The sequence below is a fragment of the Duncaniella muris genome, assembly GCF_003024805.1.
Taxonomy (GTDB): Bacteria; Bacteroidota; Bacteroidia; order Bacteroidales; family Muribaculaceae; genus Duncaniella; species Duncaniella muris.
The window spans coordinates 1-57,671 of the sequence record NZ_PUEC01000009.1; the positions used below are offsets into that span (position 1 = coordinate 1).

General features: G+C 50.6%; 44 protein-coding genes, 1 tRNA gene and 2 pseudogenes (1 of these 47 running past the window's edge). 10 read left to right on the plus strand and 37 right to left on the minus strand.

Translation table 11 applies throughout. The annotated features are described in order from the left end of the window. Positions 1 to 619 precede the first annotated feature (619 nt). The 3 genes from C5O23_RS05060 to C5O23_RS05070 form a co-directional block, all read right to left on the minus strand. A tRNA-Ser gene (locus C5O23_RS05060) sits at positions 620 to 704 on the minus strand. A 159-nt stretch (positions 705 to 863) separates the two neighbouring features. Further along, positions 864 to 2,168: a M16 family metallopeptidase gene (locus C5O23_RS05065; RefSeq protein ID WP_107031866.1), complete on the minus strand. Its 1,305-nt coding sequence runs from the start codon at positions 2,166 to 2,168 to the stop codon at positions 864 to 866. Positions 2,169 to 2,198: 30 nt separating this feature from the next. Beyond that, positions 2,199 to 3,023 (minus strand): C40 family peptidase, encoded by an 825-nt coding sequence (locus C5O23_RS05070; RefSeq protein ID WP_107031867.1) that lies wholly within the window; start codon positions 3,021 to 3,023, stop codon positions 2,199 to 2,201. 244 nt (positions 3,024 to 3,267) lie between these two features. Here C5O23_RS05070 and C5O23_RS05075 point away from each other — a divergent pair, with 244 nt between their 5' ends. After that, entirely contained in the window at positions 3,268 to 4,812 is a 1,545-nt protein-coding gene (locus C5O23_RS05075; protein WP_107031868.1) for a Do family serine endopeptidase, read from the plus strand. A 149-nt stretch (positions 4,813 to 4,961) separates the two neighbouring features. Here C5O23_RS05075 and C5O23_RS05080 read toward each other — a convergent pair whose 3' ends face one another. The 16 genes from C5O23_RS05080 to C5O23_RS05155 form a co-directional block, all read right to left on the minus strand. Continuing rightward, positions 4,962 to 5,336 carry a RidA family protein gene (locus tag C5O23_RS05080; RefSeq protein WP_107031869.1) on the minus strand — a complete coding sequence of 125 codons (375 nt, stop codon included), beginning with the start codon at positions 5,334 to 5,336 and terminating at the stop codon, positions 4,962 to 4,964. A gap of 59 nt (positions 5,337 to 5,395) precedes the next feature. Next, positions 5,396 to 6,793, minus strand: a complete 1,398-nt coding sequence (locus C5O23_RS05085) for a YihY/virulence factor BrkB family protein (RefSeq protein WP_107031870.1) — start codon at positions 6,791 to 6,793, stop codon at positions 5,396 to 5,398. Positions 6,794 to 6,885: 92 nt separating this feature from the next. Continuing rightward, the gene (locus tag C5O23_RS05090) at positions 6,886 to 7,752 is read right to left on the minus strand and encodes an outer membrane protein assembly factor BamD (RefSeq protein ID WP_107031871.1); all 867 of its coding nucleotides are present in this window, start codon (positions 7,750 to 7,752) and stop codon (positions 6,886 to 6,888) included. Further along, complete coding sequence (locus C5O23_RS05095) at positions 7,733 to 9,943, minus strand: RelA/SpoT family protein (protein ID WP_107031872.1); 2,211 nt, start codon at positions 9,941 to 9,943, stop codon at positions 7,733 to 7,735. Before C5O23_RS05095 ends, C5O23_RS05090 begins: the two co-directional genes overlap by 20 nt. A gap of 62 nt (positions 9,944 to 10,005) precedes the next feature. Next, the gene (gene murA, locus C5O23_RS05100) at positions 10,006 to 11,316 is read right to left on the minus strand and encodes a UDP-N-acetylglucosamine 1-carboxyvinyltransferase (protein WP_107031873.1); all 1,311 of its coding nucleotides are present in this window, start codon (positions 11,314 to 11,316) and stop codon (positions 10,006 to 10,008) included. A gap of 68 nt (positions 11,317 to 11,384) precedes the next feature. Then, positions 11,385 to 12,410, minus strand: a complete 1,026-nt coding sequence (gene murB, locus C5O23_RS05105; RefSeq protein WP_161553553.1) for a UDP-N-acetylmuramate dehydrogenase — start codon at positions 12,408 to 12,410, stop codon at positions 11,385 to 11,387. Between the two features lie 113 nt (positions 12,411 to 12,523). Continuing rightward, positions 12,524 to 13,858: a sensor histidine kinase gene (locus C5O23_RS05110; RefSeq protein ID WP_107031875.1), complete on the minus strand. Its 1,335-nt coding sequence runs from the start codon at positions 13,856 to 13,858 to the stop codon at positions 12,524 to 12,526. Positions 13,859 to 13,874: 16 nt separating this feature from the next. Then, positions 13,875 to 15,212, minus strand: a complete 1,338-nt coding sequence (locus tag C5O23_RS05115) for a sigma-54-dependent transcriptional regulator (RefSeq protein ID WP_107031876.1) — start codon at positions 15,210 to 15,212, stop codon at positions 13,875 to 13,877. 22 nt (positions 15,213 to 15,234) lie between these two features. Next, positions 15,235 to 16,683 carry a TolC family protein gene (locus C5O23_RS05120; protein WP_240597691.1) on the minus strand — a complete coding sequence of 483 codons (1,449 nt, stop codon included), beginning with the start codon at positions 16,681 to 16,683 and terminating at the stop codon, positions 15,235 to 15,237. Positions 16,684 to 16,780: 97 nt separating this feature from the next. Beyond that, positions 16,781 to 18,034 (minus strand): ABC transporter permease, encoded by a 1,254-nt coding sequence (locus C5O23_RS05125; protein ID WP_107031878.1) that lies wholly within the window; start codon positions 18,032 to 18,034, stop codon positions 16,781 to 16,783. Between the two features lie 22 nt (positions 18,035 to 18,056). Further along, positions 18,057 to 19,346: an ABC transporter permease gene (locus tag C5O23_RS05130; RefSeq protein ID WP_107031879.1), complete on the minus strand. Its 1,290-nt coding sequence runs from the start codon at positions 19,344 to 19,346 to the stop codon at positions 18,057 to 18,059. 31 nt (positions 19,347 to 19,377) lie between these two features. Next, positions 19,378 to 20,049, minus strand: coding sequence for an ABC transporter ATP-binding protein (locus tag C5O23_RS05135; protein WP_107031880.1), 672 nt, complete (start codon positions 20,047 to 20,049; stop codon positions 19,378 to 19,380). Positions 20,050 to 20,111: 62 nt separating this feature from the next. Then, positions 20,112 to 21,452 carry an FtsX-like permease family protein gene (locus C5O23_RS05140; RefSeq protein WP_107031881.1) on the minus strand — a complete coding sequence of 447 codons (1,341 nt, stop codon included), beginning with the start codon at positions 21,450 to 21,452 and terminating at the stop codon, positions 20,112 to 20,114. Between the two features lie 8 nt (positions 21,453 to 21,460). Next, the gene (locus C5O23_RS05145) at positions 21,461 to 22,762 is read right to left on the minus strand and encodes an ABC transporter permease (RefSeq protein WP_107031882.1); all 1,302 of its coding nucleotides are present in this window, start codon (positions 22,760 to 22,762) and stop codon (positions 21,461 to 21,463) included. A 37-nt stretch (positions 22,763 to 22,799) separates the two neighbouring features. Next, the gene (locus C5O23_RS05150; protein ID WP_107031883.1) at positions 22,800 to 24,050 is read right to left on the minus strand and encodes an efflux RND transporter periplasmic adaptor subunit; all 1,251 of its coding nucleotides are present in this window, start codon (positions 24,048 to 24,050) and stop codon (positions 22,800 to 22,802) included. Positions 24,051 to 24,134: 84 nt separating this feature from the next. Further along, positions 24,135 to 25,256, minus strand: coding sequence for an AI-2E family transporter (locus tag C5O23_RS05155; protein WP_107031884.1), 1,122 nt, complete (start codon positions 25,254 to 25,256; stop codon positions 24,135 to 24,137). A 179-nt stretch (positions 25,257 to 25,435) separates the two neighbouring features. On the opposite strand from C5O23_RS05155, the gene C5O23_RS05160 reads away from it, so the two are divergent. Further along, on the plus strand, positions 25,436 to 26,767 hold the full coding sequence (locus C5O23_RS05160; RefSeq protein ID WP_107031942.1) for a glycoside hydrolase family 28 protein: 1,332 nt from the start codon (positions 25,436 to 25,438) through the stop codon (positions 26,765 to 26,767). A gap of 80 nt (positions 26,768 to 26,847) precedes the next feature. Here the strand turns inward: C5O23_RS05160 and C5O23_RS05165 are convergent, their stop codons facing one another. From C5O23_RS05165 to C5O23_RS05210, 10 genes are all read right to left on the minus strand, one after another. Beyond that, the gene (locus tag C5O23_RS05165) at positions 26,848 to 27,621 is read right to left on the minus strand and encodes a prephenate dehydrogenase (RefSeq protein ID WP_107031885.1); all 774 of its coding nucleotides are present in this window, start codon (positions 27,619 to 27,621) and stop codon (positions 26,848 to 26,850) included. Positions 27,622 to 27,651: 30 nt separating this feature from the next. Continuing rightward, the gene (locus C5O23_RS05170) at positions 27,652 to 28,719 is read right to left on the minus strand and encodes a bifunctional 3-deoxy-7-phosphoheptulonate synthase/chorismate mutase type II (RefSeq protein WP_107031886.1); all 1,068 of its coding nucleotides are present in this window, start codon (positions 28,717 to 28,719) and stop codon (positions 27,652 to 27,654) included. 42 nt (positions 28,720 to 28,761) lie between these two features. After that, complete coding sequence (locus C5O23_RS05175) at positions 28,762 to 29,931, minus strand: pyridoxal phosphate-dependent aminotransferase (protein ID WP_107031887.1); 1,170 nt, start codon at positions 29,929 to 29,931, stop codon at positions 28,762 to 28,764. Between the two features lie 77 nt (positions 29,932 to 30,008). Continuing rightward, on the minus strand, positions 30,009 to 30,854 hold the full coding sequence (locus C5O23_RS05180; protein WP_107031888.1) for a prephenate dehydratase: 846 nt from the start codon (positions 30,852 to 30,854) through the stop codon (positions 30,009 to 30,011). Positions 30,855 to 31,176: 322 nt separating this feature from the next. Further along, positions 31,177 to 34,518: a UvrD-helicase domain-containing protein gene (locus C5O23_RS05185; protein WP_107031889.1), complete on the minus strand. Its 3,342-nt coding sequence runs from the start codon at positions 34,516 to 34,518 to the stop codon at positions 31,177 to 31,179. 61 nt (positions 34,519 to 34,579) lie between these two features. Beyond that, positions 34,580 to 34,900, minus strand: a complete 321-nt coding sequence (locus tag C5O23_RS05190) for a translation initiation factor (RefSeq protein WP_160631349.1) — start codon at positions 34,898 to 34,900, stop codon at positions 34,580 to 34,582. A gap of 82 nt (positions 34,901 to 34,982) precedes the next feature. After that, positions 34,983 to 35,498, minus strand: coding sequence for a hypothetical protein (locus C5O23_RS05195; RefSeq protein WP_107031891.1), 516 nt, complete (start codon positions 35,496 to 35,498; stop codon positions 34,983 to 34,985). 33 nt (positions 35,499 to 35,531) lie between these two features. After that, positions 35,532 to 35,927 (minus strand): hypothetical protein, encoded by a 396-nt coding sequence (locus tag C5O23_RS05200; protein WP_107031892.1) that lies wholly within the window; start codon positions 35,925 to 35,927, stop codon positions 35,532 to 35,534. 17 nt (positions 35,928 to 35,944) lie between these two features. Then, positions 35,945 to 36,853: a dihydroorotate dehydrogenase gene (locus C5O23_RS05205; RefSeq protein WP_107031893.1), complete on the minus strand. Its 909-nt coding sequence runs from the start codon at positions 36,851 to 36,853 to the stop codon at positions 35,945 to 35,947. A gap of 2 nt (positions 36,854 to 36,855) precedes the next feature. Further along, a complete protein-coding gene (locus C5O23_RS05210; protein WP_107031894.1) occupies positions 36,856 to 37,629 on the minus strand; it encodes a dihydroorotate dehydrogenase electron transfer subunit in 774 nt (257 codons plus the stop codon). A gap of 265 nt (positions 37,630 to 37,894) precedes the next feature. Here C5O23_RS05210 and C5O23_RS05215 point away from each other — a divergent pair, with 265 nt between their 5' ends. The 6 genes and pseudogenes from C5O23_RS05215 to C5O23_RS05240 all read left to right on the plus strand — a co-directional run. Next, entirely contained in the window at positions 37,895 to 39,709 is a 1,815-nt protein-coding gene (locus C5O23_RS05215; RefSeq protein ID WP_240597684.1) for a pectate lyase, read from the plus strand. Between the two features lie 27 nt (positions 39,710 to 39,736). Beyond that, a complete protein-coding gene (locus C5O23_RS05220; RefSeq protein ID WP_161553554.1) occupies positions 39,737 to 42,010 on the plus strand; it encodes an alpha/beta hydrolase fold domain-containing protein in 2,274 nt (757 codons plus the stop codon). Between the two features lie 60 nt (positions 42,011 to 42,070). Then, positions 42,071 to 43,033: an HU domain-containing protein gene (locus tag C5O23_RS14145; protein ID WP_133166508.1), complete on the plus strand. Its 963-nt coding sequence runs from the start codon at positions 42,071 to 42,073 to the stop codon at positions 43,031 to 43,033. Positions 43,034 to 43,080: 47 nt separating this feature from the next. Then, entirely contained in the window at positions 43,081 to 43,605 is a 525-nt protein-coding gene (locus tag C5O23_RS05230; RefSeq protein WP_107031897.1) for a nitroreductase family protein, read from the plus strand. Then, positions 43,583 to 44,398 (plus strand): Rossmann-like and DUF2520 domain-containing protein, encoded by an 816-nt coding sequence (locus C5O23_RS05235; protein WP_107031898.1) that lies wholly within the window; start codon positions 43,583 to 43,585, stop codon positions 44,396 to 44,398. The genes C5O23_RS05230 and C5O23_RS05235 overlap by 23 nt, the downstream gene beginning before the upstream one ends. Before the next feature lie 315 nt (positions 44,399 to 44,713). Further along, positions 44,714 to 45,361 (plus strand): annotated as a pseudogene (locus C5O23_RS05240) (aldo/keto reductase); the annotation flags it as partial. Positions 45,362 to 45,423: 62 nt separating this feature from the next. On the opposite strand, the gene C5O23_RS05245 reads toward C5O23_RS05240, so the two are convergent. Next, positions 45,424 to 46,272, minus strand: a complete 849-nt coding sequence (locus C5O23_RS05245) for an ion transporter (protein WP_107031899.1) — start codon at positions 46,270 to 46,272, stop codon at positions 45,424 to 45,426. Positions 46,273 to 46,517: 245 nt separating this feature from the next. Here C5O23_RS05245 and C5O23_RS05250 point away from each other — a divergent pair, with 245 nt between their 5' ends. Then, positions 46,518 to 47,855 (plus strand): NADP-specific glutamate dehydrogenase, encoded by a 1,338-nt coding sequence (locus C5O23_RS05250; RefSeq protein WP_107031900.1) that lies wholly within the window; start codon positions 46,518 to 46,520, stop codon positions 47,853 to 47,855. 266 nt (positions 47,856 to 48,121) lie between these two features. Next, positions 48,122 to 49,066: a GDP-L-fucose synthase family protein gene (locus C5O23_RS05255; RefSeq protein ID WP_107031901.1), complete on the plus strand. Its 945-nt coding sequence runs from the start codon at positions 48,122 to 48,124 to the stop codon at positions 49,064 to 49,066. Between the two features lie 123 nt (positions 49,067 to 49,189). Here C5O23_RS05255 and rbr (C5O23_RS05260) read toward each other — a convergent pair whose 3' ends face one another. The 7 genes and pseudogenes from rbr (C5O23_RS05260) to C5O23_RS05285 form a co-directional block, all read right to left on the minus strand. After that, on the minus strand, positions 49,190 to 49,912 hold the full coding sequence (gene rbr, locus C5O23_RS05260; RefSeq protein WP_240597693.1) for a rubrerythrin: 723 nt from the start codon (positions 49,910 to 49,912) through the stop codon (positions 49,190 to 49,192). Between the two features lie 6 nt (positions 49,913 to 49,918). Further along, positions 49,919 to 50,371 (minus strand): annotated as a pseudogene (locus tag C5O23_RS14520) (flavin reductase family protein); the annotation flags it as partial. A gap of 222 nt (positions 50,372 to 50,593) precedes the next feature. Next, entirely contained in the window at positions 50,594 to 51,175 is a 582-nt protein-coding gene (rbr, locus tag C5O23_RS05265; RefSeq protein ID WP_107031903.1) for a rubrerythrin, read from the minus strand. A gap of 102 nt (positions 51,176 to 51,277) precedes the next feature. Then, positions 51,278 to 52,099, minus strand: a complete 822-nt coding sequence (locus C5O23_RS05270; RefSeq protein WP_107031904.1) for an EFR1 family ferrodoxin — start codon at positions 52,097 to 52,099, stop codon at positions 51,278 to 51,280. 32 nt (positions 52,100 to 52,131) lie between these two features. Beyond that, entirely contained in the window at positions 52,132 to 53,202 is a 1,071-nt protein-coding gene (locus C5O23_RS05275; RefSeq protein WP_107031905.1) for a DUF2027 domain-containing protein, read from the minus strand. 70 nt (positions 53,203 to 53,272) lie between these two features. After that, entirely contained in the window at positions 53,273 to 56,146 is a 2,874-nt protein-coding gene (gene uvrA, locus C5O23_RS05280) for an excinuclease ABC subunit UvrA (RefSeq protein WP_107031906.1), read from the minus strand. Positions 56,147 to 56,315: 169 nt separating this feature from the next. Then, on the minus strand, positions 56,316 to 57,671 hold the 3' portion of the coding sequence (locus tag C5O23_RS05285; protein WP_107031907.1) for a pectinesterase. Its footprint extends 1,143 nt past the window's final position; only the last 1,356 of its 2,499 coding nucleotides appear in the window; the start codon falls outside the window, past its right edge; it ends in the stop codon at positions 56,316 to 56,318.

Below are 57,671 nucleotides of genomic sequence, written 5' to 3' on the forward strand. Positions count from 1 at the left end.
TGTCAGATACATAATTCTTTGGTTTTGTTTCTGGTTATTCATTTATTTAAACAATCACCAAAGCATAAATGCCTGAAATATTGACTGATGCTTATTTATTATTCACATTTGTTTTTAAACAAGCTCTAAAAATGGGTGATTCTGTTGAATTTTGTTTTAATCTAAACAATTATAATACGGAAAAACGGACAATAAGATTGGAATACGGAATCTATTATCGGAAAATGAATGGAGAGATGACGAGGAAAGTCTATAAAATCAGTGAGAAGGAATACAAAGGAAACTCCATTACGGAAGTCAATAGGAAACATTCGTTTCGCCCCATAACGACAAGAACTTTTTATCCCGGCATTCATCAGATTGCTGTTATATTCAATGGATGTGAATCGGGAAAATGTGAATTTGAACTTGTTGAATGACAGTTTTTAATAGTTGAGATTAATCCGTAAATTCCCCGTTATATCCAAGAAAAAACAAGTGGTTTGCACGTTAAAAGGGAGGTTTTCCACTTACCTTCCCATACTATCAATCTTAAAGAATACAAAAACACCCAATTTTACATTCTTGGGTGTAAAATTGGGTGTTTGCTTTGCAATTTGCTGATTTTCAGCGTTTATTGCGGAGAGAGAGGGATTCGAACCCCCGGAGGTGTGACCCTCAACGGTTTTCAAGACCGCCGCAATCGACCACTCTGCCATCTCTCCAAATTTGTAACACTTAAGAACTTTAGATCATTTCTCTTAATGCTCTGTTGAGCAGCTCTCTTGATTACGGGTGCAAAGTTAAGGAGTTTTGTTGAACTGTGCAAATTTTTCGAAAACTTTTTTGCACGTTTTTGCAAAATAGTTGTTGCGAAAATTTCTTTATAGACCGGCTACTGCGGTTATTCTCTTGGAAACATTGAAGTTATCGGCTGTGGTTGAGGCAAGCAGTTCTGCGGCTTCTTTTGATGAAGTATTTGCCGGATCGAGCCTTCTGGCGAAGTTTTCCTGGATTTCGAAGTAGTCATCGGGTGTCGAGGCATAAAGTTTTGTCTTGAAAAAATCCATCCGGCTGAATGGTGTGTCAAGAGTTGCGGCAAGCCCTGAGAGTAGAAAACGGGACAGACGCATGAGTTCGTCTTCGGTATAGGATGCCGGGTCTTTCATCCGCTCGATTTCTTCGAGAATGAGTCTGCGCACGTCTTTTACGGAATCGCAGGCGGTCTGGGTTGCCACGCTTATGAAACTGCGCTCAGGATAGCCGAAAAGTGAGGCGGAGATGCCATATGTCAGACCGCGGGCTTCGCGTATGTTGAGCATCAGGCGGCTTCCAAAATATCCGCCAAGGGCTGTGACGGCGCATCGCAGTGGCACGAAACTGCTGTCAAGCCTTCCTGGAGCCGGGATCATCATATTCACGGCGCTCTGTTGGGATCCTGGAAGTTCGACGAGTACTTCGCGTGGACTTTCTGCTGGCGGGGCGAAACTGAGTGATGACATGCCAAAGCTTGTGCCTGAGGCGATGCGCGAGAATGTATCGGTAACGAGTGCCTCTATCCGTGGTGTGATATTACCTGAAAGGAATACATGGATGTCATTGGACGACAGGCGTGAGTAGTGGAATTCGCGGAGCTGGTCAGGGGTCAGACTGAGGATCTGTTCTGCAGATTCAGAGCGGGCGAGGGGGGAACTTGCGCCATAGGCCAGTGGCCGTATGGCTTCGTCTGCGAGAAATGACACCTTGCGGCGTTCGATGTCGATCCTTGCGGCCCTTCTGCGCAGAATGCCGTTGGTAGCCTCTGCCGGGAATATGGGATGGAATACTATGTCGATCAACAGAGGAAGCAGTTCTGCAAATTTGTCGTTGAGGCTGGAGAGGGTGATCGAGGTGTGGTGAGTCGAAACAGAAGTTCCGGTCCACGCGCCGGCATATTCCAGCCGGGCTGCGATGTCTGCTCCGCTGTAATGATTGGTCCCTTCGGCGAGAAGTGACGCAGTGCAGGATGCCAGGCCTGCCACAGGCTCTTCGGCTCCTCCTCCGGGCAGTGCGATGGTGAGACGGTTGACATCGGCCTCGCTTCCGGTTTCTATATATATATGTATGCCGTTATGCAGGCGGATTACACGGGGGGACGTCAGATGCAGTGGTCCGAAATTGTGGACCTGAGGGGCGATTGTTCTGTTCATATAATATATAGGTGTGGCGGAGGAGGTGGCTTATCGGTTGAAAATAGAGTCGAGTTTTTGCTCTATCAGGGTATTAAGCACTTTCTTTCGGGCTTCTTCCGGAGTCGGTTCGGCTGTTTTGGGAGTGCCGGTAGCGGCAGGGGTGACCTTGCGCGTAGGCAGCGAAGTCACGGGTGACAGAGTGAAGGGTTCTTCTGCCGCTGCCTCGTTGCGTTTCTCGACAGTTACCGCACCGGAGTTTTTTGATGGCTGCTGAGCCGGGCTTGGCTTCGGAGTGTTTGAGGCTATCATGTCTCGGTATTTCTCCACATACCCGGCTCCGGCAAAGGTCCGCTTGAAATAGTCGGCATTGATATCGCTGACTATTACGCCTTTTGATGACGATGAATGGATCATCATACCGTCACCCACATATATCCCCACGTGAGATATTTTTTTCCCTCCGCCTCCTGCGGTGTCAAAAAAAATGAGGTCTCCGGGCATAAGCATGGCTTTCGACAGCGGTTTACAGAAGTCGGCCTGAGCTGCGGAGTTGCGTGGCAGTTTGAGCTGAAGAGCGCTGCGGTAAACGTTGAGCACCAGCCCGGAGCAGTCCACTCCGTTGCGATCTTCTCCACCATATCTATATGGTGTCCCGATCCAACGTTTGGCTTCTGTCAGCAACGCATGTGACTGAGGTGCCAGTGACGCAGGTATGTCGAATGTCTTTTTGTCAGGACGAGAGCCCCTGGTGCCGGCAGGTGTGGTCTTGTATACCGTAGCATTTGACGAACGCGATGTTCCGCACGATACAAACAGCATCGAGCAGGCTATTGAAGCGGAGACGAGGATTGAAATGGATAAACGTGACATCATGACGCAAATTTAGTCATTTTTTGTGACAGTAAGCCGCCAAATGACAGTTACAAATATCGGGCGGAGTGGTAAATATATCTTAAAAACGTAAATTTTCTGCTTAAATTATTTTAAACCTGTCAGTAATTGGCCTCAAGCGATGTAACAACGCACACTTTTTGCCGTCTAATAGTCAGAAATGACATTCATCAGAATTCACATCGTACAAAAAAACAGAGTAAGCACAAAAATTATAGTAAAGCAAATGAAATCAAGCAGCAAAATCATTATGCTCGCTGCCGCGACAGCGGTAGTCAGTTCGGCCATCACAGCCTATGCGATGAAACAGGTGCTTTTCCCCGCGGAGGAAGCGCAGAGTTTCAATGAACTTTTTGCAGGCTCTGCCCAGGCTCAGGGGCAGGTAACAAGAGTTTCTCAGCTTCCGGCCAACACATCAGACTTCACCAAGGCTGCCGAAAGCACCATCAACGGTGTTGTCTCTATAAAGAGCTATGCCACTCCGCGCGGCTATTCACGTCAGCAGCAGGGAGGCGGATTTTTCGATGATCCGTTTTTCGAATATTTCTTCGGCTCTCCGGGCGGGGGCCGTCGCAGCCAACCTCAGCAGGAGCAGCCTAAACAGCAGCCCCTCGGACTTGGATCTGGTGTGATCATCAGTTCTGACGGTTATATAGTCACTAATAATCATGTGATTGACGAGGCCGAGCGCCTGGAGGTTACTCTTAATGACAACCGCACATTCGATGCCACTGTTGTGGGTTCCGACCCGACTACAGACCTCGCTCTGATCAAGATCGACACCAAAGACCTGCCTGTGATCCCGATGGGCGACAGCGAGGCTCTCAAAGTAGGAGAGTGGGTGCTTGCCGTAGGTAATCCATTCGGCTTCACATCAACTGTCACAGCAGGCATTGTGTCAGCCAAAGGGCGCAGCATCGGTAGCGGAGGCCACGGACGGATGAACATCGAATCGTATATCCAGACAGATGCGGCTGTCAACTCCGGAAATTCAGGTGGTGCGCTTGTCAATCTTGCCGGAGAGCTCATAGGCATCAACACAGCGATCTATAGCCAGACCGGAAGCTATGCCGGCTATTCGTTTGCCATCCCGACCTCGATTGTCAAAAAAATTGTCAGTGACCTGAAGCAGTTCGGCACTGTGCAGCGTGCGGTTCTCGGAGTCTCGATCTCAGAACTCACCAATGAGATTGCAAAAGAGCATGGCATCACCGCTGTGACCAAGGGTGTCTATGTCGGAGAGATCAGTGACCGCAGTTCTGCCAAAGAAGCCGGTCTGCAGAAAAATGACGTTATCATAAGCATCAACGATATACCTACCGACAACGTGGCCCAGCTTCAGGAACAGGTAGCCAAATACCGTCCCGGCGACAAGATCAAGGTCACTTATGTCAGAGACAACAAGACCAACTCGGTCAACGTACAGCTCCGCAACCTGCAGGGCACAACTCAGGTGACCAAGGCGGCTGACATCATGGACCTCGGATGTGCCTTCAAGAAAGTTGATGAGTCCACACTTCGTCAGCTTGGTCTCAGCAACGGTGTGCAGGTGACCGGCCTCTCAAAAGGCCGCTTCCATGACGCCGGTGTCAAGGAGGGCTTCATCATCACCTCGATCAACAATTCTCGCATAAGCACTCCTGAAGATGCCGAGAAAATGTATAAGGCAATTATGAAAGGCAACGGCGATGAGAAGGTCATGATCCTGCGTGGTGTCTATCCCACCGGAAAGCGCGGCATCTATGCCGTCGACCTTTCAGGCACCGAATAAATTCTGGATAATAACACAGATATAGATTAAATAGAATACGGACAGATCCCGGATTCACAGAATGTGAATTTATGGATTTGTCCGTATTGTTTTTTGCCCTGTCAGGACTTCATGGTGACCGACAGGAGCAGCCTCTTTAAAAGCGGAGATCAGAGAGCCGCGATGACTTCGATTTCAACGAGAACCTGCTTGGGAAGTTCGCGCACGGCTACAGCCGAGCGGGCAGGGAAAGGCTCGTTGAAATTCTGGGCGTAAACCTCGTTCATTTCTCCGAAAAGGCTCATGTCGGCAAGGAATACGGTTGTCTTTACGACATTGTCGATGCTTGCACCGGCGGCAGCAAGGATGGCCTTGACATTTGCGAGCGACTGGGCGGTCTGAGCCTTGATGCCTTCGGGCACTGTGCCGGTGGCGGGATCAACAGGAATCTGGCCTGAGCAGAAGAGCAGGTTGCCAGCCTTGATAGCCTGGCTGTAGGGACCGATAGCTCCGGGAGCCGCAGTTGTTGCAATGACTTCTTTCATGATTGGTAGTTAAATTTTGTGGTTAATGAAATTTGATATGAGGGAGATGTTGATATTTCCTATTTTATATTGTTGACCTGTATGTCGGCCAGACGAATGTCACCGGCTTCATTTTCGATCTGAGCGGAGAGTTTATCAAGAATGCCGGTCAGCAATCTGAAGTTTTGATCGAATTCAGGAATGAAGTCCGATTCTCCATGATTGTCAAGGACCTCAAGCACATGGCCGAGAGTGTAATGCTCCGGGCTAGTGGCTGGTATGAGGGGCGGATCGGTTTCATCCGGACTCCCGTCAGCTACCGCGAGTTTTACAATCAGGTTACACTCAATAAGTTTGTTGACAACCAGACCAGTGAGTTTCGGAGGAATAAGGAATTGAGCCGATAGCTCCGAAATATTGTAAGGCTTTTCCTGTTTGCAGAAGCGTTTTAGAATCACAGAAAGCATGGCGATTGACACCTTGCGGTGATAACCGGAAGATATGGAATCGGTCTGTTTTTCGAAAGAAAACATATTGATGTTCTGTGATGAGCAGCAGACGAGCGCTCCGGCCAAGGTGATCAGCCATGACAGCTGCATCCATATCAGCATGAGCGGAAGGAAAGAAAAACTGCCGTAAATAGCATTGTACTTGGCCACATAGACTTGCCCGGTAACGAAAAGCCATTGCAGGATCTGGAATGCTGTTCCGGCGAGGACTCCTGCAATAAGAGCGTTTTGAAAACGGACTTTTGTGTTGGGGATCAACATGTAGGCACCGGCAAAAAACAGCCATGACAAAGCCACCGACGCAAGGTCGAGAAGATCGCCGAGGAATGGCGTGATGTCTGCAAACGGCAGGAGTTTCTGGATGGTGGTCGACATGAAAATCTGTAGGCCGCTTGAGCAGATCATCAATACCGGCAGTATGATGAAAATAGCAAGATAGTCAGTCACTTTGCGGGCAAGCGGGCGGTCTGCAGTAATCCCCCAGATATTATTGAATGATTCTTCAACACTGTCAAGCAGTGAAATCAAGGTCCATAGCAGGAAGATGATGCCGACACCGACAAAGATGCCTTCCGAAGCCTGTGCGAGACAGGAGTCAACGAAAGAGAAGGCCATTTCGAGAGCCTTGCGTTGTGACGGAAGGTACTGATAAACCTGATTTTGCAACAAATTTTGAAATCCGAAACCGCGTCCGATGGCAAAAAGCAGTGCGAGCGCCGGCACAATCGCAAGCAAAGTGCGATATGTCATCGCACAGGCTTTTGACTGCAGATCGGCACTCATGAACGTCCTGATTGTCAGATTCAGAGTCTTGACAATCCGGATTTTAAGCGTGTCGCGCTTGTCTTCCCATACGCCTTTCGAACAATACTCCCAAATGTCCAGAGCCTTGTTTTTCAGACGCTCGAAAAGCGATTGCGGCTTATTGCTGTCAGCGGATATGTCTTTCTTTTTCTTTGTGAATATCATCTTGTTTTCAATAATGTGTGTTTGTGCAGTATGATTAAGAGTCTGTCTGTTGCCGGGCAAAAGGATCTACAGACATAAGGTTGTGGAGCCAATTATTTTGTGCTGTCTTTCTCCACAAATGTGCGTGACGCCTGACTGCGGGCAATGTCAACTGTCCGGCTCAGGCGCTCTTTTTCAAGCGATGCCACTTTGAAGCGGCGTATAGTGGCTGCATAGTCATAAGCCAACGCTATCTCGCGAGCTTCTTTGGACGGGAGGGTCATTGAATATGAGGAGGCGCCGTTGAACGTGAGTTTTATATCGCGATCGGTATTCTCACTGATGAATTTGCCCACTGAATCGCACTCTACCCCCATGAAGGTGATGACCTCTGCTCCCATAGAGCGGTCGTTGCGTTCGCCGTCATGGCTGACTACAGATGTGCTTGCTTCGCGGCCGCCGGCGCTCACGGTGACGGAAGTGCTTTTCACACTCTTGGCTTTCAGAGAGGATATAAGATAGAAATTGCCCTCAGGACTCACGCGGCCCTGCAGACCGTTGGTGCCTATGAATCTGGCAGGATCAGCGCTTGATGCCACATAATATCCTTCAATCGGATTTTTTATGTACTTCATCTGGCGCTGTAGCGAATCACCCAGTGCGCCTAAAACTGCGGTGAGCGAGTCGGCCTCCTGGAGTTTCATCACGCTCAGCCCTTCAGTGGCTCTTGTGGCCAGATGTAGAGCTTCGCGACGCACATCGATTTCGCGCGGATAACGGCTCTTAAGCGTGTCGATAAGCGCCATGACTTTCGAATAGTCACGGGCTTCATAGGCAGATTGGGCCTCATCAAGGAGGGCGTTGGCCTTTTCTGTGTCGCCTGATCCTGAACATGATGCTGCGATTGACAGCAGCAGGCACATTGAAGTGAGTTTTATAGTGCGTCCTAACAGTCTGCGGTCAGTTACTGCGTTGTACATCTTTTATTCCTTTTATGGTTTTGATTTTTTTGATTATATTGTTAAGAGCGTCCGTGTCACTGATCCCTATGACAAGGAAGCCTGAGAAAATGCCGTCAGAGGAGTCGATCGAGATGTTGCGCAGAGTGACGTCCTTCTCCTTGTTTATTATAGAGGTGATATTTGTGACGATGGTGATGTCATCGTTGCCTACAATCTTGAGTGTGGCGGCGAAATGGCTGCCGACCTTGCCTGACCAGCGGGTGCGGATCACGCGGTAGGGATATTTGTAGCGTATATGTTCGGCATTCGGACAGTCGTTGCGGTGGATCTTTATGACCCCTTCGGCCGAGACGAATCCGAACACATCGTCGCCGAAAATCGGATTGCAGCAACGTGAGAGCTTGTAGTTGATCCCCTTGATGTTGTCACCGATGATCAGAATGTCGTCTGACGCCGATTCCTGGCGGTGATCGCCGTTGTCAAGAAGTTCGAACTCTTCAGCGCTACGGCGTTCGCTTTCAGCTTTGCGGTCGGCATTCTCGATGAGCTCATACTGTGTGATCACGTCATTCACATCGATGATTTCATCGGAAATCGCCTTGTAGAAATCGGTGACAGTTCGGTAGCCCATCTTCTTGATGGTGCGCATCAGATAGCCCTCTTCCAGTTCTATCTTGCGGTTTTTGCACCGGCGCTGCAGAAGTTCCTTGCCGAGTTCGGCCGAACGGTTGGCGCGCTCGTTGAGCGTCTGTTTGATCTTGTTGCGGGCCTTGGATGTCACCACAAAACTGAGCCAGTCCTGCTTGGGGATCTGTCCGGGAGCAGTGGTTATCTCCACGGTGTCGCCGGAATGGAGCTTGTGGTTCAGCTTGCGGTTGCGCCCGTTGACTTTGCCTCCTACGCAGGTGCAGCCAAGTTTGGAATGGATGTTGAACGCAAAGTCAAGCACTGTCGCACCGAGAGGCAGGCGGTAGAGGTCGCCCCTTGGAGTAAAGACGAAGACTTCTTTGTCATAGAGATCCATCTTGAAGTTTTTCATCAGCTCCATAGGACCGTCGGCAGTCTCAAGGATGTCTCGGATATTGTTCATCCATGAGTCGAGATCGCCTTCGCTCTTTATACCCTTGTATTTCCAATGGGCGGCAAGGCCCTTTTCAGCCACAAGGTCCATGCGCCGGGTGCGGATCTGAACTTCCACCCATTTGTTGTCAGGACCTTTGACCGTTGTATGGAGCGATTCATAGCCGTTGCTCTTCGGAATTGACAGCCAGTCTTTCATTCTGGCCGGATTCGGAGTGTACATGTCGGTGACGATCGAGTAAACATTCCAGCAGTCGGCCTTTTCCCGGTCAAGAGGCACGTCAAGAATGATTCTGATGGCAAAGAGGTCATATATGCCTGAAAGTTCCACCTGCTGTTTGCGCAACTTATTCCAGATGGAATAGATTGACTTGGTGCGTCCTTTGATCTCATATTTCAGACCTGTGGTGTCGAGTTTGGCTTTAAGCGGGGCTATGAAGTCGGCTATGTATGCGTCGCGGGCCACCTTGGTCTCGTTGAGCTCGGCCGCAATCTTGCTATAGGTCTCGCGGGCTGTATATTTCAGCGACATGTCTTCAAGATCGCTTTTGATCTTGTAGAGGCCGAGACGGTGGGCGAGCGGAGCATAGAGATAATTGGCCTCGAAAGCGGTGTCGGCCACAAATTTTTCATCAGGATGATGGTTGATGGTGCGCATGAGAATCAGGCGTTCCACAATCATTATGATGATAACTCGAATGTCTTCCGCGAATGTCATCAGCAGTCTTCGGAAGTTGTCGGTTTTCACCACACCCTGTTTGCCGTAGAGGGTTGAAACCTTTATCAGACCTCCGACCATATGCTCTACATCCTCACCCCATAGTTTGCGTATCTGATCCTGAGAGAAGGCATCTTCCATGCAGAGCCCGTAGGTCATCGTGGCGATGATCATGTTGCGGTCAGGCGACACCATCTGGCAGAGGGCTATCGCGGTGCGCATCGAGTGGAGCACCCGGTTGATCCCGTGGCGGTCAACCGGCGATTTCTCTCCCGAATAGGCTCTGGCCACGGCATCCTTGACCGTAGCGAAATCTTTAGGTGACGCCACTTCAGCCGCCTCGCGCAGAAGAGTTCTGGCGAGGGCTTTCAGCTCGGTGGTTTCAGCGGATGTAAATATCGGTTTTTCCATTGTGTAAGTGAGGTTGGAGGGGGGGAGTTACGATGTCTCTGGCCTGAAAACAGCAGATGTGATCAGTCGCGGCGGTGAATGCAGGCTCCGATTGAATTGAGTCGCGTGTCGATTGCCTGGTAACCGCGGTCAATCTGGTCGATGTTGTCAATTCTTGAAACTCCGCGGGCGCTCATGGCGGCGATGAGCATTGCGATGCCGGCGCGGATGTCAGGCGAGTGCATTTTGTTGGCCCGCAGCGGAACCTTGTGGTCAAGTCCTATGACCACCGCTCTATGTGGGTCGCAGAGCATTATCTGCGCACCCATGTCAATCAGACGGTCAACGAAGAAGAGGCGGCTTTCAAACATCTTCTGATGTATCAGAACACTGCCGCGGCATTGTGTAGCGGTGACGAGCATGACTGAAAGGAGGTCCGGGGTGAGTCCGGGCCAGGGAGCATCTGCTATTGTCGGGATCGAGCCGTCGAGATTGGTCTCGATTTCGTATGATTCCTGTGAAGGGATAAAGATATCGTCGCCGCGGCGTTCAAGGTTGATTCCGAGGCGGCGGAATGAGTCGGGAATGATTCCGAGGTTGTCGTAGCTGACATCCTTGATGGTGAGTTCGCTGCGGGTGATAGCAGCCATGCCGATGAAACTGCCCACTTCGATCATGTCAGGCAGAATCGTGTGATCGGCTCCGGATAGCTTATCTACGCCGGTGATACTTAGAAGATTCGATCCGATACCATCTATCTTCACGCCCATTTTGACGAGCATTTTGCAAAGCTGCTGCACGTAAGGCTCGCAGGCCGCATTGTAGATAGTGGTTGTGCCCTTGGCAAGAGCGGCTGCCATTACGATGTTGGCGGTACCGGTGACAGACGCTTCGTCAAGAAGCATGTAGCAGCCTTTGAGACCTCCGACAGAAACCAGATAATAAGCCTGACGGTCCTCATTGTATGCTATCATGGCTCCAAGTTTCGACAAGCCGGTGATATGTGTGTCGACTCTGCGGCGGCCAATCTTGTCGCCTCCCGGTTTGGCGAAGTATGCCTGGCCGAGTCGGGCGAGCAGAGGTCCTACCACGAGAACTGAGCCGCGGAGTGAGGCACAGCGTGCCACGAAATCAGCGCTTGAAATATAATCCTCGTCAAGATCGTCAGCCTGAAAACGATATGTGTCCTCGCTAAGTCTGTCTACTTTCACTCTCATGGCTTTCAGGAGATTGATGAGATTGATTACATCGAGGATATTGGGCACGTTGTGGATGGTGACAGGCTCCGAGGTGAGCAGTGTGGCGCTGATTACTTCCAGAGCTTCGTTTTTGGCTCCCTGTGGCTTTATGGAGCCGCTGAGTCTGTGGCCTCCCTCTATTATATAGGTGCTCATAATTGTTATGCAGGTTTTAGTTGGTGAGACAGTTGAAAAGTGATGTTAAAATAAGAATGCCTGATCCTCTAAATATGTTCAACCTCAGGGGTCAGCTTTATGCCGAAGCGTTGTTTCACGGAGTCGATGATCCGTGTTTCAAGACTGATTACTTCTTCAGGACTTGCCTGCCGGTCTGGATTTACAATGACCAGCGGTTGCAGATGCCACACACCTATGTTGCCGTCGCGGTAGCCTTTCCATCCGCAACGGTCTATCAGCCACGCGGCCGGAATCTTGTAGCCGTCGCTGACTTTATAGTGAGGTGGTTCTGCCGGTGCTTCCTTGGCGCGGATTTCGGCGAAAAGCTCTTCGCTTATCACCGGATTTTTGAAGAAACTTCCCGCGCTTGGAACTTTGACCGGATCGGGCAGCTTTGAATTGCGGATCTCAATAATGGCCTTGCGGATGTCTGACGGCGAAAGTGTTGATTCATCGAATCCTTCAAAGTGGCTTTTGAGAGCCGGATATGAAAGATCGGGGGCGGGAATGGGGGAGAGTCTGTAGTCTACGGCATGGATTATATAGCGCTTCTTGAAATCGGCCTGCTTGAAAACGGAATCACGGTAGGCATAGTGGCACTCATCGGTGGTGAATGTGACAAACTCTTCCTCTACTTCGTCATATGCATGTACAGCCACAATGCTGTCAGCTGCTTCGGCTCCATAGGCTCCGACATTCTGCACGGCCGAGGCTCCGACTTCGCCAGGGATGCCTGAGAGATTCTCGATTCCCCAGAGTCCGCGCCGGCAGGCCCATAGAATCAGTTCATCCATAGTTTCGCCTGCGCCCGCTCTGACTATCACTTCTTCTGCAGTTTCAGACAGTATCTCAATTCCCTTTATGGCGCTGTGGAGTATTATGCCGGGAAAATCACCGGTGAAAAGCAGGTTGCTGCCCGCTCCGATATGGAATTTCTCTACGCCTTTTCTGATCGACGATATGATGAACGGAATGTCATCAGCTTTGGTATATTCCATAAACTCACTGCATTTCACATTCATTGCGAACGTGTTGTGTGCAGTCAGATTGTAATTGTCAAGAGTTCTGATCATGTCGGATGAATTGTTTGTGACGTGAGCGCGACGGAGCCGATAGGACATCGGGCTGAATTCATCCACAAAAATAACAAAAATTTTTGCAGCAAGCTTCTTTGACAGCTAAAAATTCACTTCCTGAAAGCGGGAACGGCAGATTTGTGGTCCGGAAAGCTGATTGAAAAACGTGTCAGTCCGTCCTGACCGGTAGCGAGTGAGAATTTGCATGAGTGCTTGTGGAGCACTTCGCTGACAAAAAGCAAGCCTATGCCGTGGCCGTTGACCTTCGTGGAGAAGAAGGGACTGAAGAGTTTTTTTGCCGCTTCAGGGTCAATGCCAGGACCGTTGTCAGTGACGGTCAGAGTGGCCGGCGAAGCGGATGTGGCCACGGTTATCAGTCCGCTCGAACCGATACTCTCTGCCGAGTTTTTCACGATATTGATTATTACCTGTTCCATTAGCACCGTGTCGGTCATCACGGGTATTGGCTGTGCTTCAAGCCGGAACTCAATTTTTATGCCATGTCGTCCGCAGAGGCTTTCGAGCATCACCCGCCAGCTTTCTATCAGACTGTTCAGATCAGTCGGCTTGAGGCTGGCTTCAGGGATTTTCACCACATCGGCAAAAGCGGTTATAAATTTGCTCATAGACTGGCAGCGGGCCTCGCATACGCTGACCACTTCGCCCAGATCTGCATAATCATCGCTGCTGTCACTTAGCATAAGCCGTGCGGTCGACAGCATGGAATTGACTCCGGCCATCGAATTGTTGACTTCATGCGCTATGACCCTGATCACCTTTTCGTAGCTCTTTTTTTCGGCGATCATCACCTCTTCGGTCAGTTTCTCTATAAGAAGGAAGGGGTGGGGATAGCCTTGATCCATGAATGACAGACGCGAACAGCGATAGATCATCGAGTCGTTCAGCCGCTCGGTGACGGTCTGTCCCTGACTGAGGCCGGAGAGCACTGCCGCAAGCTGGGAATCGAGGCTATCTACAGTCAGACCCTCCAGGGCCGAACTGTCGGCAAAGCCGAGAAATGCAGCAGCGGCTTTATTGGCTGTCTTGATACGGTCGGCGTCTGACAGAATCAGAATTCCCATCGGGGAGACGTCTACAAGCAGATCAAGAAAATGGTTCTGCTCGCGCAGCCTGAGCCGTTCCTCTTTGAGCGCCACCATCATGCCGTTGAACATGTCGACTATCTTGTCAGCTTCATGCTGATTGACGTGAGAGAGACGGCTGCTGAAATCCTGTTCGCGCAGCAGGTCAATGCCGTTTGTGATGCTGCGGATCGGTTTCATCACACTGCGGTAGAACACAATCAGCAGTATGATGGCGAGCACACAGGCTGACTGGGTGATATACAGCTCTGTCCCGGCTTCGGATACAGGCAGCAGCAGGGAGCTGACAAGTGATGCTCCGAGCAAAAGGATGATTATGATCAGTATCCAGCTTATTCTCATGGGTTTGTAGCGCGGGTTAATTGCCTTTTATTCCGTACTTTTCCATACGGCGGTAGAGTGACTGCCGTGTGATGCCCAGAAGAGCCGCGGCACGTGTCAGATTGCCGCCGGAGTGGGCTATGGCCTGTTCTACGCTTTCCCGTTCCTGCATCTCAAGGCTGGAACGCGTCGGACTGTCAGGCATCGGAATGGCTCCGTCATACTGACTGCGGAACTCCCTTTCGTCAAGATGGTCGCCGGGGCTGACAAGCAATGTGCGCTCTATGAAGTTTTTCAGTTCGCGGATGTTGCCCGGATAGGGGAGAGAGCAGAGAAACGCCATAGCCTCAGGAGTGATTTCGGGAATCGGCCGGCCTGTCTGCGCGCAGTGTTCACGCATGATGTGGTCGACCAGCAAAGGGATATCTTCAGTGCGGTCACGCAATGGCGGAAGCGTGACGGTGATAAGGTTAATTCGATAGAACAGGTCTTCGCGGAAAGTTTTTTTGCCTACCATTGCCGGCAGATTGGCGTTTGTGGCGCACACTACTCTGACATCGGTGTGGCGCTGACGGCTGTCACCGAGCATTTCATATGTGTGTTCCTGAAGCACCCGCAGGAGCTTCACCTGACAGTTGAGGTCAAGTTCGCCGATCTCGTCAAGGAAGATGGTGCCGCCGTCAGCCATCGCAAAACGGCCCTCCCGGTCTGCTACAGCACCGGTGAATGCACCCTTCTTATGGCCGAACATCTCGCTTTCGAAAAGTGACGATGCAATGCCGCCGAGGTTGACCTTGACCATGCTTTTGCCTTTGCGCCGGCTGTTGCGGTGGATGGCTTCGGCTATCAGTTCCTTTCCTGTGCCGTTTTCTCCCATGATGAGCACCGGTGCATCAGTCGCGGCAATTCGTTCCACTGTGTCAAGCACGTTCATCAGAGCCGGCGATCGGCCTATTATGAACGAGCGGTCAAAGCGTCCGGCGGGTAAGGGGACGTTTGTTTTCGGGCTGTTAAGTTCCAGCGCCACATTTATGCGCTGAAGCAGAGCCGAGTTGTCCCACGGCTTTGTGATGAAGTCAAAGGCACCGGCATGGATTCCCTCTACGGCAAGCGGTATGCTACCCCATGCGGTCATCAGTATCACCGGTGTGTCAGGTTGGAAAATCTTGATCTGTCTGAGCAGGGTTATGCCTTCCTCTCCGGTTGTAGCCCGTGAGAAGTTCATGTCAAGCATCACCAGCTCCGGAGTTTCGGTGCGTACGGTTTCCATAGCCTCTTTGGGAGAAGCGGCCAGAACGGTCTCGAATCCGTTGCGCGACAGCAACAGTTTCAAAGACAGGCGTACTGCGGGATCATCATCTACTATAAGAATCATGATTGCAAAATTACGATTTTTTTCAACGACGGACAATAGCTTCTATGTCAGCGTCGATGCCACGGTTGGCCGAAAAATCCCAGAGGGCCACGCTGCGGAGCTGATAATAGTAGTTCCAGTAGAGATAGAGCTGGTTGATGTATGCCTGACGGCTTTCGTCTTTGCTCACCTGCGAGTCGTTCAGGTCAAGAGTGGAAATTTTACCGATCATGAATGTCTCTACATTGGTGGCATAGCGCTGGCGGGCTATGGTGTCGGCTCTCAGAGAGATTTCGAGCTGGCGACGCTGATTGTTGAAACGCTCCACGAGGATGAAGATATTCTGGTCGAACTCCATCTGCTCTTTGCGCAGACGGCTTTGCACCACCTCGCGGTTGCTTTCGCTGACTTTGACCTTTCCGCGGCGTTTGCCCCAGTCGAGAAGAGGAATTTTGAATCCGACTTCAACCACCTGGTTGTCCTTGAGCCGGTCATATGCCTCGCCGAAGCGGTCAGACGTGCCGGTGTAGCCTATCTGGGCGTAGAGCATTATCTGGCGTTGGTCTCCTTTGGCCTTGGCCACCTGATAGTCGGCTTCGATCTGACGGCGGCGGATGTTCTGTGCGAAACTGTTGTTGGCATGTGCCTTTTCGAGCACATCGTCATAGGAGACAAGAGCCTGGGGAATTGTGTCGGGGACAATTGGTTCGAGCGTCACGTCATCCTCGATGTCAAGAAAGGCGCGGAGCTTGAACATGTTTGCCTTGTAGTCGCTTTCGCAGTCGGTTAGTGTCGAGCGGGCATTGAGCAGGTTCAGCTCAAGCTGCAGCAGGTCGTTTTTGCTGATCTGGCCCATCTCGCGCTTGGCTTTTGCCACTTCATAAAGTTTTTGTGCGTTGGCCAGATTCTGCCGGGCAATGGAAATATTTTCTTTTGACAGCAGCAGGGAGAAATAATAGTTTATGGCCGTCATGGCCACGTTTTCAGTGGCGCTGATGAAAGCCGCTTTGGCTTCGGCATAGCGCACCGGCTCGATGCGTCGGTCCCATTTGATGGTGTTGACACCGAAAATAGGCTGGGAGAGTGTGAGTGCCACCGGAATTGACATGAAGCGGTTGTAACGTGTGCCGGTCAGCTGCTTGAGATAGTCTATCGAAGTGTTTAGCGACAGAGTGCCTCCGGTAAGCCAGATGTTCTGGTCAACCGAGATCTCGCCGTTCATTTCCATATAGTTGTTGCGGACAAATGTGAACGAGCCGTCGTCGAGCTGATAGCTGCTGTAGCTTTTCCGATAGCCGGGAGCTGTGGCGCTGAAGTTGATCTCCGGCAGAAGTTCGGCACGATAGGTGCGGTATGTCCAGTAGGCGGTACGCAATTCGTTGAGTGCTACGGCGGCATCTACGCTGTGTGACCGCGCTGTCAGTATGGCTTCGTCGAGAGTGATGCGACGCACCTCCGCTGCCATGCCTGCCGGCGCGAGGCCGGCAAACATGAAGAGGAAAACCAATAATCTTAATTGCTTCATATAAATAGAAATGGAGGCGTTCAGAAATGAGTTGTGTTTATTTTGTGGATTGTGGCGATAGTTTTTATTCTTCGCCAAGAGCTTTGGCGGGAGCGGTGTTCATTGCTCTGTTGGCCGGGATGACGGTTCCGAGGAAAATCATCAGAGCCATAAGTCCCCAGGCAATGAGCAGGCAGCTGATAAAGCGAACCGGCTCGAAGTATGTGCCGTGGTAATAGGTATTCAGCTCCATCTTGGTGAGTCCCCAGTCAATGGCTGCGGCGAAGGGAGTGACAAGAAGCAATATCAGTTCTCCTTCGCTGATGACTCGGCGGAATATATCGGAGCGTGTGGCTCCGTTGGCCTTGCGGATGGCTATTTCAGGTACACGCTGTTGTGTGCGGAACCAGAAGGTGCCTAACAGTCCGAGAAAGATGTTGAGAGCGAGGAAGGCTGCGCCTATGAAATAGTTGCGCAGATCGGCATCATAGTCTCGCTGATGGATTTCACGAATATCATCGAATGACTGGACCGAAGAGATGAAATAGTTGCCTGAACGTAGCGTTGTAGGAGCGTCTTTCATCAGGTTCTCAATGAAGTTGCGGTCCATATTGTCTCTGACGCGGACCACCAGCTCATTCAGATAGATATAGTCATCGGGGCTGCAGGTAAATATCATCGAGTGGGCCATATCTTCGCTGTTGTAGTCATCATAACGAGCCGGGATAAAGGCAGCGGCAAGGACCAGTGTGTCATTGGTGGCATGGCTTGTAAATTCGTGCCCAATGAAGTCTTTCATGTGGTTGATGCCGTAGTGTGAAAAGGCATTGTCTGAGATCAGGAAGGAGCGCGGATTGTTTCTGAGAATTTCAGCAAGTTCTTCGGGACTCTCCCCGTTGGCTCCCTGGATGCGGAACACCTTGGTGAAGTCAGGCGATACGAGGCGGCGCAGGAAGTAGTAGTTGCCGGTGTTGAATGTGTCGGTCTCCATATGGTTTCCGCTGTTTGAATGGTTATAGAAATACGCATTCTGCCCCATTGCCACGCATTCTATTTCCGGACGTTTTTCCAGTAGTTCAAGCAGGCGGAGCAGATTGGCGCTGCGCTCGGCCTTACTCAGCTTGCCGGCATAGTCAGGGCTTTTGTCGTTCAGCTCACGGTATCCTATAAGATAACAGTGGTCTGTGTTAAATCCGCGCGGCGAGGTGTAGATTGATATGTTGGTGAAGATATAATCTGAGACGAACCACATCACTACGCTGACAATGAGCAGTTCGATGGCGAGCCACACATTGTTTTGCCATTCGTTGGCAGTCTGTCTGAATAATTTTCTTTTCATGATGTTATGTAGGAGAGAAGAATTAGCGTTTGCCTGTCAGGGCGTTGACGATGTTGATTCGTGAGGCGTTCAGTGCCGGGAGTCCTGCGCTGAGCAGATTGAGCAGGAAGCAGAAGAGCATTGTCCATCCGAAAGTCGACCAGTGGAACAGGATTCTGAGGCTGATGCCGGTCGATTCAATGGACGTTCCGAAGCCGGGAGCGAAGACCGTCCCTCCGAAAATCAGTCCGAAACCAAGACTCAGAAGCAGTCCGAGCATACCGGCGAAAAGCGTGATGATAAGATTCTCAAGAAAAATATCGGTCATGATTACGGAACGACGTGCTCCGAATGCCCTGCGTACCCCGATCTCTTCCGCCCGGCGGCGCAGGCGGCTGTGGGTCATGCTGCTTAGATTGACCGCCGGGACAAGAAGCAGTATAAGGTAGGTAATGATCCGCCGGCGGTAGACTCCCGACATGTCAGGGCTGACGCTGGCCCAGGGGGTGTTGGCGGTGACTTCCTGTGTGTAAGGTCTCTCACGGAGTATGAATTTCCACCCGTTGATCTTTGCCTCGTCGCCGAGTTCGGCAAAAAGTCTGTCATATTCCTTCCGGATGGCCGGGACGTCAGCTTCATCGCGTGGCAGGATTGTCACACTGAGGGGGCCCATGTAGTCACACCAGCTGAAGTCTGCCGTGCTGGTCGATGTGAACGGAATCCAGGCCTGTGCATATGAGGCGGTGGCAAGATTAGATACGTCTTTGACCACACCGGCCACACGGAAAGTGACATAATTGAGCTGAAATTCGCGTCCGGCCGCATCGCTTGTCTGGAACAGACGTCGTGCTGTTGATTCCGACAGGACAGCCACCGGCAGTCCGGCCTCGAAATCTTCCTGTGTGTAAGGCTTGCCTGATATAAAAGTAAAGTCCATTACTTTCCAGAATCCTGCGTCCGTTGACAGTTCTTCCGCACAGAACGGAGCCTGACTGGGCACGGAAAACAGGCCGGTGGAAGGGGTAACGGTATAAGCTGTCACAGCCTCAGGGATCTCCATCCGGTAAAACACTTGCTTGACCAGATTGAATCCCATGCCTCCGTTTGATGAGTTGTCAGTGCCCCATGATTCGTTTGTGATGGAGGCATATTTCTGTACCAGCCAGCGGTCGCGGTTGCTTTCCGGTGCGAACGGGGCGGTCTTGACTTCCTCGATCATGACCACAACCATGATCAGGAAGATGGCGAGAGCCGTACCTGCAAGGCTTACGGCGCTGACAACCGGCTCTTGCTTTATGGATGACCAAGCCTGTCTGAAATAATTTATTTTCATTGGATGTTGTTTTCTTTGTTATCGCTTACTGTTACTGCACCTGACGGCCGTCGAAGAAACGGATGATGCGGTCTGTCTGACGGGCCTGCTGTTCGTTGTGGGTCACCATCATGATAGTGCGTCCGTCTTCCTTGTTAAGACTGTGGAGCAGATCCATTACCTCGGCTCCCATTTTTGAGTCGAGGTTGCCGGTCGGTTCGTCGGCAAGGATGATTTCAGGGTTTCCGACAATGGCGCGGGCTATTGCCACTCGTTGACACTGACCGCCGGAGAGCTGCGAGGGCATGTGGCGCAGACGGTGGCTGAGGCCTACACGTTCAAGCACTTCGCGCACACGGCGCTGACGCTCTGACGCGCTCATTGAGCGATAGATGAGCGGCAGTTCCACATTGTCGAGTACATTGAGCGAGTTAATCAGGTGGAAACTCTGGAAGACAAAGCCGAGTTTTGAATTGCGGAAGGCTGCGAGTTTGCTGTCTGACATTTTGCCGATTGTGGTATTGTCGATGATGACAGAGCCGCTTGTCGGTTCATCAAGCAGACCGACGATATTGAGCAGAGTCGATTTGCCACAGCCGGAGGGACCCATTACGCTGACAAATTCACCTTTTTCAATCGTGAGGTTCACATTTTCGAGTGCGAGGGTTTCGATTTCGTCTGTACGGTAGATCTTATTGATTTCTTTGAGTTCGATTGCGTTCATGATGTTATTGGGTATTGTTTGTGGGAGGTTACTGTTATGATTAATATAGTGTCTGATATCCGTTATTCTTCTCGTAGCGCTTCGATAGGGCTGATGCGGCTGATGCGCCGGGCCGGAAAATAGATACCGGCCATGACGGCTATGAGCATGATGACATAGATGACCAGCGAGACGATGGCGAAATGCGTCAGGAAATCATCATACCACAGAGGCATCAGCTGCTTGACTATTGTTATGTCATAGCCCATGAGACTGATGTCGGCCAGTCCGGAGTCATGAATGAAAAACCGGTACAGAATGCAGCCGCAGAGCCACGCCAGGGTGACCATTGCAAATCCTTCGCCGAGCATTTCGCGGATGATGAAGCCGCGCGAAGCTCCGAACGAGCGCATCACTCCGGCTTCCTCGCTGCGCTTACGTGTCTGGAGATAGAATGTGCCGGTCATGCAGAGCAGTATGTTGACAAAGAAGAACAGAGCTATTGATTTGGCGATGAAATTGTCGTTGTTGACATCGCGGGACATTCGTTCGCGCATATCGTTGTAGGGGGCGAGTGATTCGCAATAGATTTCGCCGAAGCGGTAATCCTGTTCGATTTTCGGTTTCATATCGCGGATGAACGCGCTCATGTCTACGCCTTCTTTCAGTCTGATCTCTCCGCTGAGGGTTTCTACGCCACCTTCGCGCTCCACATCTTTGTTGTTCCGTGGCTTGTAGACAATTGGGGTGCGTCCGCTTGGTGAGCGATATACGGCATCATTGACGATTCCTACAATCATTTCACGTCCGTCTTTATGCTCTTCGCCGTTCTTTTCGAAAAGAGAGTGGCCGATGGCATTTTCCCCAGGGAAGAGAAATTCGGCTATAGATTTCGAGACTATTATCTGGCTTTTGGTCATTGCTTGCTCCTCGAAGCCGGCGTGGTCGGTATTGGAGGCATCTTTCAGACCGAATGTCTTGAAAAAATCCGTGCCACGCCAGAAGTTTATATAAATGGCGTTGATAGAAACTTTGTTTTTCTCGCCGGCGCTGTCGGAGGTCACTTTCGGGATGGTGTTCATCCACAGGCCCATTTTTTCAAAAGTATATTGACCTGTGATAGTCGCCGCTTCCACACGGCTGTCATCACGGACCATGTCAATGATGCGGATGACGTCGGCCATCTTACTGTCGATGTCGCGCTCTTCATAGCCGGAGGGCATGGCATCTGACGGGAGCTCTCTAAACTGAAACGTGACAAGCCGGTCTATGTCGTAGCCGAGAGGTGAGAGTCGGTTGTATTCGTTGACAATCACTTTGTCAAGCAGCTTCCAGGAAATGAACACCGCTATGCAGAGTTCAAGCATTATCCAGAGATAGCGCTGGCGGTGGGCAATGAGATTTCTATATATAAGTTTTAACATGACGGAGATTATCGTTTTGAATTAAGGGAGTTGACTATCGGTCTGCGCAGTGACAGACGGGCGGGAATATAGGCAGAGAGGAGATTGAGTATGAGGCAGAAGAGAAGGGCTCCGATAAAAATTGCGGGGGCGAAAAGCATTTCGGCACTGATGTCTATCGGTGCGTCGATCATCTCCCATGAGCTGACAAGCAGCTGGAGCAGCTGACGGCGCCCTATGAGCACTATGCCCCAGGCTATCAAGAAGCCTATGAGACCACCTGCAAGGGTCAGCACGAAGTTTTCAAACATCACCTGGCGTATCAGATTGCCGCGGGTGGCTCCGAATGAGCGGCGGAGTCCGGTTTCAGCCAGGCGACGGTCCATCTGACCGCCGATCATGCCACTGATGTTGATGGCAGGAACAATCAGCAGAACGAGGAGCATGATTATAAGTGATCTGACTGCATTTTCCAAGGGGATCGGCTCGGCTTCATTCCCTTCGAGCAGTCCTTCATAGTGAGTCTTGATTTTGGCGCCGTTGATTTTGAATCCATCGGCATCTGCCGCCCGGCTGATCTTGTCATTGTACTCAGCCATAAAACGTTCGCGCTGTCTGCTGTCGCTGAATTTGATATAGGCGCAGAAACTGCCGAGATAGTCTTTCAAAGATCCGTTATATCCGGACATTGACATTGGAGTTATGGTATAGGGCCTTATGATGTCCGCATAGGAAGTGTTGGCCACCGGGTTACCGCGACGGATGACTCCTACAACCTTGTGTGGACGGTAGTCGATGAGGATTTCACTCCCGACGGCATTTTCCGGGCTGCCGAAAACTCTTTCGGCGATCGTGTTGGTGATCACAACGAAAAAGGGTTTCTCGCTTTCGACCTCTATTTCGCTGAACGGGCGTCCGGCAAGGAACTCGTAGTCATAGAGTCTGAAGAAATTTCTGTCGGTCAGTTTTGAAACGGCTTTGATTGTGCCGTTTGGAGTAGATATCGTTGCACCTTCATACCCTGTTGGAGCTATAATACTGCAAAATTCGATGTTTTCGGAGTTGGAGATGAATTCGTCAATGAATTTTTTGCTTATAAGACTCCCTTGTGTGCTGGAGGTGCTGTCATTTCGTATCTGGATGTAGGCTGCGTAGCTTGTGGTGTCACGGTGGTATTCAGGATAAAGCGGGGCGATATTTACGTAGTAGATAATGGCATAGACCATCGTGAAGGCCACTGCGAATGCCACGCCGCCGATGTAGAGAGCCGTGAATCCCGGATTGGCCCGCGATTCGCGCCATAATTGTCTGAGTGATGAACGGATCTGCATGTCTGGTTGGGTATGTATGTTGAAAAGGTTAAATTTTTTATTTCACTTTGACTGACGTGGCGTTGATGAAGCGTTTCATGTCGCTGACAACCACACGGTCACCGTCATTGAGACCGTCAACCACTTCTACAAATTCGAAATTGCTGTCGCCGAGGCGCACTGAGCGGCGCTCAAGTTTGTCATCGCCGTTGAAAACAAACAGTTCATATGAGCCAGGACCGGTGTAGAAACTTCCGTTTTTTATGCGGCGGACATCTTCCATCACGTTACACATTATATATACGTCGGTTTTCAATCCTGAGCGCAGGCGCCGGTCGGCATCATCGTCAAGGCGGACCGAAAATGAGATTACACCGTTGCGCGAGAGGGGGGTGACGTTGCTGACTATCCCGTCCATGCGTTCGTTGCGGCCTATGCGTACCACTGCTTTGGAACCTACGCGGATGCGGTCGCCATAGGCATCGGCTATCTCTCCGTCAACCTTGAAATGGCTTAGGTCCGAAATGATGGCTATTTTTTCGCCTTCGGAGACCTTCTGTCCTATCTGGTCGTTGATGAATGTGAGAGTTGCTTTGCGCGGAGCCTTGATCTGCGCGTCATCAAGGGTGCGGCTCATCTCGCCGAGATTCTTGCGGGCTATGTTGATGTCGAGGTTTTTGACACTAAGGCCGGCATCGGTCACTTTGCGCTCGTTGGCAAGTTGCTGGCGCATCTGTTCGAGTTCGAGTTTCCCGGTGCTGTAGGCAAGTTTGGCCTGACGCACACGGTCGCCTGTGCCTGAACCGAGACTGTCGAGATAGCATTCGTTGCGCAGTTCGGCTTCGAGGCGGTTGACTGTCATTTCTTTTACCTTGACCTGCATGGCAAGATCGCTGACACGGGTGTTGTTGTTGACCTTCTGCTGCTCAAGCTCGTAGTTCTTCATCTGTATCTGATCTTTGAGCTTGTTGAGCTCGGTCTCGGTGCTCTGCAGGTCGAGCCTCAGTAGGGGAGTGCCGATGTCTACACTGTCGCCGGCTTTGCAGTAGACCTCGATGATACGGCTGTTGATAGGCGAGTTTATGATCTCTTCGAATGCCGGAACAATGCTGCCGCTGCCGGTTACTGACGTCTCGATGGTGCCGCTGTCTACTGTGGTTATAAGCAGATCCTCGCGGTCTACGCTCTGGCGGCTGGCTATCAGCAGTGTGATCAGTCCGGCTGCAAGCGCGGTTCCACCTATTATATAAGGCAGGTATTTGCGGCGCCGTGCGCTGTTGCGTTCTTTTGGGGTAAGTTCTCTATCCATTTGTGATGTCTGGGGTTATTTTCTGCAATACAATATTGCATTAATCGTGCCAAACTCACAAATGGTTGAAAATCAAGCGTAAGATTATTTCATCGGTGTCCGATTTCGGACATTTTCGTCCGTTGTACGCACGCTGTCCGTACATCCGGGGCGGATTACGTATTCTTCATAGTAGGCAAGAAGCAGAGTGGTAAGAGGAAGGGCTATGATCATGCCTATCAGGCCCAGCAGTGTGCCCCATACCGATAGTGACAGCAGGATTATGGCAGGGTTCAGTCCCATTGCCTTGCCCATGATCTTTGGAGTCAGTATGTAGTCACAGGTGCACTGGCTTATGGCATAGACCAGCAGGCATTTTCCGAATTCGGTCCAGAAACCGGCTTCGCCGTTCATGGAGACTATCATGCAGACGAAGGCTACCGGAATGATGGTGATATACTGGAAATAGGGTATCATGTAGAGCACTCCCACAAGCAGTCCGAGCACAATGGCCATCGGTATGCCGACAATCGAGAAGCCGACACAATAGAACACTGCCGCACATAACGCCAGCAGGGCCTGTCCGCGGAAATAACGGTTCATGCTGCTCTTGATGTCATTGCCTATCCGGTAGGCTATCGGGCGGTATTTCGGGGGTACGAGCAGGCCGAAACCGCGCATTATGTGCTGATAGTCAAGAAGAATGAAGATCACATAAATGAAAGCCAGAAACCATTCGAGAGTGTGGATCACAAATCCTACTGATGCAGATATCATTGATGTCCCTTTGCTGAGTATTGATTCAAGATGCTGACCTTCAAGCAGCCTGACCATTGTGTCATCATCAAAATAGGCGGCCAGATAGTCGTGAACTTCTTTGGGGATGAAGGGTAGCGACCTGTTGTGAGCCGAATAGTCGCGTATTATCGCAGCCATGTCATGGATTTCTTTCAGCACAGACGGCAGGAAGAAATAGATCAGGCCTCCGATAACAAGTGTCACTTCCGTCAGGGTGAAGAAAATAGCCACAATGCGCCAGTGTAGATGCAGTTTTTTCAGATTGAATTCAACCAGCGGTTCAAGAATGTAAGAGATCAGACATGCCAGACAGAAAGGCAGAAGCACGTTGCTCAGCCTGTTGACAAGCCAGTAGGCTCCAGCGATAAACGCGAGACCGATCAGTATGCGTATTACCCTGTCAAAGGTGAATGGACGAGACTGTGACATGACAAAACCTGAATTGAAACGTGTTCTGAAAAATAGTGTATATCTTAATAAAGGCTTACTCAGGCAAAAAGTTTTTTGTAACTTTGCAGAATATTGGCAAAATCAATACCCGGATAACTGATCAGGCTCTTCTGGAGCTATATGGACTGATAATAAACTTAATCAAAATACCGGAATCAATGGAACTTAAATCTAAACTCCTGTCTCTCTCCCTGTTACTTGCTGCCGGATTTTCGGCTCAGGCCGAATTCAAGCAGTTTCCTGACGGAAGCCCGGTGCCGGCGTGGTTCAACGACGCGCATCAGCCGGAGCTCAACTCTCTCGGAAAGCAATATGTGGTGACCGAACATGGTGTGGTCAATGACAGCACCGTCATCCAGACCGAACGTATTCAGGCTGTCATTGATCTCGCAGCTCAGAATGGCGGAGGTGTGGTTGTGATCCCTGAAGGCACTTTCCTCAGCGGTTCGCTCTTTTTCAAGCCGTCTACCCATCTGCATCTTCTCAAAGGAGGCAAACTGAAAGGCAGCGATGCGATAACCCACTATGAGATTGTCAAGACCCGTCTCGAAGGACAGACTCTCGACTATTTCGCAGCTCTGATCAATGCCGACAACTGCAATGGTTTTACCATCACCGGTGAAGGCACTATCGACGGCAACGGCCACCGTTTCTATGACGAATTCTGGCTTCGCCGCAAGGTCAACAAAAAGTGTACCAACCTGGAGGCTCTTCGTCCGCGTATGGTCTATATTTCCAACTCCAAGGATGTGACAGTGGGCGGCGTGCGCATGGTCAACTCAGGTTTCTGGACCAATCATCTTTACAACTGCGAACGAGTGAAATATCTCGGCGTGACCATCCTTGCTCCGACTGACGGCTATCCCAAAGGCCCCAGCACCGACGCAATTGACATGGATGTCTGCAACGATGTTCTGATCAGCCAGTGCTACATGAACGTCAATGACGACGGTGTATGTCTCAAAGGTGGCAAAGGAACTTATGTCGACACTATTCCCGGCAACGGTCCTGTTACCAATGTCATCATCGACCGCTGCACTTTCGGCAAGACAAATGCCGGCGTGACTTTCGGCAGCGAGGCCTGGGACTGCTCCAATGTCATAATGAAAGACTGCAAGTTTGAAGACACCTACCATGTGCTTCTTTTCAAGATGCGTCCCGACACCCCGCAGCAGTATCGTAATGTTCTGATTGACGGAGCCACAGGCCGTGTGCGCACAGCTCTTGAAGTACAGACCTGGCGCCAGTTCTTCAACAAGGTTGAGCGCGATCCGATGCCTGAGTCGGGAGTGGACAATGTTGTGTTCCGCAACGGACATCTCGAATGCACCCGCGATTTCTACCGTCAGGGACAAGGCGACTTCTACACCCTCAAGAACTTCATCTTCCGCGACATCTGGGCCACTGATCCCGCCGGTGGAGCATTCGACACCAGCGGCATTCAGGACTGCATCATCCAGAACGTCACCATCAACGATGTGAAAAGATAAACCGTTCCGATAACGAATAAAAAGCAAACAGGCTGTGCACACGCGCACAGCCTGTTTGCTTTTTATAAGGAGCTAAAATGTTATTCCACATTCTGGCGGACGCGGGCGAGGTAGGCTTTCATGGCTTCGCTGTCGTGGCGCTTGATGATGTCAAGAAGTTCAGCCATCTGCGACTGGATTTTCATCAGCTGCTCCGGGGTGTTGGGGTTGAAGAGTATCTCGCTGACAAGGTAATCGTCTTCCGACATGAGACCGCGGGCTATCTGCATGTGGCGTTTGAAGGTTGTGCCCGGCGCTTCCTGATGCTTCATCACTCCGGCAAATGCCAGTGTGGCGGCAAAGGGTATGGAGAGCGAATAGGCTATGGTTTCGTCATGCTCCTTGAATGTATATTCTACGATGTTCAGGTGCAGTCGCGAATATATGTCGCGGAAGAAGATCTTGCCGAGGTGGTCTCCTTCGCTGATGATGATGGCGTTTTCGTTGCTCAGATTGCTGAGTGAGGCGAATGTCGGGCCGAACATCGGATGGGTGCTGACATAGGGGTGTCCGCATCCGGCGTAGAACTCAGGCAGACCTGTCTTGACTGAGGCTATATCGCTGATTATGCACGATTTTGAAAGGTAGGGGAGCACGGCCTTGAAGGCATCAAGGGTGTACTTCACGGTGGAAGCGTTGATAACGAGCTGCGGGTCGAATTCCCTGACTTCTTCAAGCTCTTTGAAGCGCTGGGCGTTGAATGTGAAGCGCAGGCGTTTGGGGTCTGGATCATAGACGGCTACATCATGATCGAATGAAAGCAGGTCGCAAAAGAAACTGCCCATTTTCCCTGCTCCGAGAATCAGAATTTTCATTATCTTGTGAGGAGGCTTCAAAAGAGTTTCTTATTTGTTGATTTCTACCTGAAGACGTACAGATTCCTCGTGGATGGCCGAAAGGATCGAGCGCATGAATTCTTCTCCGATGCCCATTGATTTGGCTGCAAGGATTCGGGTGCTCATCACATCGCCGTAACGATTGGGCTGGACCACAGGCATGTTGTGGTCACGTTTGTAAGTGCCGATCTCGCGGGAGATGTTCATTCGCTTGGCGAGCACTTCAAGCAGTTCATTGTCGAGCTGGTCGATCTGACGGCGCAGTTGCACAAGGCTTTCGGCAGGAGCCGGAGCATCACGGTAGACGAGGTTGTCGAGAATCACACTGAGCACTTCAGGTGTGATCTGTTGGTTCTTGTCACTCCAGGCACAGTCGGGGTTGCAGTGACTCTCGATGATCAGGCCGTCAAAGCCCATGTCGAGCGCCTGCTGAGAGAGTGAGGCGATAAGTTCGCGCTTGCCTCCGATGTGACTCGGATCACAGATGATGGGGATCTGCGGATAGCGGATGCGGAGTTCGAGAGGAATGCGCCACTGGGGATGGTTGCGGTAGATGTGTTCGCCATATGTAGAGAATCCGCGATGGATCACACCGAGGCGGGTGATGCCTGCGTTGTAAAGGCGTTCAAGTGCGCCGATCCATAGCTCAAGATCCGGATTGACAGGATTTTTTACAAGCACTGGAATGTCACGGCCGCTTTCGCGGAGCACATCGGCGATCTCCTGCATTGCAAACGGGTTGGCCGATGTGCGGGCTCCGATCCAGAGAAGGTCCAGGTCATATTCAAGCGCGGCTTCGACATGGCTGCGGTTTGCAACCTCAGTCGAGATCTTCATGCCGGTTTCCTTGCGGACTTTATTGAGCCATGCGAGTCCGGGGACGCCTACACCCTCGAATCCGCCGGGCTTGGTTCGGGGTTTCCAGATGCCGGCTCGGTAGATTTTCACTCCTTTGCGTGCAAGCTGGGTGGCTGTTTCGAGCACTTGTTCTTCTGTTTCGGCGCTGCAGGGGCCTGAGATTATAATGGGTTTTGAGAGTTCTACTCCGTCAATTGCGAGCGGTTGAATATTTTCCATGACTGTTGTTGTGTATAGAGGTGTGTGGGTTAGTATATTATCTTATTTCTGGCTGTCGAGCGCAAGAATTCGCTGCAGGGCTTCCTTCATTCGGTCTTCTGTGGCGCAGAGCGAGATGCGTATATAGCGTTCGCCGTTTGATCCGAAGATAAATCCGGGAGTGAGGAATACTTTAGCCTCTTTGAGCAGACGGTCGGCAAGAGTTTCTGATGTCACATCCGGATCGTTGATGCGTCCCCAGAGGAAGAGGCCTTTCTGCGATGGGTCGAATGAACATCCGAGGGCAGTCATGAGCTCCTCGGCCACTTTGCGGCGAGAACCGTAGAGGGCATTGACTTCGTCATACCAGCTTTGGTCTGCTTCAAGAGCCTTGGTGGCGGCAAGCATGAGCGGCTTGAACTGTCCGGAGTCTATGTTGCTCTTGACTTTCAGTATCCAGGAAATGAATGTGGGGTTTGAAGCTGCCATGCCCACACGCCAGCCAGGCATGTTGTGGCTCTTGCTGAGCGAATTCATTTCAATAGCTATCTCCTTGGCTCCCGGCACCTGAAGAATGCTCATCGGATGATCGTTGAGGATGAAAGAGTAGGGGTTGTCATTCACTATCACTATGCCGTGTTTCTTGCCGAAAGCAATGGCTTTCTCAAACGTCTCCATTCTGGCTGCTGCGCCTGTCGGCATGTGGGGATAGTTGAGCCACATGAGTTTTATGCGATCAAGAGGAAGCTTCTCAAGAACCTCGAAATCGGGCTGCCATCCGCTTTCCTCTTTGAGATCATAACTGAAGATTTCGGCTCCCACAAGGCGGCTGATAGAAGAATAGGTAGGATAGCCGGGGTTGGGAACGAGTACTCCGTCGCCAGGATTCAGAAAGGCCAGTGAGATATGAGTCACAGCTTCTTTAGATCCGATCAGCGGCTGAATCTCTGATTTGGGATCAAGTTCGACACCATACCACTTTCTGTACCATCCCGCAAAAGCCTGGCGGAGTTCCGGCAGGCCTACGTGTGGCTGATAGCCGTGATTATCGGGGGCTTGCAATGCAGCTGCCATAGTGTCGATCACATCTTTGTGAGGCGGACGGTCTGGGCCTCCGATGCCGAGCGAGATGACATCGTGTCCGGCGGCTTTCATTGCGGCCACTTCCTTGAGTTTGGTTGAGAAGTAATATTCCTTTATGTTTTCAACTCTTTGAGAGGGGCGGATTTCCATCGTAATCTAAATTTATTGAGAGATCAGCCGGCGCAGTTTCCCAGAGTCGGCTTTGAACTGAATTATAGTCTGTCGGATTAATGTGTCATTTGGGCTTCGGCATATTCTCCGAGCACTTTAAGATCTTTGATCAGAGGCCTGACGGCTTCCATTGCCTGATGATAGCGCACGAGGCTGTCAAAAGTGAAATCAACATAGAACCGGTATTCCCACTCGCGGCCTATTATAGGCATCGACTGTATTTTGGAGAGATTGATATCGAAAAACGAGAGTATGGTCAGAATTTTCGACAGCGCTCCTTGTGTGTGGGGGGTGGTGAATACGATCGAGGCTTTGTTGATGTCTCTTTCCGCAGGTCCGTATTCTGCTGCGAGCAGCGGATCTGCCAGAATAAGGAATCGGGTGAAGTTGCGTTTGTTGGTCTCGATCCCTTTTTCAAGTATGTTGAGTCCGTAGAGATTGGCGGCATATTCTCCACAGACCGCTGCGTGGCCTGTCAGATTTCCTTCGGCTATCTCTTTGGCGCTTCCGGCTGTGTCAAGGCGCTCTACGATTTTGAGGTTGGGATGGCGGCGAAGAAACTGTTCGCATTGCATGAGAGCCATAGGGTGGGAGTTGACCTCCGACAATTCGTCAATAGTCTGTCCGGGAAGAGAGGCTATCACGTGTGATATTCGGAGTTTCAGCTCTCCGATGATCGAGAGATTGCTCTGACGCAGCAGTTCGTGGTTCTGCAGGAGGCTGCCGGCTATTGTGTTTTCAATCGCCATTATTCCGAAGAGTGACGCATCGTTAGCCAGAGTCTCGAACATGGCCGGAAACGTTTCGCATGCCACTGTCTGTATTTCTTCTCCGTTGAAGTAGAGGTGTGCGGCGGCATCGTGATAGCAGCCGGCTACTCCCTGGATTGTGACCTTTTTCATTGTCGGTTATGATAATTAAAAAATCCCGTTTTCACATTGGAGAACGGGATCGTTATTCGATATTATAAAAATTAGTCTGATGCAAAAAAATCACACATGCAAATCCCGTTCTTATTTTTTGTCAAAATAAAAATAATAAAAATAGGAGTATGCGTAAAATCGCTTCATGTCTGATTCTGAAAAATTATTTTTGAAATCTTTGCCACAAAAATAGGCATTCTTAGAGGAACGGCCAAATAAAATTTAATAAAATTAATGTGCGGAACTGTAAAAATGTTATATTTTTGCTGTTTTTTCAAGAAAATAGCAATATTTTGCTCTGTCAGACAGCAAATTCAACTATTTCGCCACTGTCGAGATAGTAAAGATAGGCACGGAGATTCTGATATCCGAGTTCCGCGAGCAGACGGGCGTATTCTATCAGCTGCCGGCGATATTTGCCTGCCGGCTGCGATCCGCTTTTGAAATCGATGATGTCGATATGGCCGTCGGCGGTCCACACCACGCGGTCAGGGCGTCGTGATTCTGACGGAGATAGAACCACAGGTCGCTCTATCAGCAGCCGCGTGTAGCCGTCGAACCATCGGGCCGCCCGCGGATCCTTTACCCTGCTCTCTATGATCGCGTGGATTTCCTCAATATCCGCCTCTGTCAGTTCTTTTGCTTTTTTTGAATGGCGCAGATTATTGACTGCCACCGGAACATCTGCCACCGTGCGTATTGCAGCCATTGTGTCATGAAGCATTATGCCGCGGTCGCGGGCATCTTCGATATTGTAATATTTCTCTTCGAGATGCGTATTGTCCCAGAACGAACGGTGTGACTTGGAGTCGTAGCAATCCACTTCAAGCAGTCTTGATGGAGTGAGAGACGTTTTCTCCGCATGTTCTTCTGTCGATTTGACCGATGGCTGGCCGAGAGTGATCAGGCTGTCGGCCAGCGAGAATGACGTGAATGGCGATTGCGAGAGATCGTGAATGCCATTGATCTGTTCGAGACCCCGGCAGAAGGTTGGATCGCACATTGTCAAGGCATTGTAGATGTCAGGACCTATGCTTGCACCCTTTGCTTCTGGTGAAGTTATGCCTATATGCAACTCATCGACGGCTCTTGTGAAAGCCACATACAGAAGATTGACAGTGTCAAGTTTTGCCTGGGCTGTCACTTCAGCATACCTGTCGGCAAAGACAGTCCCCTCCATTGACGATGACAGTTTCAGCGGAATCATCGGCGGAATGCAGTCGGTCGGAACGCCCGGAATTTCATCAATCTCGAACCAGGCGAGTTCCGAATGTGACCCGCTGCTCATCTGGGCGAATGGAATGTGCACGCAGGGATATTCCAGACCTTTGGATTTGTGGATGGTCAGGATGTTGAGCGCGCTGTCGTCCTTGGCTCCGGCTACAGCCGATTTGTGGCCTGATTCGTCCCACCACCTCAGGAATGCTCGTATGTCACCCTGCCCGCGCCCCACGAATTCAGTGACCAGATCCTGAAATGCGGTGAGGTAGAGATTTTCATCACGGCGGCTTTTTTCGGGAACGAAATTGACAATGATGTTCTCGACCAGGGATACGAGGTCGATTGAAGTCGGGCTCTGACCGGTTGATCCGGACTCTTTCTTAGGGTCAGCCATTTCGCTGACGGTATTTCCCTCTGCACGTAAAGCGAGATCAAGAGCGGAGGCCGGGGTCATGGCGCTGTCGGTGCGCAGTGATTCGTAACGGTTGATGAGGTTGGCTATCTCGCGTTGGGTCTTTTTGCGCGGACTTGTAGAGAAATCCGTAGATGAAAGAAGACGCAGTCGGCTCAGAATAAGAGACACCGCAGGAGAGTTGCCGATGAGAAGCGAGGAGTCTGACACGATCCTGAACACAGGGAACGACGGATCAGCTTTCCTGACATCCTCAAGATGACCGATCACTGCATTTCCTTCATCCCATCGTCTGACAAGGATAGCAATGTCCCCCGGACGATAGCCCGACATCAGTTGGCGACGCAGTTCCACGGTCAGATTGTCAAGAGCCTCGGTCATCCAGTCTTCTTTCTTCGTGCCGGAATAGACTTTGACTCTGACATAGCCGCGGTGAGAGAGGTGTTTCGGTGAAATCTGCTGGGCTACATTGGAATATATGTCCTCATATCCAAGGTTTTTCACCAAAGCGGAGAAAAAAGTGTTATTGAATCTGATAACATCGGCCGATGATCTCCAGTTGGTATTCTCTTCAATGGTATTTCCGCTGATGACGGTGCGTCCCTGGGCCATTTCTTCGGTGTGGAGATTGTGCAGCAGGGTGGGGTCGCTGTTTCGGAAGCGGTAGATACATTGCTTTTCATCACCGATGACAAGATTGTCGTTATCATAGGCAAGGCTTTCGCTGATCAGTGGCCTGATGTTCTGCCACTGACTGTGGGATGTATCCTGAAATTCATCGATCAGATAATGCTTGAACCACACTCCGACTCTTTCATAGAGAAACGGAGCGTCTTCGTTGCCTATGATCTTTGCAATAAGCGCGTTGGTGTCACTCAGCAGAATAGTTGAGTTTTCTTGCCGGAATTTGTCAAGATATGCTGTAAGAGTCGAAAGCATACCCAGCTGATAGAGATTCGCGGCTATGATTTTCAGCGGTCTGACATTTTTTGCGCAGAATGACATTGATGCCACGGCATTGCTTATCAGCCCGTCGAGTTCCGGTGTGCGTAGCGGCGATGTCTTGCCTTTCTTGACGTATGCCTGCTCTATGTCGTCTTCGACCTTGGCTATCGTAGCGGAAAGAGCCTTGCTGTCATAGCCGTTCTTCTGCCATTTGACAAGGGGCTTGTAGACATTCGTCAAGATTATGTCACGTGATTTTTTGTCATCAATGGCATCTACCGCAGCCTTGCATGCGGCAGCAGTCTGGCGGGTGATTTTGCCTATTATATTATATATGTGGTTCTTGAAATTGTCAAATTTCTTTTCATCGGCAAAATACTCCATCAACCGGCTCTCATTTTCCCGGAAAACGTCATCAGTGATGTCGTTGATGAATGAAATAAGATCACGGTGAATATATGAACTGCGGTTGAATATGTTGAACGTGCGCCCGTCCTCAATCAGATGAGTCATGTAGCTGGAAAGCCAGTTGATGAGATAATTCGTGCGGGCAGTCTGTTCTCCGTGGTTGAGGTCTTGGAGCAGTTTGTCAACACTCATTCCTATCACACCCTTGTCATCAAGCTCAAGTTCGTAGTTGCCTGACACTTCAGCTTCGCGTGCGAATGACCGCAATATGAGCTGGAAGAAGGAGTCGATGGTCGAGACGCTGAAGAAGTTGAAATCGTAGAGCAGGCCGCGCAATGCAGTGGCGGCTGCGGCTTTCAGGTCTTCGGATGTGCAGCGGAATGCAGCACACAGATCAGCTTCATAGGGGCTTGTCTTGGTCCAGCCTTTCTCCAGTCCGGCAATGACGGCAAGTTCATGGATGATTCGGATTTTCATTTCCTCTGTGGCCTTGTTGGTAAACGTGATGGCCAGCACGGATCTGTGTGATCCGTTTGCAGATTTGCGCAGATGGTATCTGCCCGATTCATCTTTTCTGCCGAGAAGCAGTTTGATATATTCACGGGCAAGGGTAAATGTCTTTCCGGAACCGGCCGAAGCCTTGTAGATGTTAATCATTGAAAGGAGGAAACAGGGGAGGTGCTTGCTGTATATGATGTGGCGCTGGAGGGCTATGGTTTTATCTGACCTTATAGCCCATTTCAGAGAGCAGTTTTTTCAACTCTTCTTTGCGGTCGCCCTGGATGAGAATCTCTCCACAGCGGGCCGATCCGCCGGTTGAGAGGCGCGATTTCAGTTGCGACGCAATTTCTTTGAGCCTGTTCTCGTCACATTTGAACCCGACCGCAAGAGTGGCGGTTTTGCCTTTGCGCCCTTTCTTGTCAAGAATTACTTCAATGGTCTCAGGCTCTTTTGCCTGGGTCGGCTTTTCTTCAATAAACTCTTCCCGGTCTATCTCGCCTGATGCGATTTTCTGGGATAACAGATCTTTCCAGTCCAAATTCAGAGGCGTTTAAAAAAGATTATGTTTAATGCTTTCGCCGGCCAAGGGGGCCGGCGAGGCTGTCATAGGATATGTTGTTTCAGTGGATATGTCCGCAGTCCTGATTGATGGAATCGACAACGGCCGGATCAGTGACTTTGCCAATTTCAGTGGCCGGAACTTCCCAGTCATGATCCGATGGGATTTCGCGCGGATTGTCCAGCGCATGGACTATGGTAGATAGGGTCATGGCGTATTTTTCCTGCTCTACCGGGAGCGTACGATAGAAATTCTGGGCCGAATCTGCATTCAGTTTGAAAGCCTCCCGATAGCAGCGGGCAGCCAGCTGGATGTCATCAGGATTGTCCGTACGGTCATTGAGCTGCATATAGAGTATTGAAAGCCGGGCATAGTCAGAGGCTTCGATTCCCTCTTTTTCGGCGGAGGTCATGATGCCGTTGCAGATGTCGCGGGTTGCATTCATGTCTTCATCGGCAATAGCTATTTCCGCTGCGGCAAACTGATCGGAAACCGAATGGCCTTTGCCACACGAACTGGTTGACAGCGACAATCCGACAATAGTTACTGCAAGAAGATATTTCAGGTTGTGTGCCATTGTAAAGATTCTGAGTGAGACATTAGGTGGTTGTCATTCATTGCGGCGCTGGAAGAGGTAGCTTACTCCGCCGCTTTCAAGCTGAAGAGAGAAGTCATTGTGTGAAATTATTTTCCGAGCCACTCGTGTCGGAATATCTCCGATCAGAGTGCTGTCTCCGTCAAAGTGAATGGAGCCGGGGGTGAGTTCTATGATCAGAGAGTCATTGGCCACATCCCAGTTGCCGTCCACGCTGTATGTGAGCACACCCGGTTTCATCGCGGTGACTGTGCAGGTGGCATCCTTGCGCAGTTGCATCACGGGTTCAGTCTGTGACAACTCAGGGTTGTAATATGTGCCGATAATCTGACGGGCTTCCTTGCTCAGATGGCTGCAGGATGCCACAGCTAAGCTTCCAAGGAGAAGAAGAGAGATACGGAAATTTTTCATTCGGGTTGATTGTTATGTCAGATGCAGCCGACGATTTCGTTTATGTCATTGATCCCATGACGGATGCAGTAGTCTTCCATGAAATCAATGACTTTCATTGTGACTGCTGGGTCTATAAAGTTGGCTGTGCCGATTTCAACAGCAGTGGCTCCGGCAAGCATGAATTCGATGGCGTCACGGCCATTCATGATGCCTCCGAGGCCGATCACCGGGATGCTGACTGCTTTGGCCACCTGCCAGACCATACGCACTGCCACCGGACGTACCGCAGGGCCAGAAAGACCGCCGGTGACTGTTGAAAGGTGAGGCTTACGACGCTCTACGTCAATCGACATGCCCATAAGGGTGTTGATGAGCGAGACCGAGTCGGCTCCTTCGGCTTCAACAGCTTTGGCGATGTCGGCTATGGATGTTACATTGGGCGAAAGCTTTACAATGAGTGTCTTGTCAGGGTAAGCCTGACGCACGGCGCGGGTTACTTCTGCCGCGCCGTTTGTGGTAGTGCCGAAAGCCATTCCACCTTCCTTCACGTTCGGACACGAAATGTTGACTTCAATGGCGCTTACATCATCGAGGCCGTGAAGCCTGCGGGCTGTCTCGGCATAGTCATCGACATTTGCGCCGGAGACGTTGACAATCAGTTTTGATCCGAGACTGCAGATGCGCGGGTAGATATGTTCGATGAAATAGTCCACACCTTTGTTCTGCAGCCCTACCGCGTTGAGCATACCTGACGGAGTTTCGACCATGCGTGGATAGTCATTGCCTTCACGATGGTTGAGGGTAGTACCTTTTATTATATATGCACCGAGGCGGTTGATGTCTATGAACGGAGTGAATTCTTCGCCATAGCCGAAAGTGCCTGATGCGGTCATCACCGGGTTTGAAAGCTGGAGCTTTCCTATGTTGACTGATAGATTTGCCATTTTTATTGATTCCAGGTAAGGGATTCGATATTGAACACAGGGCCCTCGGTGCAGACGCACACATTGCCTTTGACTGTTTTCTCTACACAGCACAGGCAGGCGCCGAGACCGCATGCCATCATGTTTTCAAGTGAGACTTCGCAGTTTGTGCCGTTTTTATAGGCTATGGACGCTATGGCTTTCATCATCGGCGCCGGTCCACAGCAATAATAATGCTCATAGCTTTCGTTTAGCGTGGGGTGTGTGGTGACGAGGCCTTTTATGCCTTCCGATCCGTCTTCGGTGCAGATGTGTACAGGGCCGATGCTGCGGAATTCGTCAAGTGACAGCAGGTCGCCTGCCGAACGCGCACCCAAGAGAAATTCCGGATGGTGGCCTTTGGCCTTGAGCTCGCGTCCGAGATAGAGCAGGGGTGCGACACCGACGCCGCCACCTATGAGGAGTAGCCGTGATCCGGCTTTACATTCGGTGGTAAACCCGTTGCCGAGCGGAAGCAGAATGTTAAGTTTTTCTCCGGCTTTCATGCCGATAAGGGCGGCTGTGCCGCGTCCGGCATTTCTGACAAGCAGGGTCAGAGTGTTTGACTCACGATCTACATCGTTGATCGATATCGGACGGCGCAGAAACACATCCGGGGCTTCGACTGCTACCTGCACGAATTGTCCCGGCAGAATGACTGGCAGAATGGCTCCGTCAGCCGGCGATAATATCAGCTTGGAATAACTGTCGTTTATGCTGATATTATCGATGATTATGAAATCCTTTACTTGTTTCACGATAATGAGGTTAGGATTAGGAGGGTTTATTCCATCTCCACAAAATTACAACTTTTTGCTAAAAGATCAAACCGAATCATCTTAAAATCTGCGTATGTCTCCGCAGCTGTATGTCTCCGCATCTATCCCGCGGGTTTCGGATAAATTTAAATAAGTCTAAATTCGAGGTTGCAGCCACAGGATAATGGCTGATTTTTACTAATTTTGCGCTAAAATTAGTTCCAAACCATGAAAACTTGTGCTGATGGAGCACAATGAACTTATAATGAAAAAAGTAACAATCTCAGTTCTGTTATTGCTGCTGGCATCAGGACATTCTTTAGTTTCCGCTCAGGCTCCGGCTTTTCCGGGCGCTGAAGGTCATGGCCGTTATACAACCGGAGGCCGTGGCGGAAAAGTCATTCATGTGACCAATCTTACAGACGATGCCAACAATCCGGCTGAAGGTTCGCTCCGATGGGCTTTGAATCAAAGCGGGACAAAGACTATAGTGTTTGACGTAAGTGGTTATATTGATCTTGCAGCGGATCTTAAAATTTCCAAAAATACTACTATTGCAGGCCAGACTGCTCCGGAGGGTGGTATCACTTTGCGATATTACACTCTGCGGATGAGTGGCGACAATATCATTGTTCGTTTCATTCGCTCGCGTCGTTCGCAGGTCAGAGATACAAATGACGGAGCTGATGCCATATGGGAACGCAACAGGAAAAATCTGCTGCTTGACCATTGCTCGTTTTCATGGAGCATTGACGAAATCGCTTCGTTCTATGATAACCGTGATTTTACCATGCAGTGGTGTGCTCTTGGTGAAGGACTCGCAAACCCCGGACATACAAAGGGCGCTCATAGCTATGGTGGCATATGGGGCGGAAAGAATGCGTCGTTCCATCATAATTTTATAGCGCATGTGCAGAACAGAGCGCCGCGCTTCAATGGAGCACGCTATGGCTGGACCGGATATGATACAGATAAGTATTCTTCAGCTGTCGATGCCGAACGCGTGGATTTCAGGAATTGCCTTATGTATAACTGGGGTACCGGTACGGCATGTTATGGAGGCCCCGGTGGCGGTTATATAAATATGGTGAACAATTATTATAAGGCCGGACTTGGCACCAAAAACAAAACCACTGTCACTCAGGTGTCGGTTGCAACATCCGGAAATGCCGATTCGAAGCATCCCGAACTTTACGGTCTGTCGTCACGCTATTATGTGAGCGGGAATTATATGGCTGCGGCATCTTCCCCGGAAAATTATGATTGGTCCGGGGTTAAATATGACAGCGGCCTGAAATTGATCGGTGAAGATCGCTATATCCCTGATGCCGGTCATCAGTTTGGAGAAAACGTGACATATGTCAGCATTTCAGGTGTTGATTGTGTGAAGCTTAAGCTCGACGAGCAGGTTGATCCGGGAGAAGTCACCACCCACTCGGCTGTGGACGCATATGAAAAGGTTATGGCTTATTCCGGATCGAGTCTTTATCGTGATGCTGTCGATGCCCGTTATATGGAAGAAACCCGCACCGGGACTGTGACTTATTATGGTGATGTGGCCTATGTAAAGGATGACAAAAAATATCCTACTTCAAATACTAAAGGTATTCTTGATTTTATAAATGATCCGGATGGCGAAGCCAATCCTAAGACAGCAAGTTTCCCGGAGTTGCCGGAGAATGTGCGTCCGGCCGGATTTGACACCGATGGCGACGGCATGCCTGATGACTGGGAAATTGCCAACGGCCTTGATCCTGATGATGCTTCTGACGGTGCGAAATATACGCTGGATACTGAAAAGGGATGGTACACCAATCTTGAAGTATATCTGAACTCGCTCGTTGAGAAAATAATGAAAGCCGGCAATGAGGGCGCTGTCGATGCGGTTGATGAATATTATCCTACATGTAAAGGCGTTGATTCCGGGATTGAAGATGTGTTTGTAGGGTCGGAAATCGAAAGTATTGAGTATTATGACCTGCGCGGTGTGCACCTTCTGGAGCCCGCCGACGGGTTGAATATCCGCCGTATCCGTTACAGTAATGGCAAGGTGGTTACAGATAAAGTGATTAAGCGCTAATCAGAATTTAAAAGAAACAGAATGGATATGAAAAAGGCTACAGTTGTATTTGCTGCCTGTCTTATGTCATCGCTTGTCGGATGGAGCAAGGCTCCGGAAATTCCGCGTGACACATCTTTTACGGCATATTCCACCAATAAAAAAATCCGGAAATACCATCCGGAGGCAGTCCTTGCCCTGCCTGAATTGCCAGCCGGCGTCAGGGAGTATCGCGATGTGGTTTATTCGACCCTCCCGAAAACTCCTTACGGCCGCCGTGATCTCCATGTGGATATTTTCCGTCCGGATGATGAAAAGATTTATCCGGCTCTGCTGATGATCCACGGTGGCGGATGGAATTCCGGTGACAAGAGTTTGCAGGTGCCTATGGCGCAGCAGATTGCTAAAAACGGCTATGTGACAATACCCGTAGAGTACCGGCTGATTCCGGAAGCTGTCTATCCCGCAGGCTTGCATGATGTTAAGACGGCAATACGTTGGGTAAGGGCTCATGCGGCGGAATACGGTATTGATCCTGATCGCATTGCGGTGTCTGGGTGTTCGGCCGGTGCGCAGCTTGCCACTCTTGCCGGTGTGACCAACGGCTCCAGGCGTCATGAGGGGAAAGGACAGTGGCGTAAAACTTCAAGCGATGTGCAGGCTGTTATCAGCATGGACGGCATCGCGACTTTTGTCTCGGAGTCTAATATTGCGGATGCGGAAGAGCGCCTTCAGAAGAAGGGGGAACTGCCTGTGAACGCAAAATGGCTCGGAGGACTCTATAAAGATTCTCCAGAAAATTGGAAAGAGGCTTCGGCCTTGTTGTGGATTACTCCCAAGTCGGCTCCCGTCTGCTTTATTAACAGTGGTCTCCCACGGTATAGCGATGGCCGTGATGAGCTGGTGGCTGTATATGATTCTATTGGTATTTATACCGAACGACACCGCATACCTGTTGATGTTCACACTTTCTGGTTTTTCCATCCCTGGTTCGAGACCACTGTTGAACGGGCAGTCGGATTTCTTGACCGTGTGTTCAAGGGCGAAAAGGTTGCGCCAAGATTTAAGCTGACTGATCATGGAGTAGCCAACGATAGCACCGTAGTGCAGACGGCTGCGATCCAGCGTGTGATCGATAAGGCTGAGACTATGGGTGGTGGAGAGATCATCGTGCCTCCGGGGACATTTCTCAGCGGCGCTCTATTTTTCAAACCGGGCACTACTTTGCGTCTGGAGGAAGGCGCGGTGATCAAAGGGTCGGACAATATAGAGGATTATCCGCTTATTCCATCTCGAATGGAGGGTCGCAGCATCTATTATCATGCGGCGCTTATCAATGCCTACCATGTCGACGGGTTTGAAATAAACGGCCCCGGCACAATCAATGGCAACGGTTATAAATTCTGGGTGCAATTCTGGGATAATGTTGAACGGGCCCGTGAGGAAAACCGCAGCTGGACCAACCTTGAAGTGCGCCGCCCGCGCCTTGTTTTTCTGTGGGGGTGCGACAACGCCCGGCTTAGCGGTGTGCGTATGATTAATTCGGCATTCTGGACTTCGCATTTTTATCTGTGTAATGATCTGATCGTGGAGAATTGCGAGGTGCAGGCGCCGCGTGAGCCTGTCAGAGCTCCGAGCAGCGATGCGATAGATCTTGACGGTTGTCACAGAGTGATCGTTAGGGGCTGTTATCTCAATTGCGATGACGATGGCGTCTGTCTGAAGGGCGGCAAGGGCGTTTTTGCCCATAAGTCTCATGAAAATGACAGCGTGACCGATGTTCTGGTCGAGGGTTGTGTCTTTGGCCCGAATCTCCACGGTACTCTGACTCTTGGAAGCGAGTGTGTTCATGCGAATAATGTGGTTTTGCGCAACTGTCGTCTTGACAACGACTGTTCGCTGCTGCGTCTGAAGATGCGCCCGGACACATATCAGGTATATGAAAATATCAGAATTGAAAATGTTACCGGCCGCTGTGGTTCGGTTGTGGAGGTGCTTCCGTGGAAGCAGTTTTTCTCGCTGGAAGGCACGGATGAGAAGCCTGTGGGGCTGATACGCAATATTTCGATCAAAAATATCGACCTGAAATGCAACGGTCTTGGAGTTATTGCGGCTAATCCTGATGACAAGGTTGAAAATTTCGAATTTGAGAACGTGGCTGTAAAGGCTGAATCGGATATTTTCCGCTGCAATTATCCGGATGTGAAACTCAAGAATGTGACTGTCAACGGCAAGCGGCCGGTGATCATGACTGCTGATGAAGAAATGAAAGACAAGCTGAATTTCGATGCTGTGGATCTCGACAAAAATAATGAGAAGTAAGAAGTGATTCTTGCTTGATTCATATTTGCAGGAGCGGGGAATTTTATGTAACTTTGCGCCGTGATTGACATAGCGCAACATATAGAATTCCTGCTCCTGCATCATGACTGCGTGGTCGTGCCGGGGCTTGGCGCGTTCATCGTTAATGATGAGGGCGCGCGCTATGACTCGCGGCGCCACGTGTTTATGCCGCCTTCGCGCACCGTCGGGTTTAATCCGGAAGTGCGCCACAATGATGCGATGCTCATAGGGAGCATTTCGCGGCGCAATGGGATTTCCCTGTCAGCCGCCAGAATGGATCTCGAAACTGAAGTGGCCTCTCTTCATCATCAGCTTGATGTGGCCGGGGAGTTTCCTTTGGGTAGATTAGGAATGCTTATGCGTGGAGCAAGCGCCGAATACCCCGTATTTGAGCCTGCGGCAGATTCGTTGCCTCTCAGATTGTGTAAAAGTTTTGCGTCTGTGGATTGCTGTCCTCTGGTTTCAGATGACTCCACAGAAGATGGTGGGGCTTGCGCCCGTCAGAGAATTGTGGCAATACCCGCCCCGCTTAAAATAGTTGCGTCTTTTATTGTTGTTATTGTGGCGCTTGGGATACTCTATTCCACCACCGGTCTTATAAACGGACCAAAGGTAAACTCGGCTTCGCTTGACACCGGACTGAGCTCGCGCATTGAGCAGTCGGCTCCGGTTTTTGAGGTAGCTGCTGATGAGGATGTGTCCCGCGAAATAGTGCTCAATATCGCAATGCCGGCAGAGCAGCCTGATATGGCTCAGTCTGACTGTGCGGCAGAGCAGACGGAAGAAGCGCCGCAGCGCTATCTGCTTGTTGTCGGCTCGTTCCCCACATTGGCATCAGCCAACCGCCACATATATTATGTGGGTGATACATCCCTGCGTGTGATCGAGATGGCCGGGAATTACCGCATCTATGTCGCATCGGCTCCGACTATAGAAGAGGCCCGTCGGCTTTCGGCTTACATATCCAAGACTTATCCGTCAGTGTGGGTGTGTCGCCGATAGTAACTGATTTTAAATCCCCTCTTACATTATTATATATTATTCAATCCATGAACTTCAATCAAATGCTCGTGGAGCGTCGCAGCATACGCCGCTACACCACAGAAAAAATAGATCCCGAACAAGTAAAACTCATTCTGGAAGCAGGCTTGCTGTCTCCCGCATCGAAATCTGCGCGCGCCTGGCACTTTGTTGTTGTGGAAGAGCCTGACATGCTTGAGCGTCTCGCCCAGTGCAAGCCGATGGGTGCGGCTCCGATATCCAAATGTCCGCTTGCTGTTGTGGTCGCGGTTGACAGTACAGCTACCGAACCGTGGGTTGAGGATGGTTCCGTAGCTGCTTCTTATATGCAGCTGCAGGCACAGGCGCTCGGCCTTGGTTCATGCTGGATTCAGGTGCATGGGCGCTTTACGGCTGACGGAACCCCTTCAGAAGAGTATGTTCAGGAGCTGCTTGGCATTCCCGAAACATGTCCGGTAGTTTGTGTGCTGACATTCGGGCATAAAGACGAGGTTCGCAAACCTCAGGATCTTGAAAAACTGAAATGGGAGAATGTGCACATCGGTAAATTCTGATGCCTCCGCTCCGTTGCGCATAGTTGTTATAGGGGCCGGGAATGTGGCCTCGCATCTCGCACCGGCTATTGAAAGTTCAGGGGTCGGAGCGGTGGTGCAGGTCTATAGTCGTAAATTGCAGTCGGCGCGTGAGTTGACACGCAAATTGCAGAATGCTCAAGCAATTGATTCAGAAGCAGCTATCTGTGATGATGCTGAGGTCTATCTTGTCAGTCTCGTGGATGATGCCATAGGTCCGCTTGTCAGCCGTATGCCGAAAAGGGGCAATGCTCTGTGGCTTCACACTTCCGGCTCGGTCGGAATGGAGGTCTTGGCGCCAATGTCGGAACGTTATGGCGTGTTCTATCCGTTGCAGACGTTTTCCAAAGGTGTGGAGGTCGATGTTTCGAAAGTGCCTCTGTTTATAGAGGGATGCACTTCCGGCGTTGAAGAAGAGATCCGTAGGTTTGCCACACCGGTGTTTTCGCATATTTACCATGCCGACAGTCATACTCGACGGATGATGCACATCTCGGCTGTGTTTGCCTGCAACTTTACGAACTATCTGTGGACCATCGCCTCGGAATTGCTTAAAAAAGAAGACTTGCCCTTTGAGGTTTTGCATCCGCTGCTTGAAGAGACTCTAAAAAAAGCATTCGCTGTATCTCCTGAAAAGGGGCAGACCGGCCCGGCTGTCAGGGGCGACTTGGCTATAGTCAACAAGCATCTATCTGTTCTTGATGGTCAGTCAAAAGAAATCTACAGTCTGCTGAGCGAAGCCATAATCTCCCATCACCACAGCTTCGGTAAATAGGAGCCGGTTCGACAATAACTGTTAACGTCAGGATTGCAGATTTTTCAGCAGATTGTGCACTGCCGAATCAGGATTGTACTTGATGTACACGACTGATTCAAAGCGTGCAAGAAGCAAAAAAAAGATGCAATCGAAAGCTAACTTTCTTTCCCGGCCTTTGCATTTGTTGTCGAACCGGCTCTAAGTGCTGGCCCGCACTTGTGGACATTTGGTATAATGTGACATATAAATCGAGCAGGAGGCAAACACTAATCATCAGGTGTTTACCTCCTGCTCGATTACAGGAGATTTTGAATTTCCCGGATTCCGAAATGCAATTCTCTGAAAGAGTTACAGACCGACTACATTGATTATATGCTCCTCCATGCCATCGGAATGGGAACTGACGGAATGCGAGAGTTTGAAAACCGTTACATGGACAACGGTATCCTTGATTTTCTACTCAAGGAGCGTGAAGCCGGACGCATCCGCAATCTTGAATTTTCGTATCATGGTGACATAAAGGTATTTGATTACCTGCTGTCGCGCCATGACGAATATAAATGGGATTTTGAGCAGATTCAGCTCAACTATCTCGACTGGCATCATGCCAATGAAATCAATCCGCGCAACATCGATGCGGAATATCTCTATGGCGAACTGGAGAAGCGTGGTATTCTGGCCATAATCATGGAACCGCTTCTCGGCGGCCGTCTGTCGAATCTTCATGGCCATGTGGTGAGCCGTCTGAAACAGGCTGAGCCTGAACGGAGCGTGGCTTCATGGGCCTTCCGCTTTGCCGGAACATGGCCCTTCCGCTTTGCCGGGACATGGCCCGGAGTGCTGACTGTGTTGAGCGGAATGACCTATATGGAGCATCTCGAAGACAATCTGCGCTCTTTCTGCCCGCTGAAGCTACTGACAGAGGAAGAAAATAAATTTCTTTTTGACACGGCAGACCTGATGATGCAGTATCCGACAATTCTTAGATATAATTATGTCCTCTTATATATAATAAGGTGGTAAAAATATCCTCCGCAGACGGATTATTTTGAATTTTTCAGCATGTCATTGACCACATCGATCTGTCGCTGGAGTTTTTCCATTTCCTCTCGGAGTGCGTCTCTTGATAGCATTTGTGATTTCTTGGCTTCGTTTTTAGCAGTTACTTCCTGAAGCGAGCTCACCACGAGAGCGACCACGATGTTCAGAATGACATAGGACGCTATCAGCACATAAGTCACAAAGTAGACCCATGCTGCAGGATAAATATCCATAACCGGACGTGCTATGCCCATCGACCAGCTTTCCAGAGTCATGATTTGGAAGAGAGAATACATGGAGCGCCATACGTTGCCGAACCAGTCAGGGAACTCGTTGCCAAAGAAAGTCGAGCCTAAAAGTGCATAAGTGTACATGATAATGACAAACAATATGGTGGTCCATAGCATGCCGGGAATCGCATTGAAGATGGCTTCGACAATAAGTTTAAGTTTGTCGGCCGAACGGACCACACGGAGGATGTTGAGCTGGCGGAACACACGGAATATTCTGAACACACGGAAGGAGGAGAATGTGCCTAACTGTGCGGCAGATGACAGCACGACTATTATTGTGTCAAACCAGTTCCAGTAGCGGTTGCGTCCTGTGAAGAAGCGACCTTTTTCGAGCGAGAGCCTGATCATAAGCTCGACAATAAAGATCAGTATGCTCAGGTCGCAGAACGATTCGAGTTCCGGCCCGATGCGGTCGGCGATAGAAATGTCGGTAAGCAGTCCGAATGCAAGAGCATTGAGAACGATAAGCAGATTGCAGAAGGTGTAGAATTTCCGTGTGACCTTTACAACAGCCTTGCGCGTCGAGAAGGCAGGTGAGATAATGGAGAATGAAGCCATGATCTATAGGCGGTTAGAGTTTTTAGAGAGTCAGGATAATTGGTTTAATGATGCAAAGTTACGCAAAATCGTCGTAATGGACGAAAAATATAAAAATTGACAAGCCGTTGTTATTTATAGCAAAAGTTTTGGAAAATGATGAAATATGTGTAACTTTGTAGCGAAAAAGAAATTTAATCTTTCATTTTGTCGTGAAAGAAGTGTTATAGATAATAAATTCCAATAATATATTCTCCATATTAGGTATGAATGCACTAAGCGTAATTGACGATCTGAAGCGTCGTTTCCCCAATGAGCCGGAATACATCCAGGCAGTGGAAGAGGTATTGACCTCGATTGAAGATGTCTATAATGAAAATCCTGAATTCGAACGCTACAATCTTATTGAGCGCCTTTGCATTCCTGATCGTATTTTCGCATTCCGCGTATCATGGGTCGATGACAAGGGCAAGGTTCACAATAACATGGGCTATCGCGTTCAGCACAACAATGCGATCGGTCCTTACAAAGGAGGCATCCGTTTCCACTCTTCGGTCAACCTCTCGATTCTCAAATTCCTTGCATTCGAACAGACTTTCAAAAACTCTCTGACCACTCTCGCTATGGGTGGAGCCAAAGGCGGCAGCGATTTCTCGCCCCGTGGCAAAAGCGACATGGAAGTGATGCGCTTCTGCCAGGCTTTCATCCAGGAACTGTGGCGTCAGATCGGTCCTGACACTGATGTGCCCGCCGGTGATATCGGTGTTGGCGGACGTGAGGTAGGCTATATGTTCGGCGAATACAAGAAGATGGCCCGCGAGTTCACCGGTACTTTCACCGGCAAGGGCTATGAATTCGGTGGTTCGCTCATCCGCCCGGAAGCTACAGGCTATGGTAACGTCTACTTCCTCCTTGAGATGCTCAAGACCCGTGGCCTCAGCATCGAAGGCAAGCGCGTGGCAATCTCCGGTTCCGGCAATGTAGCCACTTATACAGCTGAAAAACTTCTCTCGCTCGGAGCCAAAGTGGTTTCAATGAGTGATAGCGATGGCTCAATCTACGTGCCCGACGGCCTCTCTCAGGAACAGCTTGACTATATCTTCAAACTCAAGAATATCTATCGCGGACGAATCCGCGAGTTTGCCGAGGAATACGAATGCCAGTATTTTGAAGGCGAACGCCCTTGGCAGCACGTGGCCTGCGACATCGCCATGCCTTCTGCCACTCAGAACGAAATTGACGGTGACGATGCCCGCGCTCTCATCGCAAACGGCTGTATCGCTGTCAGCGAAGGTGCAAACATGCCCTCCACCCCCGATGCGATCCGTGAATTCCAGAAAGCCCGCATCCTCTATGCTCCCGGCAAGGCTGCAAACGCAGGCGGTGTATCTGTTTCAGGACTCGAAATGGCCCAGAACTCGCAGAAACTCTCATGGAGCGCCGAGGAAGTCGACCGCAAACTTCAGGATATCATGACCGAAATCCACAAGCAGTGTGTGAAATATGGCACTGAGGAAGACGGCTACATCAACTATGTCCGTGGTGCCAACGTGGCCGGTTTCATGAAAGTGGCTCGTGCTATGATGGCTCAGGGTGTGCTCTAAGAGGGTGTTTCATAACAACTGTTAAGCCACAAGAAGCAGACATAAAAACGATTTCAGCCCCTCTGCCCGCAATCCGGGCAGGGGGATTTTTGATTTTCACTGGCTGATTATTTGCCGGATAGAATAAAATTTTGTTATTTTGCGTTGAATTTCCGGAGGCATGGCAGCCTCGATCGTGTTTTGTGCTGAATGTGCTGGCTATCAGCTGATTTTCAACTTAAACACTCATATCTTAATAATAGGTAACAACACATAAATAGATTTTAATTGTGGAAAAGGATTCAAAGATTTATGTAGCAGGCCATCGCGGCATGGTAGGTTCGGCTATTGTCCGTGAGCTGAAACGTCAGGGATACAACAATATCATCACACGTACGCACTCGCAGCTCGACTTGATCAACCAGCAGGCCGTCAATAAATTTTTTTCGGCTGAAAAGCCTGACTATGTGTTTCTTGCAGCCGCTAAAGTCGGTGGCATAGAAGCCAATCAGTCTGCGCTCGCTGATTTTATGTATGACAATATGATGCTGGAGATGAACGTGATCCACGCAGCCTGGCGCAATGGTGTCAAGAAACTCGAATTCCTTGGATCATCGTGCATCTATCCCCGTCTTGCTCCGCAGCCTATGCCCGAAAGCTGCCTGCTGACATCTTCGCTCGAACAGACCAACGAGGCCTATGCTCTGGCCAAGATTTCCGGTCTCAAATATTGCGAATATCTTAACCGCCAGTACGGAACTGACTATATCTCGGTAATGCCTACCAACCTCTACGGTCCTAATGACAACTATCATCCCACCCATTCGCATGTGCTTCCGGCTTTGATCCGCCGTTTCCATGAAGCTAAAGAGGCCGGTCTGGAAGAGGTAGTGTGCTGGGGTGACGGATCGCCGTTGCGCGAGTTCCTTTATGTCGATGACCTCGCCAACCTCTGTGTGTTCCTGATGAACAATTATTCCGGCAACGAGACCGTAAATGCCGGCAGTGGCAAGGAGTTGTCAATAAAAGAACTGTCGGAACTGGTTGCGAAGACCGTGGGCTATACCGGCCGCATTGTCTGGGACACCACAAAACCCAATGGTACTCCGCGTAAGCTGCTTGATGTGTCGAAAGCTGCCGCTCTCGGCTGGACTTATTCAACTGAGCTGCCTGACGGCATCCGTCTCGCTTACGAGGACTTCCTCTCGAATCCGATGCGTGCAGAACGTTAAATTTTTGTCAGACAACCTATAAAACAACAATCGTGAATCAGCCGCGGCTGATTCACGATTGTTGTTTTAGGGAAATACGTTGTTGCCAGCCGATTTAGGCTGACTTTGTAGCCGAAGAGAGGGTCAATAATTTTCAGCTCTCACCTCGAAGTAGCTCTGCTGGTGGAAGCAGACAGGGCAGACTTCCGGAGCTTCGGTACCGATGCAGATGTGTCCGCAGTTTCGGCATTCCCAGACTGTCACACCGCTCTTGCGGAATACTTCGTGAGCCTCTACGTTTTCCAACAGTTTGCGGTAACGCTCCTCATGGGTCTTCTCTATGGCTGCCACTCCGCGGAACTGTTTTGCAAGATCATGAAATCCTTCGGCATCGGCATCTTTTGCAAAACGGTCATACATGTCGGTCCATTCATAGTTTTCACCCTCGGCTGCATGCTGCAGGTTTAAGGCCGTGTCCTGACTGACACCGCCGAGAGCCTTGCACCACAGTTTGGCGTGTTCTTTCTCGTTGGCTGCAGTATGTTCGAAAATCGCGGCGATCTGCTCGAATCCGTTTTTGCGTGCAACTGAAGCGAAGTAGGTGTACTTGTTGCGTGCCATGCTTTCGCCGGCGAAAGCTTCCTGAAGATTCTTCTCAGTCTTTGTGCCGGAATACGGGTTTGTAGGATTGTCAGCCACATTGTCGGTGATGGTGACTTTCTCAAAGTCAGATGCCGGATGCTTGCAGATCGGACAGATAAAATCAGCCGGAATCTCGTCACCGACATATTCGTAGCCGCAGACCTTGCATCGCCAGACCGTATGGGCCGATCCGGCAGCAGACGGCTGTGCGGGCTGTGGTTTAATGTGCTCCTGATAATAATTATATGTGGCTGATGCCACATCGTCAAGCACCGCCATTTCGGTCACTTCGCCTATGAACATCATGTGGGTGCCGAGATCAATCTTTTGCGCGACTTTCACGCTGAAATATGAGTTGGTGCCGCATGTCACCGCCAAAGTGCCATTGTCAAGGCGCTTTACGTCGGCGAAATCTTTAAACTTGTCTACCTCGCGGCCCGACTTGAAGCCGAAACGCTCAAACAGACTGAAATCTGCGTTTTCGCTGATGACAGACACAGTGAAAGCTCCGGCCTTTTCAATCATCTCGCATGTCAGGGAGCTTTTGTTGAGACACACACAAGCCTGGGCCGGTGTGCATGTCACCTGCTCAAAAGTATTGGAGATGCAACCGTTGTCTCGTCCGTCAGCATTCACGGTGACGATATAGAGACCATAAGGAATCTTAAACAAAGGATTTTCCATAGTTATAGAAATTTTCAAAAATAGGAAATCGCGTTAAGCGTTTCTGAATTTATAACATGCCCGCTCCTATGTTTGTTTGCTCCGCTTCTCGGATAACTTTCATATTGACCTCCTCCCTGTAAGTCAGCATGAGTTTGAATATAAAAAGAGGGCTGTATCGGGATAGAACGCCGATACAGTCCTTGGCTATTTGGATTGGAGAAGTGTATAAAGCTCGTATGATCAATAGTTTTCGGCTTTGCGTTCAAAGTAGCCCTGCTCTTTGCCGCATACCGGACAGCGTTTGGGGGCCGATTTGCCTTTGTGGACATAACCGCAGTGCATACACTGCCATTCTTCCTCTTCTTCGCCTGAAAATTCCTGACCGTTGGTGAGGCGATCAAGAAGACGTAGATAGCGCTGTTCATGTTCGATTTCGACCTTAGCCACCATTTTGAAGAGAGCTGCGATGTCCTTGAAGCCTTCTTCTTCGGCTGTAGAAGCGAATGATGAGTAGAGATCGCTCCATTCCTCACGTTCGCCGGCTGCTGCCTCGCGGAGGTTGGTCATTGTGTCGGCCACCATACCTGCGGGATAGCCGGCATTGATCGTCACCACACCGCCTTCAAGGCGAGAGAAGAAAAGTTCGGCATGGCTGAGTTCCTGCTCGGCGGTGATCAGGAAGATGCGGGCAATCTGTTCGTAGCCTTCTTCACGGGCTTTCTTTGCGAAAAGTGTGTAGCGTGAACGGGCCTGGCTTTCACCGGCGAATGACGCGAGAAGGTTGTGTTCGGTCTTTGTACCTTTTATAGATTTTTTATCCATAGATCTGAATATATAAGCGTTAATATCTGCTGATTTGGATCAGTCTAATATATAAACACTCATATGCCGGATTTGGTTCATCTGACCGGAATCCTCACCTTGTCATGACTGCGGATTCATGTATTGGCCTTTGGTGCCGGTCTTGTCGCCATACATTACGGCATGGCGTGGACACACATGGTAGCAGGCGAGACAAAAGGCGCAGTCTGTACCCCATACCGGCCGTTTGCGCCTGCGCTCACTGCTGTCTGTCGATTTGCCTGAAGGCTCGCTCATGTTGATGTTGCGCAGAGGGCAGATGGCTGCGCACTTGCCGCACGAAATACATTCGCGTGTGTAGCGGAATGGTTTCGGCGACATGGCATGGCGGACAAACCAGGGATAGATTATTCTGGTTTTGATCCATGCAAAGCGACCGCGGACCACGTCATCCGGCTCATTTGGGCAGTCTCCGGAGCCTGCCCGGAAATCTGCGATCGAGCGCGCGATTTCTCTGATGCGCAGTGATGCGGCTGACAGTTTGTGCTGTGCGAGTTCTGCCGTATCGACATCAAATCCGCTCATGCAGACGTAATTGTTAGGCATCGTGACTGAAAAAGCCAGTCCTGACAGCCAGCCACGTTTTGCAAGATCGCTGCGCCACATCTCGGCTGTCAGACCGCAATCATCACCGCAGGTCAGCACCAGATGGTGTATTAACGGTGCTGATCCAAGGTCTACGTTTTTAATGATTGCGCGGACATAGGGTGGAAGGCCCCAGGAATAGACGGGGCAGACCCATATGACGGTATCGTCATGCGGCGCCGGTGTCAGGCTGCCGTTGCGGAGATCCGGTGTGAGCCTGCGCAACGACTGGCCCAGTTCGGCGGCAAGCATTTCCGCTACATACCGGGAATTGCCTGTGCCTGAAAACCATAAAATCATGGGTAAACGGGTGTTTCGGATTTGAAGTTGTGTCAGATGGTTACCTGAGTGGCTCCGAAACCGTATTCACGAAATGAGGCATCCTGTACGGTATGACCTTTGTAGCGGTGGTTAAGTTCCTTCATGAGAGCCGCGCGGAGCACGCCTTCGCCTTTACCGTGGATAAAGACTATTTTCTGACCCTTGTGTTTCAGGTTTGCATCCATCACCTTGCGGAATTCGTCGATCTGAAGATTCAGGATATCGGCAGCTGACAGGCCGGCCGTGGTGTCGACAAGCTCAGATATATGAAGGTCTACTTCAATTATCTCAGCCCGTTTGTCGGAACTCTTTTTCTGTACAGGCTTGCGGGCGGGACGATCAACGGCATTCTTGGCTTTGATCCCTTCTTCAATACGTGAAGAGTCGATCACCATGCGTTTGCGTGGAATATCATTGGTCACGATGTCTACAGCGATTACATCTTTGTCAAAATACACATTGCTGCGGAAACAGTGGAGCTTGAAAAATTTCGTGGTGTCAAGGGCCGTCTCTACGGCTACAGGGGCCTTCATCTTAAATTCCTTGTCAGACTTGAAGGCTATCATCTGTACAGCGATGCGGTCCATCGAAGGGAGGTCGGCTCCGGAGATCTCTTCAAGGAACACCTGGATGTTAGGTTCGACGATTCCGGCATAGCGGGTGGTCCAGCCGGTGGATTCATCAGCGCGTGTGAGATATGTGAAGTAGAGATAATAGTTGGAGTCGTTGACAAGATAGACATCAAATGTGGTGGAGTTGAGATGTTTTATGTCGGCAGGTTCGTATGCGAGCACCACATTGAGTTTCTCACCTTCCGGAGTCTCCTCAATAGCCGGAGTCTCCTCCGGTTTCTGAGCCGCCTTTTGCGGCTGGGACTGCGGAGCGGCTGGTTTGACGGCATCCTGGGTCAGAGCTATTTTCTTTTCTGTAGTCGCGGCTTCGGCCACCACCACGCATTCGCGCAGAAGAGTGGGGGTTTCAAAGCCGTTGTCATCGACATATGCGATGTTTCCTTCTATTTTTTTGATGATGCCGCCACCCACTGAGTTGAGGAAGCGGACACGGTCACCTATTTTTGCCATAATATTGCTGTCTGTTGAAGAGTTAATGATTATAATATTTCAGAGATGCACAAGGCAGGAGTGTCTGTATTCAGACTCCCTGCAGTTTCTCTTTCAGAAAATGACCGGTGTATGAAGCCGGATTTGCGGCGATCTGTTCGGGAGTGCCGGCTGCCACAAGGTTGCCTCCGGCATCGCCTCCTTCAGGGCCTATGTCAATGACATGGTCGGCACACTTGATGACATCCATGTTATGTTCGATTATCAGAATCGTGTGACCCATAGATATAAGGCGGTCAAAAGACTTCATGAGAGTGGCTATGTCATGGAAGTGAAGTCCGGTTGTCGGTTCGTCAAATATGTACATGGTAGGCTCCGGTTTTTCCTCTGCGAAAAAAGATGCCAGTTTCACTCTCTGATTTTCACCGCCTGATAGAGACGAGGAATTCTGACCGATCTTGATATATCCGAGGCCAACATCCTGGAGAGGTTTTAGACGCTTGATAATGCGTTTTTCCTGTGCTCCGGCTTCTTCTCCGAAGAATTCCACAGCCTGATTGATAGTCATCTCAAGAATGTCATAGATATTCTTGCCGCGATATTCAATTTCGAGAATTTCTTTCTGGTAGCGCTTTCCGTGGCACGATTCGCAGGGAATGGTGATATCGGCCATGAACTGCATCTCGATGGTGATATATCCGTCACCCTTGCACTCTTCGCAGCGGCCTCCGTCAGAGTTGAATGAAAAGTCTGAGGCAGAGTAGCCCATCTGTTTCGCTCCCTGGGTGGAAGCGAAAAGTTTGCGTATCTCGTCAAATGCTTTGAGGTAGGTAGCCGGATTCGAGCGGGATGACTTGCCGATCGGATTTTGGTCGACAAACTCTACGTTTTTGATGCGTGAGAGATCTCCCTGCAGTTTGCGGAAGGTTCCGGGCGCATCGCCGGTGTTTCCGAGATGACGGTTGAGAGCCCGGAAAAGGATGTCGCGGACAAGAGTGGATTTGCCTGAGCCGCTGACTCCGGTGACCACCGTCATGACTCCGAGAGGAAATTTTACGTCAATGTCTTTCAGATTGTGCTCTTTGGCACCGATGACTTCGAGCGAATCACGCCACTTGCGTCTCTGTTTCGGCACGGGGATTGACAGTGCGCCTGTCAGATAGCGCGCGGTATAGCTCAGTGGACTTTCCTCTTTGGCTTGCGACGGCACAAGTTCGGCCGGGTCGCCCTGATAGATGATCTGGCCTCCGAGACGTCCGGCATCCGGGCCGACATCAATAAGATAGTCGGCGGCGCGCATGATTTCTTCATCGTGTTCAACTACAACGACCGTATTGCCGAGATCGCGGAGTTTTTTCAGCACGGTGATCAGGCGTTCGGTGTCACGGGAATGGAGTCCGATTGACGGTTCGTCAAGAATATAGAGCGAGCCCACAAGGCTGCTGCCGAGCGATGTGGCGAGATTGATGCGCTGGCTTTCGCCGCCGGAGAGGGTTGACGACAGTCGGTCGAGCGTCAGATAGCCGAGTCCGACTTCTTCCAGATAGGAGATGCGGTTATTGATCTCCTTGAGAAGACGTTCGGCTATGGCTGCGTCAGTGGCATCAAGCTGGAGGTTTCTGAAAAATTCTATCAGACGGCTGACAGGCATTGAAACGAGTTCCCCGATGGTGGCTCCTCCGACTTTGACATACGATGCTGTCTTTTTCAAGCGGGAGCCGTGACAGGCGGGGCATACGGTCTTGCCCTGATAGCGGGCTTTCATGACGCGGTATTGTATCTTATAAAGATTTTCGTCGACCATCCTGAAGAAACGGTCTATGGAGGGGAAGTCACCATATGTGAGTTTTATGCCCGGCTGTGAAAGCTGGCGGTCAGTAGGTCCGTGCCACAGCAAATTTTTTTCTTCTTGCGAGAGATCAAGATAAGGCTTGTGGATAGGGAATCCGAATTGGGCGGAATCACTGATGAAAACTTTCTTCCATTCGCTCATCTTGTCGCCGCGCCAGCAGGCCACGGCGTTGTCATAGATGGAGAGTGTGTTGTTGGGGATGACAAGGCGTTCGTCGATTCCCATAACTTTGCCGAATCCTTCGCATGTTGGGCAGGCTCCGACAGGGTTATTGAAGTTGAACATCATGTCAGTGGGAACTTCAAATGTCATGCCGTCGGCCTCGAACACGCGGGAAAAATCCTTGGCCACGATTCCGTCATCAGCCCAGATCTGCAATTTCAATCGGTCGCGTCCCTCAAAAAACGCGCTTTCCACAGAGTCGCGCAGACGACTCTGTTCGTCAGCCTCCGAGGAGACCGCAAGGCGGTCTACGAGCAGCTGATAGTCGGCCGGGTTGTAGTCTGCACCATCACCGGCGGCGCGGACTTCAGTCAGCAGTTCGTCAATATCAATGAATTCGCCGCCACGCATCAGACGCGAATAGCCGGCTTTCAGATATACGTCAAGCTGCGAGGCGAATTTGCGGCCTTCAGGCAGAGTGACCGGTGCGGTTATGGCCATGCGGGAGCCTTCGGGATAGGTCATGGCGAATCTGACCACATCGTCAATGGTGTGCTTTCTGACTTCTTCACCGCTGATGGGGGAGAATGTATGACCTACACGCCCGAAGAGAAGCCTCATGTAGTCATAGATCTCTGTCGATGTCCCGACAGTGCTTCGCGGGTTGCGGGTGTTGACTTTTTGCTCAATGGCGATGGCCGGCGGGAGTCCGAGTATTGCTTTGCATTCCGGCTTGGGCATTTTGCCCATGAACTGACGGGCGTAGCTGCTGAGGCTTTCCACGTAGCGCCGCTGGCCTTCCGCATATAAGGTGTCAAAGGCGAGAGATGATTTCCCGGATCCCGAAACACCCGTAATCACAACGAGCTTTCCGCGGGGAATCTCTACGTCAACGTCCTTGAGGTTGTTGACTTTGGCGCCTAATACTTTTATATTTTGTTCGTTCTGCATTTTTTCAGATTCGTTCGAATGTAACATACAAAGGTACCAAATTTTTCCTTAAATTCCGATTGCGGAGATTGATTCTAACAAAAATTCACTTGGGAACGCCGCGATAATAAATTTTGCAAATTCATCGTGGTGTTCCCAAGTGAAATGTGGTCCGGTTTGAAATCCTGTGTCAGTCCCAGTTTACTTCAAGGTCGCGCAGCAGGGTGGCCGATGCACCTGCCGAGCCGGTGTGCTGGATGGCAAGCGATGTGCCGTCGGTCGGAGACACAGTGGCTGAAAGGCTTACATCTGGTTTTATGGCCGGATCGGCTGCTTCCGCAGCCGGAGCTCCAGTGCGGGCCAGTGCTGTCAGGCGGTCTCCGCGTAGTTCGACTACAATGGTACATGGATTGCGGTAGCAGCTTGTGGCTACGGCTTTGCTTATCGGGCTGACAGCGCCGCTGGAATATCGCACGAGAGTGAATGTCACGGCTTTGTCAAAGTCTGGAGTCCGTTCGATGCGCAGGGCGTAGCCGGTCAGAGAGACAGGGTCGAATTTGATGCAGATGTCCATATATTGCCCGGTGGCACTGCCGAATCCCTGCCCTGGACCTTTGCATGGTTCTGCGATGAGGCTGACACGCATGTTGCGGCATTTTTCACGCACCGGGGTGTAGAACAGACGCGCGCCCTTGGTTGACTGCACGAGTCCGATTCCGGTTGCTGCATCTGTGCCGTGGCCGTAATACCAGCCTGCTGATCCGTCAGGGGTCCAGTCGTGAAGAGCTGTGTCCGATGGTTTGAACGTGTCGAAGTGCCAGAAGCCCTGCCGCCCCGGAGTGCCTTTGCGTATGGGGACTTCGGCGAAGGAGGTGACGATTGATTTTTCGTTTTTCTGTAGTGTCCGGAGCATGATGGTGTTGACCGGTGCTGACATTGAGGCGACCTGACAGATGCCTTCTTCAGAGTCGGCGTTTTTCGGCATCACGGAGGCTGAGATATAGAAGCCTCTGTCTGCACATGTCAGCGGGTAGGAGCGGGCGCTTAGGCCGCGTCCGTGACGAACGGCCACACTGTCGGAATGGTCGGGACGTGTTGACCTGTACCAGATGATATGGCTGTCGTCACGACTGTTGCCTGAGAGGCTGTAGTCGAGTTTCAGTGTGTTCTTGTCAGCGGTGATAACCGGTGTCGAGGTGAACTGCGGTGCAGTTTTGAGCCATGCATCGACTGTTACGGATGTCGCGCCTGTCAGGCCGGATGGGGAGACAGCCGAAATTTCACATACCATCTCGCGGGGGAAGCTGTTGGCGCTGACAATTGCGGTTGAGTTGGCGGATACGGAGAGGCGCAGTGTTGTCGGTGCATTCCAGGTCAGGCCGGATGCTGATGCCGGGGCCGGATAGTCGCCCCACAGACGCAATGATGGCTTGAGAAGCATGCTGTCGCCTTGTGCGGAAAGCTTTTTGGCCGGTGTCTCGATTTTTAGAGCCACCGGTAAGCCTGTGAGGGTGGCAGACAGTGCTTTTTCAAGTTCTGCCATAGA

Excerpts from the sequence above, each read along its gene's own strand:
- C5O23_RS05065 (WP_107031866.1), bottom strand. The coding sequence starts at position 2,168 with ATGAACAGAACAATCGCCCCTCAGGTCCACAATTTCGGACCACTGCAT.
- C5O23_RS05070 (WP_107031867.1), bottom strand. The coding sequence starts at position 3,023 with ATGATGTCACGTTTATCCATTTCAATCCTCGTCTCCGCTTCAATAGCC.
- C5O23_RS05075 (WP_107031868.1), top strand. The coding sequence starts at position 3,268 with ATGAAATCAAGCAGCAAAATCATTATGCTCGCTGCCGCGACAGCGGTA.
- C5O23_RS05080 (WP_107031869.1), bottom strand. The coding sequence starts at position 5,336 with ATGAAAGAAGTCATTGCAACAACTGCGGCTCCCGGAGCTATCGGTCCC.
- C5O23_RS05085 (WP_107031870.1), bottom strand. The coding sequence starts at position 6,793 with ATGATATTCACAAAGAAAAAGAAAGACATATCCGCTGACAGCAATAAG.
- C5O23_RS05090 (WP_107031871.1), bottom strand. The coding sequence starts at position 7,752 with ATGTACAACGCAGTAACTGACCGCAGACTGTTAGGACGCACTATAAAA.
- C5O23_RS05095 (WP_107031872.1), bottom strand. The coding sequence starts at position 9,943 with ATGGAAAAACCGATATTTACATCCGCTGAAACCACCGAGCTGAAAGCC.
- murA (WP_107031873.1), bottom strand. The coding sequence starts at position 11,316 with ATGAGCACCTATATAATAGAGGGAGGCCACAGACTCAGCGGCTCCATA.
- murB (WP_161553553.1), bottom strand. The coding sequence starts at position 12,410 with ATGATCAGAACTCTTGACAATTACAATCTGACTGCACACAACACGTTC.
- C5O23_RS05110 (WP_107031875.1), bottom strand. The coding sequence starts at position 13,858 with ATGAGAATAAGCTGGATACTGATCATAATCATCCTTTTGCTCGGAGCA.
- C5O23_RS05115 (WP_107031876.1), bottom strand. The coding sequence starts at position 15,212 with ATGATTCTTATAGTAGATGATGATCCCGCAGTACGCCTGTCTTTGAAA.
- C5O23_RS05120 (WP_240597691.1), bottom strand. The coding sequence starts at position 16,683 with ATGTTTGCCGGCCTCGCGCCGGCAGGCATGGCAGCGGAGGTGCGTCGC.
- C5O23_RS05125 (WP_107031878.1), bottom strand. The coding sequence starts at position 18,034 with ATGAAAAGAAAATTATTCAGACAGACTGCCAACGAATGGCAAAACAAT.
- C5O23_RS05130 (WP_107031879.1), bottom strand. The coding sequence starts at position 19,346 with ATGAAAATAAATTATTTCAGACAGGCTTGGTCATCCATAAAGCAAGAG.
- C5O23_RS05135 (WP_107031880.1), bottom strand. The coding sequence starts at position 20,049 with ATGAACGCAATCGAACTCAAAGAAATCAATAAGATCTACCGTACAGAC.
- C5O23_RS05140 (WP_107031881.1), bottom strand. The coding sequence starts at position 21,452 with ATGTTAAAACTTATATATAGAAATCTCATTGCCCACCGCCAGCGCTAT.
- C5O23_RS05145 (WP_107031882.1), bottom strand. The coding sequence starts at position 22,762 with ATGCAGATCCGTTCATCACTCAGACAATTATGGCGCGAATCGCGGGCC.
- C5O23_RS05150 (WP_107031883.1), bottom strand. The coding sequence starts at position 24,050 with ATGGATAGAGAACTTACCCCAAAAGAACGCAACAGCGCACGGCGCCGC.
- C5O23_RS05155 (WP_107031884.1), bottom strand. The coding sequence starts at position 25,256 with ATGTCACAGTCTCGTCCATTCACCTTTGACAGGGTAATACGCATACTG.
- C5O23_RS05160 (WP_107031942.1), top strand. The coding sequence starts at position 25,436 with ATGGAACTTAAATCTAAACTCCTGTCTCTCTCCCTGTTACTTGCTGCC.
- C5O23_RS05165 (WP_107031885.1), bottom strand. The coding sequence starts at position 27,621 with ATGAAAATTCTGATTCTCGGAGCAGGGAAAATGGGCAGTTTCTTTTGC.
- C5O23_RS05170 (WP_107031886.1), bottom strand. The coding sequence starts at position 28,719 with ATGGAAAATATTCAACCGCTCGCAATTGACGGAGTAGAACTCTCAAAA.
- C5O23_RS05175 (WP_107031887.1), bottom strand. The coding sequence starts at position 29,931 with ATGGAAATCCGCCCCTCTCAAAGAGTTGAAAACATAAAGGAATATTAC.
- C5O23_RS05180 (WP_107031888.1), bottom strand. The coding sequence starts at position 30,854 with ATGAAAAAGGTCACAATCCAGGGAGTAGCCGGCTGCTATCACGATGCC.
- C5O23_RS05185 (WP_107031889.1), bottom strand. The coding sequence starts at position 34,518 with ATGATTAACATCTACAAGGCTTCGGCCGGTTCCGGAAAGACATTTACC.
- C5O23_RS05195 (WP_107031891.1), bottom strand. The coding sequence starts at position 35,498 with ATGGCACACAACCTGAAATATCTTCTTGCAGTAACTATTGTCGGATTG.
- C5O23_RS05200 (WP_107031892.1), bottom strand. The coding sequence starts at position 35,927 with ATGAAAAATTTCCGTATCTCTCTTCTTCTCCTTGGAAGCTTAGCTGTG.
- C5O23_RS05205 (WP_107031893.1), bottom strand. The coding sequence starts at position 36,853 with ATGGCAAATCTATCAGTCAACATAGGAAAGCTCCAGCTTTCAAACCCG.
- C5O23_RS05215 (WP_240597684.1), top strand. The coding sequence starts at position 37,895 with ATGAAAAAAGTAACAATCTCAGTTCTGTTATTGCTGCTGGCATCAGGA.
- C5O23_RS05220 (WP_161553554.1), top strand. The coding sequence starts at position 39,737 with ATGAAAAAGGCTACAGTTGTATTTGCTGCCTGTCTTATGTCATCGCTT.
- C5O23_RS05230 (WP_107031897.1), top strand. The coding sequence starts at position 43,081 with ATGAACTTCAATCAAATGCTCGTGGAGCGTCGCAGCATACGCCGCTAC.
- C5O23_RS05235 (WP_107031898.1), top strand. The coding sequence starts at position 43,583 with ATGTGCACATCGGTAAATTCTGATGCCTCCGCTCCGTTGCGCATAGTT.
- C5O23_RS05245 (WP_107031899.1), bottom strand. The coding sequence starts at position 46,272 with ATGGCTTCATTCTCCATTATCTCACCTGCCTTCTCGACGCGCAAGGCT.
- C5O23_RS05250 (WP_107031900.1), top strand. The coding sequence starts at position 46,518 with ATGAATGCACTAAGCGTAATTGACGATCTGAAGCGTCGTTTCCCCAAT.
- rbr (WP_107031903.1), bottom strand. The coding sequence starts at position 51,175 with ATGGATAAAAAATCTATAAAAGGTACAAAGACCGAACACAACCTTCTC.
- C5O23_RS05270 (WP_107031904.1), bottom strand. The coding sequence starts at position 52,099 with ATGATTTTATGGTTTTCAGGCACAGGCAATTCCCGGTATGTAGCGGAA.
- C5O23_RS05275 (WP_107031905.1), bottom strand. The coding sequence starts at position 53,202 with ATGGCAAAAATAGGTGACCGTGTCCGCTTCCTCAACTCAGTGGGTGGC.
- uvrA (WP_107031906.1), bottom strand. The coding sequence starts at position 56,146 with ATGCAGAACGAACAAAATATAAAAGTATTAGGCGCCAAAGTCAACAAC.